At 66.6% G+C, this 57,671-nt stretch carries 47 protein-coding genes (1 of these 47 running past the window's edge); 23 read left to right on the top strand and 24 right to left on the bottom strand.

What is annotated here, in order from left to right; genetic code table 11:
* The 3 genes in view from AC5P68_RS16815 to AC5P68_RS16805 are tightly spaced (at most 2 nt apart) and all read right to left on the bottom strand, a layout consistent with a single transcriptional unit that may run on beyond the window.
* Positions 1–311, bottom strand: the 5' end (the start) of a protein-coding gene (locus tag AC5P68_RS16815; protein WP_005409470.1) for a hydroxymethylglutaryl-CoA lyase. The gene continues 586 nt to the left of window position 1, outside the view; 311 of the gene's 897 nt are visible here — the first part of the coding sequence; the start codon lies at positions 309–311; its stop codon lies beyond the left edge, outside the window.
* Positions 308–709, bottom strand: a complete 402-nt coding sequence (locus AC5P68_RS16810) for a VOC family protein (protein WP_049402821.1) — start codon at positions 707–709, stop codon at positions 308–310. The genes AC5P68_RS16815 and AC5P68_RS16810 overlap by 4 nt, the downstream gene beginning before the upstream one ends.
* A gap of 2 nt (positions 710–711) precedes the next feature.
* On the bottom strand, positions 712–1,500 hold the full coding sequence (locus AC5P68_RS16805; RefSeq protein ID WP_005409472.1) for an enoyl-CoA hydratase/isomerase family protein: 789 nt from the start codon (positions 1,498–1,500) through the stop codon (positions 712–714).
* A 119-nt stretch (positions 1,501–1,619) separates the two neighbouring features.
* On the opposite strand from AC5P68_RS16805, the gene AC5P68_RS16800 reads away from it, so the two are divergent.
* From AC5P68_RS16800 to AC5P68_RS16790, 3 genes are read left to right on the top strand one after another with little or no spacing between them, the layout of a single operon-like run.
* The gene (locus AC5P68_RS16800; RefSeq protein ID WP_005409473.1) at positions 1,620–1,874 is read left to right on the top strand and encodes a FeoA family protein; all 255 of its coding nucleotides are present in this window, start codon (positions 1,620–1,622) and stop codon (positions 1,872–1,874) included.
* On the top strand, positions 1,871–3,736 hold the full coding sequence (gene feoB / locus AC5P68_RS16795) for a ferrous iron transport protein B (RefSeq protein WP_414498117.1): 1,866 nt from the start codon (positions 1,871–1,873) through the stop codon (positions 3,734–3,736). Before AC5P68_RS16800 ends, feoB begins: the two co-directional genes overlap by 4 nt.
* Entirely contained in the window at positions 3,736–3,990 is a 255-nt protein-coding gene (locus AC5P68_RS16790) for a DUF6587 family protein (RefSeq protein ID WP_033833455.1), read from the top strand. Before feoB ends, AC5P68_RS16790 begins: the two co-directional genes overlap by 1 nt.
* Before the next feature lie 55 nt (positions 3,991–4,045).
* Here the strand turns inward: AC5P68_RS16790 and AC5P68_RS16785 are convergent, their stop codons facing one another.
* The 4 genes from AC5P68_RS16785 to AC5P68_RS16770 all read right to left on the bottom strand — a co-directional run bounded on the left by AC5P68_RS16785 (position 4,046) and on the right by AC5P68_RS16770 (position 6,453).
* Entirely contained in the window at positions 4,046–4,507 is a 462-nt protein-coding gene (locus AC5P68_RS16785) for a DUF4304 domain-containing protein (RefSeq protein ID WP_033833454.1), read from the bottom strand.
* Between the two features lie 147 nt (positions 4,508–4,654).
* The gene (locus AC5P68_RS16780; RefSeq protein ID WP_033833462.1) at positions 4,655–5,236 is read right to left on the bottom strand and encodes an NAD(P)H-dependent oxidoreductase; all 582 of its coding nucleotides are present in this window, start codon (positions 5,234–5,236) and stop codon (positions 4,655–4,657) included.
* A gap of 55 nt (positions 5,237–5,291) precedes the next feature.
* Positions 5,292–5,687 (bottom strand): MerR family transcriptional regulator, encoded by a 396-nt coding sequence (locus AC5P68_RS16775; protein ID WP_111108482.1) that lies wholly within the window; start codon positions 5,685–5,687, stop codon positions 5,292–5,294.
* A gap of 4 nt (positions 5,688–5,691) precedes the next feature.
* Entirely contained in the window at positions 5,692–6,453 is a 762-nt protein-coding gene (locus tag AC5P68_RS16770; RefSeq protein WP_414498118.1) for a 3-oxoacyl-ACP reductase, read from the bottom strand.
* 90 nt (positions 6,454–6,543) lie between these two features.
* On the opposite strand from AC5P68_RS16770, the gene dapB reads away from it, so the two are divergent.
* The 5 genes from dapB (at position 6,544) to AC5P68_RS16745 (ending at position 13,497) form a co-directional block, all read left to right on the top strand.
* Positions 6,544–7,272, top strand: a complete 729-nt coding sequence (dapB, locus tag AC5P68_RS16765) for a 4-hydroxy-tetrahydrodipicolinate reductase (protein ID WP_414498119.1) — start codon at positions 6,544–6,546, stop codon at positions 7,270–7,272.
* A gap of 311 nt (positions 7,273–7,583) precedes the next feature.
* Positions 7,584–8,711, top strand: a complete 1,128-nt coding sequence (gene carA / locus AC5P68_RS16760) for a glutamine-hydrolyzing carbamoyl-phosphate synthase small subunit (protein ID WP_005413213.1) — start codon at positions 7,584–7,586, stop codon at positions 8,709–8,711.
* A gap of 148 nt (positions 8,712–8,859) precedes the next feature.
* Entirely contained in the window at positions 8,860–12,102 is a 3,243-nt protein-coding gene (gene carB / locus AC5P68_RS16755; protein ID WP_414498120.1) for a carbamoyl-phosphate synthase large subunit, read from the top strand.
* A gap of 8 nt (positions 12,103–12,110) precedes the next feature.
* Entirely contained in the window at positions 12,111–12,575 is a 465-nt protein-coding gene (gene greA / locus AC5P68_RS16750) for a transcription elongation factor GreA (RefSeq protein WP_181453298.1), read from the top strand.
* A gap of 4 nt (positions 12,576–12,579) precedes the next feature.
* Positions 12,580–13,497, top strand: a complete 918-nt coding sequence (locus tag AC5P68_RS16745; protein ID WP_033833450.1) for a phosphoglycerate mutase — start codon at positions 12,580–12,582, stop codon at positions 13,495–13,497.
* Positions 13,498–13,610: 113 nt separating this feature from the next.
* On the opposite strand, the gene AC5P68_RS16740 is transcribed toward AC5P68_RS16745, so the two are convergent.
* Complete coding sequence (locus AC5P68_RS16740; RefSeq protein WP_414498121.1) at positions 13,611–14,651, bottom strand: DUF1176 domain-containing protein; 1,041 nt, start codon at positions 14,649–14,651, stop codon at positions 13,611–13,613.
* Positions 14,652–14,796: 145 nt separating this feature from the next.
* Between AC5P68_RS16740 and recJ the strand changes: the two genes are divergently transcribed.
* Both recJ and AC5P68_RS16730 read left to right on the top strand, forming a co-directional pair.
* Positions 14,797–16,554, top strand: a complete 1,758-nt coding sequence (gene recJ / locus AC5P68_RS16735; RefSeq protein WP_414498122.1) for a single-stranded-DNA-specific exonuclease RecJ — start codon at positions 14,797–14,799, stop codon at positions 16,552–16,554.
* Positions 16,555–16,701: 147 nt separating this feature from the next.
* On the top strand, positions 16,702–19,614 hold the full coding sequence (locus AC5P68_RS16730; RefSeq protein ID WP_414498170.1) for a DUF2135 domain-containing protein: 2,913 nt from the start codon (positions 16,702–16,704) through the stop codon (positions 19,612–19,614).
* A gap of 112 nt (positions 19,615–19,726) precedes the next feature.
* On the opposite strand, the gene AC5P68_RS16725 is transcribed toward AC5P68_RS16730, so the two are convergent.
* From AC5P68_RS16725 to AC5P68_RS16715, 3 genes are all read right to left on the bottom strand, one after another.
* Complete coding sequence (locus tag AC5P68_RS16725) at positions 19,727–20,881, bottom strand: hypothetical protein (RefSeq protein WP_231522780.1); 1,155 nt, start codon at positions 20,879–20,881, stop codon at positions 19,727–19,729.
* A 127-nt stretch (positions 20,882–21,008) separates the two neighbouring features.
* A complete protein-coding gene (locus tag AC5P68_RS16720) occupies positions 21,009–21,980 on the bottom strand; it encodes a phosphatase PAP2 family protein (RefSeq protein ID WP_231522781.1) in 972 nt (323 codons plus the stop codon).
* A 111-nt stretch (positions 21,981–22,091) separates the two neighbouring features.
* The gene (locus tag AC5P68_RS16715) at positions 22,092–23,270 is read right to left on the bottom strand and encodes an acyltransferase family protein (RefSeq protein WP_231522782.1); all 1,179 of its coding nucleotides are present in this window, start codon (positions 23,268–23,270) and stop codon (positions 22,092–22,094) included.
* 153 nt (positions 23,271–23,423) lie between these two features.
* Here AC5P68_RS16715 and AC5P68_RS16710 point away from each other — a divergent pair, with 153 nt between their 5' ends.
* The 9 genes from AC5P68_RS16710 (at position 23,424) to AC5P68_RS16670 (ending at position 36,162) form a co-directional block, all read left to right on the top strand.
* On the top strand, positions 23,424–24,329 hold the full coding sequence (locus AC5P68_RS16710) for a LytTR family DNA-binding domain-containing protein (RefSeq protein ID WP_414498169.1): 906 nt from the start codon (positions 23,424–23,426) through the stop codon (positions 24,327–24,329).
* A 40-nt stretch (positions 24,330–24,369) separates the two neighbouring features.
* Positions 24,370–24,591, top strand: a complete 222-nt coding sequence (locus AC5P68_RS16705) for a hypothetical protein (protein ID WP_414498171.1) — start codon at positions 24,370–24,372, stop codon at positions 24,589–24,591.
* A protein-coding gene (prfB, locus tag AC5P68_RS16700; protein ID WP_099551678.1) for a peptide chain release factor 2 occupies positions 24,514–25,639 on the top strand; the annotation gives its coding sequence in 2 pieces (ribosomal slippage) (positions 24,514–24,588 and positions 24,590–25,639; 1,125 coding nt in all). The genes AC5P68_RS16705 and prfB overlap by 78 nt, the downstream gene beginning before the upstream one ends.
* 154 nt (positions 25,640–25,793) lie before the next feature.
* Positions 25,794–26,576, top strand: a complete 783-nt coding sequence (locus AC5P68_RS16695; RefSeq protein WP_495217119.1) for a helix-turn-helix transcriptional regulator — start codon at positions 25,794–25,796, stop codon at positions 26,574–26,576.
* A gap of 696 nt (positions 26,577–27,272) precedes the next feature.
* A complete protein-coding gene (locus AC5P68_RS16690; protein ID WP_033832968.1) occupies positions 27,273–28,658 on the top strand; it encodes an NAD-dependent succinate-semialdehyde dehydrogenase in 1,386 nt (461 codons plus the stop codon).
* 63 nt (positions 28,659–28,721) lie between these two features.
* The gene (locus tag AC5P68_RS16685; protein WP_414498166.1) at positions 28,722–30,362 is read left to right on the top strand and encodes an acetolactate synthase large subunit; all 1,641 of its coding nucleotides are present in this window, start codon (positions 28,722–28,724) and stop codon (positions 30,360–30,362) included.
* 218 nt (positions 30,363–30,580) lie between these two features.
* Entirely contained in the window at positions 30,581–32,092 is a 1,512-nt protein-coding gene (gene lysS / locus AC5P68_RS16680; protein WP_049402305.1) for a lysine--tRNA ligase, read from the top strand.
* Between the two features lie 205 nt (positions 32,093–32,297).
* A complete protein-coding gene (gene rpfG, locus AC5P68_RS16675) occupies positions 32,298–33,437 on the top strand; it encodes a cyclic di-GMP phosphodiesterase response regulator RpfG (protein WP_005409495.1) in 1,140 nt (379 codons plus the stop codon).
* A 1-nt stretch (position 33,438) separates the two neighbouring features.
* Entirely contained in the window at positions 33,439–36,162 is a 2,724-nt protein-coding gene (locus tag AC5P68_RS16670) for a response regulator (RefSeq protein ID WP_445950280.1), read from the top strand.
* A 12-nt stretch (positions 36,163–36,174) separates the two neighbouring features.
* Here the strand turns inward: AC5P68_RS16670 and rpfF are convergent, their stop codons facing one another.
* The 5 genes from rpfF to betI all read right to left on the bottom strand — a co-directional run bounded on the left by rpfF (position 36,175) and on the right by betI (position 43,029).
* Entirely contained in the window at positions 36,175–37,044 is an 870-nt protein-coding gene (gene rpfF, locus AC5P68_RS16665; protein ID WP_414498164.1) for a diffusible signal factor synthase RpfF, read from the bottom strand.
* A 200-nt stretch (positions 37,045–37,244) separates the two neighbouring features.
* The gene (locus AC5P68_RS16660) at positions 37,245–38,921 is read right to left on the bottom strand and encodes a long-chain fatty acid--CoA ligase (RefSeq protein WP_414498163.1); all 1,677 of its coding nucleotides are present in this window, start codon (positions 38,919–38,921) and stop codon (positions 37,245–37,247) included.
* A gap of 222 nt (positions 38,922–39,143) precedes the next feature.
* On the bottom strand, positions 39,144–40,826 hold the full coding sequence (gene betA / locus AC5P68_RS16655) for a choline dehydrogenase (protein WP_005409499.1): 1,683 nt from the start codon (positions 40,824–40,826) through the stop codon (positions 39,144–39,146).
* Between the two features lie 101 nt (positions 40,827–40,927).
* Positions 40,928–42,400, bottom strand: a complete 1,473-nt coding sequence (gene betB / locus AC5P68_RS16650; protein ID WP_231522784.1) for a betaine-aldehyde dehydrogenase — start codon at positions 42,398–42,400, stop codon at positions 40,928–40,930.
* 38 nt (positions 42,401–42,438) lie between these two features.
* Positions 42,439–43,029, bottom strand: a complete 591-nt coding sequence (gene betI, locus AC5P68_RS16645; protein WP_005409501.1) for a transcriptional regulator BetI — start codon at positions 43,027–43,029, stop codon at positions 42,439–42,441.
* Positions 43,030–43,199: 170 nt separating this feature from the next.
* Between betI and AC5P68_RS16640 the strand changes: the two genes are divergently transcribed.
* The gene (locus tag AC5P68_RS16640; protein ID WP_005409502.1) at positions 43,200–44,750 is read left to right on the top strand and encodes a BCCT family transporter; all 1,551 of its coding nucleotides are present in this window, start codon (positions 43,200–43,202) and stop codon (positions 44,748–44,750) included.
* Between the two features lie 151 nt (positions 44,751–44,901).
* On the opposite strand, the gene acnA is transcribed toward AC5P68_RS16640, so the two are convergent.
* Complete coding sequence (acnA, locus tag AC5P68_RS16635) at positions 44,902–47,655, bottom strand: aconitate hydratase AcnA (RefSeq protein WP_414498162.1); 2,754 nt, start codon at positions 47,653–47,655, stop codon at positions 44,902–44,904.
* 260 nt (positions 47,656–47,915) lie between these two features.
* Positions 47,916–48,287: an outer membrane protein assembly factor BamE domain-containing protein gene (gene bamE, locus AC5P68_RS16630; RefSeq protein ID WP_005409504.1), complete on the bottom strand. Its 372-nt coding sequence runs from the start codon at positions 48,285–48,287 to the stop codon at positions 47,916–47,918.
* A gap of 191 nt (positions 48,288–48,478) precedes the next feature.
* Between bamE and AC5P68_RS16625 the strand changes: the two genes are divergently transcribed.
* The 3 genes from AC5P68_RS16625 to acnB are packed head-to-tail and all read left to right on the top strand — an operon-like array spanning position 48,479 to position 51,743.
* On the top strand, positions 48,479–48,703 hold the full coding sequence (locus AC5P68_RS16625) for an AbrB/MazE/SpoVT family DNA-binding domain-containing protein (protein WP_005409505.1): 225 nt from the start codon (positions 48,479–48,481) through the stop codon (positions 48,701–48,703).
* A 6-nt stretch (positions 48,704–48,709) separates the two neighbouring features.
* On the top strand, positions 48,710–49,108 hold the full coding sequence (locus tag AC5P68_RS16620; protein WP_005409506.1) for a type II toxin-antitoxin system VapC family toxin: 399 nt from the start codon (positions 48,710–48,712) through the stop codon (positions 49,106–49,108).
* 43 nt (positions 49,109–49,151) lie between these two features.
* The gene (acnB, locus tag AC5P68_RS16615; RefSeq protein ID WP_005409507.1) at positions 49,152–51,743 is read left to right on the top strand and encodes a bifunctional aconitate hydratase 2/2-methylisocitrate dehydratase; all 2,592 of its coding nucleotides are present in this window, start codon (positions 49,152–49,154) and stop codon (positions 51,741–51,743) included.
* Positions 51,744–51,834: 91 nt separating this feature from the next.
* Here the strand turns inward: acnB and AC5P68_RS16610 are convergent, their stop codons facing one another.
* The 6 genes from AC5P68_RS16610 to AC5P68_RS16585 form a co-directional block, all read right to left on the bottom strand.
* On the bottom strand, positions 51,835–52,779 hold the full coding sequence (locus AC5P68_RS16610; RefSeq protein WP_111172439.1) for a hypothetical protein: 945 nt from the start codon (positions 52,777–52,779) through the stop codon (positions 51,835–51,837).
* Between the two features lie 90 nt (positions 52,780–52,869).
* Positions 52,870–54,456 (bottom strand): hypothetical protein, encoded by a 1,587-nt coding sequence (locus AC5P68_RS16605; RefSeq protein WP_414498176.1) that lies wholly within the window; start codon positions 54,454–54,456, stop codon positions 52,870–52,872.
* A gap of 92 nt (positions 54,457–54,548) precedes the next feature.
* A complete protein-coding gene (locus tag AC5P68_RS16600) occupies positions 54,549–55,622 on the bottom strand; it encodes a protein-glutamate methylesterase/protein-glutamine glutaminase (protein WP_005409510.1) in 1,074 nt (357 codons plus the stop codon).
* The gene (gene cheD / locus AC5P68_RS16595; RefSeq protein WP_005409511.1) at positions 55,619–56,215 is read right to left on the bottom strand and encodes a chemoreceptor glutamine deamidase CheD; all 597 of its coding nucleotides are present in this window, start codon (positions 56,213–56,215) and stop codon (positions 55,619–55,621) included. The genes AC5P68_RS16600 and cheD overlap by 4 nt, the downstream gene beginning before the upstream one ends.
* Positions 56,212–57,081, bottom strand: coding sequence for a CheR family methyltransferase (locus AC5P68_RS16590; protein WP_049402309.1), 870 nt, complete (start codon positions 57,079–57,081; stop codon positions 56,212–56,214). Before AC5P68_RS16590 ends, cheD begins: the two co-directional genes overlap by 4 nt.
* A 37-nt stretch (positions 57,082–57,118) precedes the next feature.
* The coding region (locus AC5P68_RS16585; protein ID WP_495203633.1) for a methyl-accepting chemotaxis protein at positions 57,119–57,671 on the bottom strand (553 nt) is incomplete at its 5' end.

The following is a 57,671-nucleotide window of genomic DNA, read 5'->3' as shown; positions in this document are numbered from 1 at the left end:
TCGGACGCGGCGGTGAACACCGCTACTTCCTCGACGCCCACCGCACGGGCGCGGTCGTAGCCCTGTTCGTTCGGCACCAGTACCGGGTAGTGGATGCCGGGCCGGCGCTGGATGCCGGCATAGACCTCGGCGGCATCGGCCAGCTGCGGGATCCACTTCGGGCTGACGAAGCTGGTCGCCTCGATGCTGCGCAGCCCGGTGGCCGACAGGCGGTTGATCAGTTCGATCTTGTCGGCGGTGGAGACCGACTGCTTTTCGTTCTGCAGGCCGTCACGCGGCCCGACCTCGACGATGCGGACGTAGTCGCTCATGCGGTTGCCCCATTGGCGGGGCGGTGGCAGACCGCCTCGATGTTGTTGCCATCCGGGTCCAGCACGAAGGCGCCGTAGTAGTCCGGGTGATACCACGGGCGCAGGCCCGGGGCGCCGTTGTCGCGGCCACCGGCGGCGAGGGCGGCGGCATGGAAGGCGTCCACCTGGTCGCGGCTGGCGCAGGCGAAGGCCACGTGCACGCCATGGCTGGCGGTGCCGCCATTGCCAAGCCAAAAGAACGGCTTGCCGTCGCGGCCGAAGCCGATGTGGTCGTGCGCGCCGGTCTGTTCGGCGGTCACTTCCATCACCACGCCGATCTGCAGTGGCGCCAGTGCCTGCAGGAAGAAGGCCTTGCTGCGCGCCAGGTCGGCGCTGGTCAAACCAAGGTGATCGAGCATGTTCAGGCTTCCGTGACCCAATGGGGCGCGCGCTTGTCGAGGAAGGCGCCCAGGCCTTCCTGGCCCTCGGCCGACACCCGCAGGCGCGCGATCAGGGCGGCATTATCGCGATCCAGGGTGTCGCGGTCATGGCTGTCGCGGACCTGGCGGACCAGTTGCTTGGCGGTGGACGAGGCGATCGGGCCGGCCTTGTCGAGCAGGGCCAGCTGGCGTTGCACGGCCTCGTCCAGGCGTTCGGGCTCGACCAGCTGGTGGACCAGGCCGATGCGCAGCGCGGTGTCGGCGTCGAAATGCTCGCCGGTGGCGAACCAACGGCGGGCCTGGCGCGGGCCGATGGCTTCGATCACATAGGGCGAGATCACCGCCGGCAGCAGGCCCAGGCGGCTTTCGGTCAGGCCGAAGCGGGCCGAGGTGCTGGCGATGGCAATGTCGCAGCAGGCGACCAGGCCGACGCCGCCACCGAAGGCCGCGCCATGGACCCGGGCCAGGGTCGGCTTGGGCAGCTCGTCCAGGGTGCGCATCAGCCGGGCCAGGGCCAGCGAGTCCTCGCGGTTATCGGCTTCGCTGGCCGCCGCCATGCCGCGCATCCACTGCATGTCGGCACCTGCCGAGAAGGAGGCGCCGTGGCCGGCCAGCACCACCGCGCGCACCGAAGCATCGTGGCCGGCGGCCTCCAGTGCGGCGGTCAGCCGGGCGATCAGCCCGGCGTCAAAGGCGTTGTGCAGCTCCGGCCGGTTCAGCCAGAGAGTGAGGACGGCGCCGCTGCGCTCGATCTGCAAAGCATCGTTCATGGGATTCCAGGGTCACTCCATACCTGTATGGATCATAGCGGGCCATTGGTCATGGGCCATGACGCGACGCGGGAATGTTAGAATCGAGAACCATTTACATCCAGCAGAGAACACGCTAGATGACGCTGTCCGAACTGCCGCTGCACACCTCGGCCGTGGTCGAGTCCGTGCAGGACCTGCATGCCAACGATGCCATCGCCCGTCGCCTGCGCGAGCTGGGTTTCGTGAAGGGCGAGGAAGTGCGCCTGGTGGCCAAGGGTCCGGTGGGGGGAGAGCCGCTGCTGGTGCAGGTCGGGTTCACCCGTTTCGCGCTGCGGATCAGTGAAGCCAAGCGGGTCGTGGTCGACGCCGCCAGCCAGGAACGACGCGCATGACTGCTACTGCCACTACCGCCCCCCTGCGCGTTGCGCTGGTTGGTAACCCCAACAGCGGCAAGACCGCACTGTTCAACCAGCTGACCGGCAGCCGGCAGAAGGTTGCCAACTACACCGGCGTCACCGTCGAGCGCAAGGAAGGCCGTCTGCGTGCGCCGTCCGGCCGCGAGTTCGCGGTACTCGACCTTCCGGGCGCCTACAGCCTGCATCCGGCCAGCCTGGACGAGGCGATCACCCGTGACCTGTGCCGGGGCTTCTACCCGGGCGAAGCCGCGCCGGATGTGCTGCTGTGCGTGATCGACGCCACCAACCTGCGTCTGCACCTGCGCTTCGCGCTGGAACTGCGCGAGCTGGGCAGGCCGATGGTGGTGGCGCTGAACATGGTTGATGCGGCCCAGCGCCGTGGCATCCAGGTGGACGTGGCCGCGCTGGAGCGCGAGCTGGGCGTGCCGGTAGTGGAGACCGTGGCGGTGCGCAAGCAGGGCGCCAAGGCCCTGGTCGAACGCCTGGATGCGATGGTCCCGCACCTGGATGCACCGGTGCCGGGCCCGGACGGTGGCATCGATTACCACGCCAGGGTGCGCGAGATCCTGTCGGTGGCCGTGCGCATGCCGGCGCGGACCGCGAAGATCGACGACGCGCTGGACCGCTGGCTGCTGCACCCGGTGTTCGGGCTGATCAGCCTGGCGGTGGTGATGTTCCTGATCTTCCAGGCCGTGTACGCCTGGGCGACGCCGCTGATGGACGCCATCGAGGCCGGTTTCGCCTGGCTCGGCGCCTTCGTCGGCAGCGTCCTGCCGGAAGGCCCGCTGGCCAGCCTGCTGACCGACGGCATCATCGCCGGTGTCGGTGGCGTGGTGGTGTTCCTGCCGCAGATCCTGATCCTGTTCTTCTTCATCCTGGTGCTGGAGGAATCCGGCTACCTGCCGCGTGCGGCGTTCCTGCTCGACCGCATGATGGCCGCTGCCGGCCTGTCCGGTCGCTCGTTCATCCCGCTGCTGTCCAGCTTCGCCTGCGCAGTGCCGGGCATCATGTCCACGCGCAGCATCCAGGACCCGCGTGACCGCCTGGCCACGATCCTGGTGGCGCCGCTGATGACCTGTTCCGCACGCCTGCCGGTGTACGCGCTGCTGATCGGTGCGTTCATTCCGCAGAAGACGGTATGGGGCGTGTTCAACCAGCAGGGCCTGGTGCTGTTCGGCCTGTACGCGGCCGGCATCCTCAGCGCGCTGGCGATGTCGTGGATCATGAAGAAGTGGCGCCGCGACAAGAGCGAGCATCCGCTGATGCTGGAACTGCCGTCGTACCGCCTGCCGCACGTGCGTGACCTGGCGGTCGGCCTGTACGAGCGCGGCATGATCTTCCTCAAGCGCGTTGGCGGCATCATCCTGGCGCTGACCATCCTGCTGTGGGTGCTGTTGTCGTTCCCGGCAGCGCCGGCGGGGGCCACCATGCCCGCGATCGATTACAGCTACGCCGGCCAGATCGGCCATGCAATGGCTGTGTTCTTCGCGCCGCTGGGCTTCAACTGGCAGATCTGCATCGCGCTGATCCCGGGCCTGGCCGCGCGTGAAGTGGCGGTGTCTTCGCTGGCCACCGTGTATGCGCTGTCGGCAGCCGATGACGATGCTGCCAGCCAGGCACTGACCCCGCTGATCAGCGATGGCTGGTCGCTGGCTACCGCACTGTCGCTGCTGGTCTGGTACATCTACGCCCCGATGTGCATCTCGACGCTGGCCACCATCAAGCGCGAGACCAACTCGTGGAAGCAGATGGGCTTTGCTGCGTTCTACCTGTTCGCGGCGGCCTACGTGGCCGCGCTGATCACCTACCAGGTGACCAGGGCGCTGGGAGGCGGTTGATGGATGCCGGCCTGCTGGTCCAGTACCTGATCATCGCGGTGGCCGTGCTGGTCAGTGCCTGGGTGGTGTTGAAGAAGCAGTTCCCCGGTACCGTGCGCAAGCTGCGCGGTGCGTTGGCGCTGGCCCTGCTGAAGCCCGGTCGCGCCGCCTGGCTGCAGGCGCTGGGGCGGAAGGTCGCGCCACCGGCGAGCGGAAGTGGCGGTGCCTGTGGCGGTTGCGACAGCTGCGGGCCGACTCCGCCGAAGCGGCACTGACGCTGCTTTTCCTGCGCTGGTGGGTGCGAACCTTGGTTCGCACGCTTTCCGGGGTTCAGACCTCCCTGCGGATGATCGCCCGGAAGCGTCCATCCCGATTCAATCGCCGCACCGATTCCCGGTTCCCATGGGTTGCCGCGAAGCCGGCCACGTCGGCAAGGGCATCAAGCAGCAGGGCTTTCAGTCCGTCGCGGTTACCAGCCTGCAGCAGGTCTTCAAGATCCTGCTGGGTGAAGGCCCGGCGCAGGCCTGGTGTCTCTTCGATCCGCCAGTCGACGTGGGGCGTGGGAATGCTGGAGCGGTACCTGAAAGCCGTTTCAAGATCGTCAGGTGCGAGGGGATGCTTGAGCAGCTCTGGAAAGTAGAGTCCAGCATTCACATAGAAACCCCGGCTTTCGCTGGCACGCTGGTGATTCACGACAAGCAGGGCGTCATCCAGCAAGCGGTAGCGGGTAGTCGTGGTCCCGGCAAAGCCGGTCTTCCTGGCGCACTTGCTGAAGACAGTCGAGGATTTCATGGGCTTTGCCCGGGCCGGAACAGGGGGGCACAGCCTTGAGGCGCGGTGCCTGGCGGTCAATTGGCAAACGCGACACCCGCAACGAGCGCCCCAGGTGCGTGCGAACGCCCCGGGTGGGTGCGAACCTTGGTTCGCACGCTCTTCTGGCTAGTTGGCGCGTGAGCCCAGCTCCGCCGCCAGCGCCAGCCACTTGCTGCGTTGTGCCGCTGTACTGCTGCGTACAGCGCCAAGGCGGCTGACACGCACCGGGCGGATGCCGCAGAACTGCAGGATGGTGGCGCGGATCTGGGCGATGCCCGGGTCGCGGTAGACCCAGCGGTAGTACCAGGGCGGCGTATCCAGCGTGGTGATCACCCGCGCGCGGCGCCCGGCCAGCAGCTGGTCCCACCACACCGAATCGCGCCGGTAGCGGAAGGCGTACCCCGGCAGCAGCACGCGATCGAAGAAGCCCTTCAGCAGTGCTGGCATCGCGCCCCACCAGGTGGGGTAGACCAGCACCAGGTGATCGCAGGCCTCGATCGCTTCCGCGGCGTCCTGCAGGTCGGCTTCCAGCGGCTGGATCTGACGGTAGCCGTGGCGCAGTACCGGGTCGAACTGGAGGTCACCCAGTGCGATCAGGCGCACCCGGTGGCCAGCATTCTCGGCGGCGGTGGCATAGCGCTGGGCGAGGGCGCCGCACAGGCTGTCACGGTCAGGATGGCCCAGCAGGATCAGGATGGAACGGGACACGGCAACCTCGCGCAATGGAAAGTGCGCGAGGTTGGGGTCTGCCCCAGGGGCAGAGTCAAACCGGGGTGGTGCAGCCGCTGGGTTGCAGGATGCAGTCGCCGCTGCCGGAGTGCAGCCACTGCTGCAGTTCGTCGCTGACCAGCTGCAGGTCGCGCTCGACCTGTGCCAGCCGCATCCGCTCGTCGGCAATGCGGCCGCGCTGCTGCTCCAGCAAGGCCAGTACCGCTGGCCAGTCGAGCCGTCCATCGCGGCCCTGCAGGCGCGAGATCGCGGCCAGGGTGATGCCCAGCCCCAGTGCCTGGCGGATCAGCTGCACCCAGGCCACGTCCTGTTCGCAGTAGTCGCGATAGCGGTTCAGGCGTGGCACCGGCGGCAGCAGTCCGCGCGCCTCGTACAGGCGGATGGCCTTGGCACTGGCGCCGGTCAGGCGGCTGACTTCGGAGATGCGCATCGACTCAGTCCCGCACCAGCCCGCCATCGACCACCAGGTTCTGACCGGTCACCGCGCGCGACCAGGGGCTGGCGAAGAACAGCGCGGCATCGGCGAACTCGGCCGGCGTGGTGACGCTGCGCAGTGGCGTGTTGGCGGCGATGTAGTCGAACACTGCTTCCGGCGTGGCGGCGCTGGCATCGGTGGTGCGCAGCAGGCCGCCGGACAACATGTTCACGGTGATGCCATGCGGGCCGAGGTCGCCGGCCAGGGTGCGGGTCAGCGACAGCAGTGCGGCCTTGGCGGCGGTGTAGTCGTGATAGGGCACCACCGGATTCTGGAACAGGTTGGTGCCGATGTTGATCACCCGACCGAAGCGACGGGCCTGCATGCCGGGCAGGGCGGCCTGCACGGTGTTCAGCGCGCCGCGCACGCTGCCCTCGAACTGCGCCTGGAACGCCGGCCAGCCGATGTCGGCGGCGCCGTCGCGGGCATCACCATTGAACGAGAACGCTGCCAGTGCGTTGTTGACTACGGTGGTGACGCCCTGGCCGAAGTGGGCCAGGGCGTGCTGCAGCATTGCATCGACCTCGGCGCGCTCAGTGACATCGGCCGGCAGCGCGATCGCCTGTCCGCCCAGCTCGGCAGCCAGAGCACGTCCGGCGCCTTCGCTTCGGTGGTAGTTGATGATGACGCGCGCGCCCTGGGCGGCGAAGGCGCGGGCGATGTGCTGGCCAAGGCCGCGGCCGGCACCGGTGACCAGCACCAGCTGTTCGCTGATCTGCATGAGGGAACTGCCATCCATTGCATGAAAGGGCATGCAGCGTAGCAGCGATGGCGCTTGCCGGAGCGGGCGTGCTGCCGCTAGCCTGCAGGCATGAACCAGACTCCCCTGCGATTGCTCATCCACGGTGCCTCCGGGCGCATGGGCCAGGCCCTGCTGCGGCTGGCCGCCGAACATCCCGAAACCCTGCAGATCGCCGCTGCGGTGACGGGTCGTGCGCCGGCCCAGCGCGTGGTCGATGGCGTACCGTTCTTCGCGGCCAGCGAGCTGCCCGGTGCGCCGGCATTCGACGTGGCGATCGACTTCAGCCTGCCGGAGGGTTTCGACCCGATGCTGGCACTGTGCGTGGAACGTGGTGCGGGGCTGGTCTCGGGCACTACCGGCATCTCCGGCACGCAGCGCCAGGCGCTGGAGGCCGCCGCGGCGAAGATCGCGCTGGTCTGGGCCTCGAATTTCAGCCTGGGCGTGGCGGTACTGGACGAACTGGTCGAGCGCGCGGCGCAGGCGCTGGCCGGCTGGGACTGCGACATCGTCGAGTCTCACCACACCCAGAAGAAGGACGCGCCGTCGGGCACTGCACTGACCCTGGGCGCGGCCGCGCAGCGGGGCGGGGCGGAGCCGCACTATGCCAGCCTGCGCGCTGGTGACATCGTCGGCGAGCATCTGGTCCAGTTCACCGGGCTGGGCGAGCGCATCGAGCTGGTGCACCGGGCCACCAATCGCGACATTTTCGCCCGCGGCGCCCTGTTCGCCGCACGTCAGCTGCATGGCCGCGCCCCGGGCAGCTACCGGGTACGGGACCTGCTGGACGGGCCCAGGTAACGGGCCCGGGTCGATGGTAGATGCCAACCTTGGTTGGCAGGCTTTCCGGGAAGCGCCAACCAAGGTTGGCATCTACCAGGGGCGCGGCGGACCCCGCATACGCCGCCGGATTGAAATGAATGCGCAATCGCCCGTTCATGAAGCGTGATAACCGCTGGCGCGAGCGCCCCGGCAGCGCTACAATTCGCACTCGCCGAATCACGAAAGCCGGACCGGTCCCAGACCGCACGTCCGCGCTTTTTTGCAACCGGATTTCCGTGAAGCGCAGGCGTGACTTCGGCAGCCCCCTCGGTAGCCAAAGTGAGATTCCCGTGACCCAAGCCGCAATCCTCGTCCTCGAAGACGGCACCGTATTCGAGGGCGAATCCGTAGGCGCGCCCGGCCTGTCCGTCGGTGAGGTGGTGTTCAACACCGCCATGACCGGCTACCAGGAAGTGCTGACCGACCCGTCCTACGCCCGGCAGATGGTCACGCTGACCTATCCGCATATCGGCAACACCGGCATGACCGACCAGGACAATGAAGCGTCCAAGGTGTGGTCGGCCGGCCTGATCGTGCGCGATGTTCCGCGTCGCCCCAGCAACTGGCGCAGCCAGGTGTCGCTGCAGGACTGGCTGATCCAGCGTGGCGTGGTTGCCATCGCCGGCATCGACACCCGTAAGCTGACCCGCATCCTGCGCGAGAAGGGCGCGCAGAACGGTGCGCTGATGGCCGGCGACATCGACGTGGAAAAGGCACTGGAAGCCGCCCGCAAGTTCCCGGGGCTGAAGGGCATGGATCTGGCCAAGGTCGTCACTACCGAGAAGACCTACACCTGGACCGAGGGCCAGCTGGACCTGGATGCCAATGCCTTCGTCAGCGTGCCGGCCAAGTACAAGGTCGTGGCCTACGATTTCGGCGTGAAGACCAACATCCTGCGCATGCTGGCCGAGCGCGGCTGCGAAGTGACCGTGGTGCCGGCACAGACCCCGGCCGCCGAAGTGCTGGCACTGAAGCCGGATGGCGTGTTCCTGTCCAACGGCCCGGGTGACCCGGAACCGTGCGACTACGCCATCGAAGCGATCAAGACCTTCATCGACGTGAAGATCCCGACCTTCGGCATCTGCCTGGGCCACCAGCTGCTGGGCCTGGCCTCGGGCGCGCAGACCATGAAGATGGGCCACGGCCACCACGGTGCCAACCACCCGGTGCAGGACCTGGACAGCGGCCGGGTGATGATCACCTCGCAGAACCACGGCTTCGCGATCGATGAAGCGACCCTGCCGCCGACCCTGCGCGTGACCCACCGCTCGCTGTTCGATGGCACCAACCAGGGCGTGGCCCGCACCGACGTGCCGGCGTTCTCGTTCCAGGGCCATCCGGAAGCGTCGCCGGGCCCGACCGATGTCGGCCCGCTGTTCGACCGCTTCGTGGTGCTGATGGAGCAGGCCAAGGCGTGATCAGTACGCCGCCGGCCCCCGGTGGCGTCGCGATGGACCGTAAACCCCGCATCGCTGCTGCCCCTGGCGCGGCGCTGCGGATCAAGATTCCTGATCGACAGCGTGCGATCACTCCCCCTTGTCACGCTGTACTGACTTAGAGAAGAAAATGCCCAAGCGCACTGACCTCAAGACCATCCTCATCATCGGTGCTGGCCCGATCGTCATCGGCCAGGCCTGCGAGTTCGACTACTCCGGCGCCCAGGCCTGCAAGGCCCTGCGTGACGAGGGTTACCGCGTGGTGCTGGTCAACAGCAACCCGGCCACGATCATGACCGACCCGGAGATGGCCGACGCCGTCTACATCGAGCCGATCAACTGGCAGACGGTCGAGAAGATCATCGCCAAGGAAAAGCCCGATGCGCTGCTGCCGACCATGGGTGGCCAGACCGCGCTGAACTGCGCGCTGGACCTGGCCGACAACGGCGTGCTGGAGAAGTACAACGTCGAACTGATCGGCGCCAAGCGCGAAGCGATCCGCATGGCCGAAGACCGCGAGCTGTTCCGCGTGGCCATGGGTGAGATCGGCCTGGAATGCCCGACCGCCGCCGTCGCCCACACCCTGGACGAAGCGCTGGAGATCCAGACCCGCGTTGGCTACCCGACCATCATCCGCCCCAGCTTCACCCTGGGCGGCAGCGGTGGCGGCATCGCCTACAACCGCGAAGAGCTGGTCGAGATCGTCAGCCGTGGCCTGGAACTGTCGCCGACCACCGAAGTGCTGGTGGAAGAGTCGGTGCTGGGCTGGAAGGAGTTCGAGATGGAAGTGGTCCGCGATACCGCGGACAACTGCATCATCGTCTGCTCGATCGAAAACCTCGACCCGATGGGCGTGCACACCGGTGACTCGATCACCGTGGCCCCGGCGCAGACCCTGACCGACAAGGAATACCAGCGCCTGCGCGATGCCTCCATCGCCGTGCTGCGCAAGATCGGCGTCGATACCGGTGGTTCGAACGTGCAGTTCGGCATCAACCCGAAGACCGGCCGCGTGGTCGTCATCGAGATGAACCCGCGCGTGTCGCGTTCCTCGGCGCTGGCGTCCAAGGCCACCGGCTTCCCGATCGCCAAGGTTGCCGCCAAGCTGGCCGTGGGCTACACCCTGGACGAACTGAAGAACGAGATCACCGGCGGCCTGACCCCGGCCTCGTTCGAGCCGTCCATCGACTACGTCGTCACCAAGATCCCGCGTTTCGCCTTCGAGAAGTTCCCGGCCGCCGACGCCCGCCTGACCACCCAGATGAAGTCGGTGGGCGAGGTGATGGCGATGGGCCGTACCTTCCAGGAGTCGGTGCAGAAGGCCCTGCGTGGCCTGGAAACCGGCAAGGTCGGCTTCGACCCGACCGGCCTGGACCTGGGCAACGAAGACGACCTGCAGACCCTGCGCCGCGAACTGAAGGCACCGGGCCCGGAGCGCCTGTTCTTCGTCGCCGACGCCTTCCGTGCCGGCATGAGCGTGGACGAGATCTACGCGCTGTCCTTCATCGACCACTGGTTCCTGGACCAGATCGAGGAAATCATCGCGGCCGAAAGCGAAGTCGCCGCCGGTGGCATCGACGCACTTGACGCTGCGCGCCTGCGCAAGCTGAAGCGCGCTGGCTTCTCCGACGCGCGCCTGGCGCAGCTGACCGGCACCAACGAAGCCGCCATCCGCGCGCTGCGTCGTGCGCACAAGGTGCGCCCGGTCTACAAGCGGGTGGACTCCTGTGCCGGCGAGTTCTCCACCGGTACCGCCTACCTGTACTCGACCTACGAGGACGAGTGCGAGGCCGCGCCGAGCAACCGCGACAAGATCATGATCCTGGGCGGTGGCCCGAACCGCATCGGCCAGGGCATCGAGTTCGACTATTGCTGCGTGCACGCGGCACTGGCGCTGCGCGAGGATGGCTATGAAACCATCATGGTCAACTGCAACCCGGAAACCGTGTCGACCGACTACGACACCTCCGACCGCCTGTACTTCGAACCGCTGACCCTGGAAGACGTGCTGGAAATCGTCGAACTGGAACAGCCGAAGGGCGTGATCGTGCAGTACGGCGGCCAGACCCCGCTGAAGCTGGCGCGCGCGCTGGAAGCCAACGGCGTGCCGGTGATCGGCACCAGCCCGGATTCGATCGACCTGGCCGAGGACCGCGAGCGCTTCCAGCAGCTGGTCGACAAGCTGGGCCTGAAGCAGCCGCCGAACCGCATCGCCCGCAACGACCAGGAAGCGCTGCTGCTGGCCCGCGAGATCGGTTACCCGCTGGTGGTGCGCCCGAGCTACGTGCTGGGCGGCCGTGCGATGGAAATCGTCTACGGCGAAGCCGACCTGGCCCGCTACGTGCGCGACGCGGTGAAGGTGTCCAACGATTCGCCGGTGCTGCTGGACCGCTTCCTCGACAACGCCGTGGAGTGCGACGTCGACATCATCGCCGACAAGGATGGCAACGTCCTGATCGGTGGCGTGATGGAGCACATCGAAGAAGCCGGCGTGCACTCGGGTGACTCGTCCTGCTCGCTGCCGCCGTACTCGCTGTCGGCCAAGACTCAGGCCGAGCTGCGCCGCCAGGTGGTGGAACTGGCCAAGGCCCTGAACGTGGTTGGCCTGATGAACACCCAGTTCGCGATCCAGACCAACGACGACGGTGATGACACCATCTATCTGCTGGAAGTGAACCCGCGTGCCTCGCGCACCGTGCCGTTCGTGTCCAAGGCCACCGGCATGCCGCTGGCCAAGATCGCCGCGCGCTGCATGGCCGGCAAGAGCCTGGCCGAGCAGGGCGCGACCAAGGAGATCGTGCCGGACTACTACTCGGTGAAGGAAGCGATCTTCCCGTTCGCCAAGTTCCAGGGCGTCGACCCGATCCTCGGGCCGGAGATGCGCTCCACCGGTGAGGTGATGGGCGTGGGCCGCAGCTTCAACGCCGCCTTCGCGCGTGCGCAGGAAGCCGGCGGCATCAAGGCACCGCCGGTCGGCAAGGCCTTCGTTTCGGTCCGCGATCCGGACAAGAAGCGCGTGCTGCCGGTGGCCAAGGCGCTGCTGGCGCGTGGCTACAGCCTGGTCGCGACCCGTGGCACCGCCGCGTGGCTGCAGCAGCACGGCATGGACTGCGAGATCATCAACAAGGTGGTCGAAGGCCGTCCGCACATCGTCGACTCGATCAAGAACGGCGAGATCGTCTACATCGTCAACACGACCGAAGGTCGTTCGGCGATCAACGACTCGTTCTCGATCCGTCGCGAGGCGCTGCAGCATCGCGTCACCTACTCGACCACCATTGCCGGCGCCAAGGCGCTGGTGGATTCACTGGAATTCCGCGGCACCGGCCCCGTCTGGTCGCTGCAGGAGCTGCACAAGGAGTTGAATGCATGAGAGCCCCCATCACGATGAAGGGCGCGCAGAAGCTGCGCGACGAACTGGATCACCTGAAGTCGGTCAAGCGCCCCAAGGTGATCGCCGCCATCGCCGAAGCACGTGAGCATGGCGACCTGAAGGAGAACGCCGAGTACCACGCCGCGCGCGAGGAACAGGGCTTCATCGAAGGCCGCATCAAGCAGCTCGAAGGCGAGCTGTCGCACGCCGAGATCATCGACGTGAGCAAGCTCAATGCCGGCTCCAAGGTGGTGTTCGGCGCCAGCGTGACGCTGGCCGACGTGGAAACCGACGAAGAGAAGAAGTACCAGATCGTCGGTGACCTGGAGGCGGACATCAAGCAGGGCCTGATCGCGATTTCCTCGCCGGTGGCGCGCGCGATGATCGGCAAGCTGGAAGGTGATTCGATCGTGATCGACGCCCCGGCCGGCCAACGCGAGTACGAGATCGTCAGCGTCAGCTACGTGGACTGACCCGGTGGCAACGGCGACCCTGCTGTTGCCGGCACGCAGCCGCTTTGCCGCGGCTGCGTTGCCGGACGATGTGGCGCGCGCGCTTGGCCGCGCCACGACGGTGCAGGTCGCACCGGGTGAACGCGCGCAGCTGACGCGCCATTTCACGGTCGCCGCGCCGCAGTGGCCGGTGGCCGCGTTGACCCGCCAGCGCGACGTCGGCGATGCCGCTGGCGCCAGCTGGCTGCGTGCCGATCCGGCCTGCATGGTGCCGGACATGCATGGCGCGCGGATGATGGCCTACGGCGAAACGCTGCGACCGACCCTGGCCGACTGCCTGGCCCTGCTGCCGGTGCTGCAGCCGTTGTTCGCCGATGCCGGATTCGTGCTCGACGCACCGGACCCTTCGCGCTGGTACCTGCGCCTGCCGATCGACCTGGCCCTGCCGGACTTCGACAGTCCGGACGAGGTGCTGGGCGATGACCTGTTCTCGCACCTGCCGGAAGGCGAGGGCGGCCGCCGTTGGCGGGCGCTGATGACCGAAGCGCAGGTACTGCTGCACAACCATTCCTGGAACCAGCAGCGCGCCGCGCAGGGACAACAGCCAATCAATTCGCTGTGGTTCTGGGGTGGTGGCGTGATGCCGGTGTCGGTCAGCACGCCGCACGCACAGGTGCGCAGCCGCGATGCGCTGCTGCAAGGCCTGGCTCTTGCGGCTGGCGTAGCCGTGGATGGCGAGCAGGCGGTGGATGCACTGGTTGATCTGCGCCAGCTGCGCTCGCTGCAGCAGCTCGGCAACGATGCGATCCGTCCGCTGCTGGCCGCGCTGAAGCGCGGCGAGCTGCAGCGGCTGGTGCTGGATTTCGAGGACGGCCTGCAGTTCCAGCTGGATCGCGGACAGCACTGGCAGTTCTGGAAGAAGCCGCGCCAGCTTCACGACTGATCGGGGCCTCCGCCGAGCGGGGTCGGGTCCGTTTTCCATCGGAAAACGGCGTTGACCCCGATGTTTGCCGGGGTTGCCGGCCAGCGGGCGGCACTATCGCAGGTAGCGGCGCCTCAACGGACCTCGCTGACCACCGTCGGCAGCTGCCAATGACCACCCGCCACGCCGCGGCACTGCCCGGTGGTGAACTCGCCGCTCTTCACGAATCGCGCGCCATCCCAGGCCCAGTCGTGGCCGGAGAGGCAGTCACCGATGCCGCGTCCACGGAAGCGCCCACGCAGCGTCGCGTCATCGCGATCAAAGTCCTCCGCGTTGGAGGTCACGAACTTCGCCTGGTACGGCGCCTTGTCCTGCACTACCCAGTAGCCGCTGCTGAAGTTGTAGGCACCCATGAAGCAGCTGGTGCTTGCCAGTACATGCTGGGCGTCCAGTCGCTGGATCTCGATCTCGTCTGTCCCACCCTCGCTCAGGCGGCCGCACTCATCCGGCTTCGGCAGGCTGGCGATCAGTGCCTTGCGCAGGCCCGGTGCGTTTGCCAGTGCCGCGTCCGAGGCGCGCGGTGCCACCAGCGTGCCGCGCATGATCACTGGCACCGGCAACGCCGCAGGCACGCTCGCTTCAGCCTTGTCGCCACGCCGCACCAGCGCACCGGGCGTGCCCAGCCGGCCTTGGGCCTCGTCCATCTTCAGCAGTACGGCCGCTGCACCACTGTCGGAGATCGGCCACGCCTTGCCCTTGCCGTCGATGATGTCGATGCGTGCGTGGCGCGGCAGCGCGGCGACCAGCGCATCGGTCTGTCCCTGCTGCAGCAGTACTTGATCTCCGTCGCCGGTGTCGCGCACCGGGCCCAGGTCCTTGCCGTTCAGGCGCAGGCGCAGCGCCCCGGTCGGCGTCGCGCTTTCGCCATCCTCGCCATTGCGCAGCCGCGCGAGCACCTTCGTACCCGGGCCGCCCGCGCGTTCCAGCATCAGGCTGAGCAGATTGCCGGGTTGTTCCGGACTGTAGCCGGCGGCGCGGCAGGTGCGGGTGTTGTCACAGGCCAGCGACCAGTCGTTGTGCTGGAACTGCACGCCGGCCTTCGGTTCGGGCGTGGCGGCGTGGGTGGCCGGGGCCAGGGCGAGGCCCAGCAGCGCGGGAAGGAGCGTGCGATGCATGCGTTGAAGTCCATTTCCGGGCCGACAAGCATGGAAGATGGGCTGGCAAACTCCAAATGCCAGCGATCGGGGTGGAGCCTCCTGCGGGCAGAGAGATCCGACCCCGCGCTATCATGGGCATGTCTTCCGCAACCCGGCGATGCCGATGTCCCTTGCCGCCGATGCTGCGCAGCCGTCCTCTGATACGCCGATGATCCGCCGCCGCGATGCGGTCGTGCCCGGCAGCTGGCCAGACGGCACGCTGCCACTGCTGGCGCGACTCTATGCCAGCCGCGGCGCCGGTACGCCAGAGCTGGCACTGCCGAAGCTGGGCAGCCTCCACGCGCCGGAGCTGCTGACCGGCATCGATGATGCGGTGGGTCTGCTGATCGAGGCCATCGTCAACGACAAGCGCATCCTGGTGGTCGGCGATTTCGATTGCGATGGCGCCACCGCCTGTGCGGTCGGCGTGCGGGGCCTGCGCATGCTCGGCGCGCAACACGTCTTCCACGCGGTGCCGAACCGCATGGTGCACGGCTACGGCCTGTCACCTTCTCTGGTGGAGGAGCTGGCCGAGCTGCAGCCGGACCTGCTGGTCACGGTCGACCACGGCATCGCCTGCCATGCGGGCGTGATCGCGGCCAAGGCACGTGGCTGGCAGGTACTGGTCACCGACCATCACCTTCCCGGTCCGCAGCTGCCGCCGGCCGATGTCATCGTCGATCCCAATCTGGACGGCGATGCGTTCCCCAGCAAGTCGCTGGCCGGCGTCGGTGTGATCTTCTACGTGCTGATGGCGCTGCGCCGTCACATGCGCGAGGCCGGCGTCTTCGCCGATGGCAAGGGGCCGGACCTGACCACGCTGCTGGACCTGGTGGCGGTCGGCACCGTTGCCGACCTTGTGGCGCTGGATCCGAACAACCGGGCACTGGTCAGCGCGGGCCTGCGCCGTCTGCGCGCGGGGCAGGGCTGCGTCGGCCTGCGAGCGCTGATCGAAGCCAGCGGCCGTGATGCGGCGCGGCTGACCGCCACCGACATCGGCTTCGCGCTCGGCCCGCGCCTGAATGCCGCGGGCCGGCTGGAAGACATGGCGCTGGGCATCGCGCTGTTGCTGACCGAAGACCCGCGCCAGGCGCGGGAGATCGCGCAGACGCTGGAGCAGATCAACTCAGAACGCCGCGCGGTGCAGCAGGCGATGACCGATGACGCCGAGCAGGCGTTGACCCGCGTGGTGCTGGACATGGCCGGGCAGCGCCCGGTGGCCGCCTGCCTGTTCGATGCCGACTGGCATCCGGGTGTGGTCGGCCTGGTCGCGTCGAAGATGAAGGATCGCCTGCATCGCCCGGTGATCGCCTTCGCGCCGGCCGAACCCGGCGCCGACACCCTGCGAGGCTCGGCGCGCTCCATTCCCGGCCTGCACATCCGTGACGCCCTGGCGCTGGTCGATGCGCGCCACCCGGGCCTGATCGAACGCTTCGGTGGCCACGCCATGGCGGCCGGCCTCAGCCTGCGGCGTGACCACGTCGATGACTTCAAGGCCGCCTTCGTCGCGGTGGTGCTGGAGATGCTCGATCCGGCGGCACTGCAGCAGCAGGTGCTCAGTGACGGCGAGCTGGCCGCGGACGAGCTGGACCATCGCCACGCCGATGCGTTGCGCCTGGCCGGGCCGTGGGGCCAGGGTTTCCCCGAGCCACTGTTCGACGGCCACTTCGAAGTGGCCAACTGGCGCGTGCTGAAGGAGCGTCACCTGAAGCTGGAACTGCGCCTGCCCGGCGTACCCGGCACGATCAACGCCATACATTTCGGCGGCTGGCACGGCAACGCGCCATCACGTCACGTCCACCTGGCCTACCGGCTGGCCTGCGATGACTACCGTGGCGGCAGCGCCATCCAGCTGATCGTGGAGCACTGCCTGCCCGCATAGAAAAAGGGGACGGAGGGGATTAAGCCGCTTTTGCCTTGTATGCCAATTGCGACTTAATCCCCTCCGTCCCCTTTTTTGGGGGGGGGCGCCAACCCCATTACGGTTGCTGGTGCGTTCAACGGTCTACGATCCCACTGGAGTCCGGTCATGGTCTTCACCCGTTGCTGCACCGTATTGCTGCTGGCCCTTGCGGCTTGGCCCATTGGCGCACAGTCGCCGACGATCTCCCGGCCGCAGGCTGCCACGCCGCTGCTGATCGCGCCGGCGGCTGAGCAGCCGGTTCAATTGCGACAAGCCCGCATCGAAGGCGAGGTGCAGGCCGGCATCGCCCAGACCCGGATCACGCTGGAATTCCACAACCCCAACCGGCGGGTACTGGAGGGCGAGCTGCAGTTCCCGCTTGCCGATGGCCAGCAGATCACCGGCTTCGCGCTGGATATCAACGGCGAGATGCGTGACGCGGTGCCGGTGGCCAAGGACCGCGGCCGCCAGGTGTTCGAGGAAATCGCCCGCCGTGGTGTCGATCCGGGCCTGCTGGAACAGACCGCCGGCAACCAGTTCCGCCTGCGCGTCTACCCGCTGCCGGCCGGTGGCAGTCGGCGTGTGCAGCTGGTGATCCGCGAACCGCTGGCCTTCGCCGGGCAAAGCTGGCAGTGGACGTTGCCGCTACAGTTCGCCGCCGGTGCAGCCTCGGTTGAACTGAAGGTGCATGCTCCCGACGCGGCCACCGCAGGTACTGCGCCATTCCGCATCAGCGCGGGCCAGCTGCAGTGGCAGGGCAAGGGTGCGCAGCTGCCGAAGCAACTGCAGTGGAACCTGCCGGCAGCCCGCCACGCACAGGTGCAGGTGGCGCCCTGGCAGGATGGGCACTACCTGTTGGCACAGCTGCCGGTGGCGGCCAGCAGTACACCCCGCACGTTGCCCAGCGAGATCGGCCTGCTGTGGGACGGCTCCGGTTCGGCGGGGCAGCGCGATCGCACACGTGAGTTCGCCCTGCTGGATCGCTATTTCGCCGCGCTGGGTGACGGCACCGTGGCCTTGACCGTCCTGCGCGATCGCGCCGAGCCGGTGCGTCGATTCCGTATCCGCGCCGGCAACTGGAACGAGCTGCGCGCAGCGTTGCAGGCGGTGCGCCCTGACGGTGCCAGCGCGCTGGCGCAGTGGCAGCCGCAGCCGGGCGTGAAGGAATACCTGCTGGTCAGCGATGGACTGTTGACCTACGGGCCGGAACAGCTGCCGGCGATGGCGCCGGATCAACGCTTGTTTGCGGTCAGCAGCGCCGGTGCGCGCACCGATGCCGTGCGACTGCGTGGTTGGAGCGAAGCGCGTGGCGGCCGCTTCGTTGCGCTGGGCGAGGATGTCGATTCGGCGGCGCGCGAGCTGCTGTCGTCGCCGCTGGATGTGCAGGTCGATGCGGGGCGCGGCGTGCAGGACGTGGTTATCGATCGTCGCAGGGAAGCCCAGGGCTGGCTGTGGCTGCACGCACGACTGGCGGCCGACGGAGTGCCGATGCGGGTGCGCGTGGGTGGCGGCGAATGGCAGGCGCTGCCCGCCACGCAGAAGAGCAACGACGGAGAACTGCTGGCGGGCTTGTGGGCGCAGGCGCGCCTGCAGCAGCTGGCCGCCGACCGCCGTGGCAACCGCGAGTCGATGCAGCGGCTGTCGCAGCAGTTTGGCCTGGTCGGCCCGGACACCTCGCTGATCGTGCTGGAGACGCTGGAGGACTACCTGCGCTATGCGATCCGCCCTTCGGGCACGCTGCGCGCCGGGTACGACGCCAGGTTTGCAGTGCAGGTAAGAGATCGCGCCGCTGCTGATCGCCAGCGCCTGGATGAAGTGGCGGCACGCTGGAAGGAGCGCCAGCAGTGGTGGAGCCGCAGCTGGCCGAAGGGCGGGCCGCCGCAGGCGAAGGGCGGGGCGCTGGAAGTGGCCTCGGCGGACTACGCGATGGAATCGGCGCCGGTGGCAATGCTCGCCGCGCCGGCCCCTGCGGCACCGCCCGCCCCGGCACCGATGGCCGCCGCCGCCGAGCAGCGCATGGAAGCCAGCAGCGCGCGTGCGCGTCGCTCGGCGCCTGCATCGAACAAGGCCCTGGATTCAATCACGGTCACTGGTGGTCGTGTCGCTGCGCCCGCTGCCGCCAACGAGGGCGAGCTCGGCATCCAGCTGGCGGCCTGGCAGTCGGATTCGGCCATCGCCCGGCGCCTGCGCCAGGGCCCGCCGTCGCAACTGTATGACCGCTACCTGGCCGAGCGCGATGCGCATGCCGACAGCAGCGCGTTCTTCCTCGACGTAGCCGACCTGCTGCTGGAGCAGGGTCAGCGCGACCTGGCACTGCGTGTGCTGTCGAACCTGGCCGAGATGGATCTGGACAACCGCCACCTGCTGCGCGTGCTCGGTTACCGGCTGATGCAGGCTGATGCCCCCGCACTGGCGGTGCCGGTGTTCGAGCAGGTCCTGGCGATGGGCCAGGAAGAACCGCAGAGCTTCCGCGACCTGGGCCTGGCACTGGCCGCGGCCGGCAAGCCGCAGCAGGCGCTGGCGCCGCTGTACCAGGTGGTGGTGCGGCCGTGGGACAGCCGCTTCGATGGCATCGCCCTGATCGCATTGGATGAACTGACCAACCTGGTGGCCCGCAGCACGCCCCGGCTGGATACCACCAGCATCGACCCGCGCCTGCTGCAGGCAATGCCACTGGACCTGCGCGTGGTGCTGTCGTGGGACGCCGACAACAGCGACATGGACCTGTGGGTGACCGACCCGAACGGCGAGCGCGCCTACTACGGCAACCGCCTGACCTACCAGGGTGGGCAGATGTCGGAGGACTTCACCGGTGGCTATGGCCCCGAGCAGTTCTCTCTGCGCAACGCCAAGCCAGGCAAGTACAAGGTGGAAGCGAACTACTTCGGAAGCCGGCAGCAGCTGGTGACCGGCGCGACGACCCTGATGCTGCGCCTGACCACCCACTGGGGCACGGCCAAGCAGAAGGACCAGATGGTGACGATGCGGTTGAAGGACCGCGCCGAAACCGTGCTGGTGGGCGAGTTCGAGGTGCGGTAGCGCCGGGCCATGCCCGGCGCTATTTCCCCCGGCCCATCCACGTGCGGGCGTGGATCTACGATGCAGTGCGGCGCTGGCTCGGAATCCACCGCGCCAGCGCCACGCACGCACTCTAACGCCGCATCCAGCCATCCAGTTCTTTAGCCAGTTCGCGGTTCTTGTAGGCACGGGCGACCAATTCTTTCCCTGGTAACAGGTTTATACCCAGCTGCGCATTGATCCTGCGGACCCATTGGGGAAATTGATCCAGATCGGCGCCGACGATTGGCGGCAGCTGGAAATCATTACTGGTGGGTTCGTCCCGGTAGGCGACGTAGGAGCCGTTTCCGACGCTCAGATTGATTGACCAAGGGGTGTCGGGCCAGCTGTTGAGATCAAGGCTAATTCGGGGATGGCCCGGCTCGCAGCTGTATTCACCGTCGTGATAGAGGGTGATACTGGCGCTCCAATCACGGATATTGGCAACGTCCCAGCCTTGCCGCTGCACCAATTGAACTGCGTCACCCGTCATGACCCGGATGTCGTGCAGCTGTGCCAGATGTTCGCAGAGAACATCGTACTTGGCGTCTGCTGCGCAGTGCGGCCGGGTTGCCTCGGCGGTGTGATGAAGCAGCGAGAGCACATGACCCCTTTCCCTGCCTTCGGGCCAGTTCTTGGCTATCACGTCGTTTGTCATTTCTATACGTGTGTCCTCATCGAGCAGTGCAATGAGTGCCATGCCCCAATAGAGCATTCGACCCACACCGTTGATATCGTGCTGCAGGAACCGGGCAGTTTCGAGAATGGGTCGAGCAAATGAGCGATATGGCAGAAATCTATCGACCTTTTCGCGCTGGGCATGGAACGACTGGTATTTCCTGCAATGCTCCACCAGACGGGCGCGCTGTTTCAGATCGGCTGCATTTGAAATCGTGCCACTTGGCAGCTCGCCATGCTCATTGAAGCCGAAGCAGAACAGGTGCTCGAGGCTTCGGCTGGGTGGGCGCGTGACGTAGCTCACCGGGAGCTTCGTGAGTTCCAGATAGGCTGCAACAAGGGTGGGAAAGTCTCTCTCAGGGAGTCCGGCGACCTTCCAGTTCCCAACGCGCAGCCAATGGAAGTAGAAGCGTTGCAACATCTCCTCAGACAAGTGGCGACCTGCCTTCGGTGCAAGTGCTCCAAGGGGGTAGTGATAACTTGGGTATAGGTCGCCCTGACGCTCTTCGGCAAGCGCAGCTTCTTCTGAATCAACAAAGGCTACCAGCAGATTGATGTCGGATTGATCCATTGCAGGCCTCCAGGCAAAAGGGGAGCCTTCCGTCGGGAAGGCGACCTCCTAGGCTCGCAGGGCGCGCTGGAACATCCAATGCGAATAATTGCAAATGCCGTGAAGGCAACGAGTATCCGTGCCCATATCAGGCCGCAGTGACCCTGCGCGGAATCCACCGCGCCAGCGCTACGCCGCCGCCGAGGATCAACAGCGTGCCGACGGTCTGCCACAGCAGCTCGGTCGCCGGTACCTCCGGCAGCGCCGCAGTTCCGGCAAGCCAGTCGATCAACGGTCGCACCAGCAGGTAGATCAGCACAACGCCCAACACGCGCAGTATCCGCTGCACGATACCCTGCGGATCCATCGGCCAGCCACGCCATTGCAGCCACGCCACCAGCAGGCCCAGTGCGAGCAGTCGACCGGCTTCACCCACCGGAACGAAGCGGGTGGTTACCGCCGCCCAGGCCATCAGCACGCCCAGCCCCAGCAGGACCGGCAGCTGCCAACGCTGGTTTGAGCGCATGCCTGGCATCAACTGCCACGCCAGCAGCGCCACGCCGATGCCGATCAGCCAGCCGGCCAGCACGTCGGCGAGGAAGTGCCGGCCCAGGTACATCCGTGACACCGCCATCAGCAGTGGCCAGCCGAACACCAATGCCCAGTGCAGCCAGCGGCGGCGGATGCCGAACGCCAGCAGCAGGCCCACGCAGGCGGCGGTGGCCACGCCCACGTGTCCACTGTTGAAGCCATAGTCGGCATCGGGCTGCACGCGCAACATCGCGGTGGCCCGGGCATCGGGCAGGGACCAGAACGTGTGCCCTCCGCCATCGACCACGAACGGGTGCGACGGCACCCCTTTGTCCAGCACGCGTGCATCCACGTCCGATGGACGGGGCAGGGCGGCACCTTGCTTGATCGCGTGGGTGGCGCAGGCCATCAGCAGTACCGCCAGCATCACGCACAGGCCGGCGCGCATTCGTGCGCCGAACGCGCAGAGCAGGATCAGCGCGGTGTAGGCCATTTCGTAGCCGAGCAGGCTGATGAACTGCATCAGCGTCAGCATCCAACCGCCGTCGAAGGTCTGCTGCAGCCACAGGTGCCAGTGGGTCTGGAACATCCGTTGTCCTCATGGCGCCGTCGCCACGCGCGCAGCCGTTGACGATAGCGGATTATCGGTTGGTGGACAGGCAGAACCGAGCCCATGCTCGGCTCTGCAGCAATGCAGCGCCTACTGTGCGGTGGTGACGCGCAGCCCGAACAGAGGGCGGAGCCAGCGCGCGCGCCGGATCAGCAGCTCGTGGATCAGCAGGCAGCCACCGACAGTGCCCGCCAGCAGCAACGCCGGTTCCAGCCACGGGCCCAGCTGCATCGGTCGCAGCGCGTACAGCAGGACGATCAGCACGGTCTGGTGGAGGATGTACCAGCTGAACACCGCCTGGCGGCAGTAGGCCAGGCCTGGCCAGGGACGGTCCAGCAATACGCGCGCCCAGCCGAACAGCGTCAGCAGCATGCACCAGGTATAGAGCGCGCGGCCAACGCGTTCGGTCTGGGCCCAGGGCAGGGCCAGCACCCAGGCATCCAGATCGCCCACATGTGGCAGGCGGGACAGTGCGCGGATGCCCAGCTCCAGGCACAGGCCCAGCACCGCCAGGACCAGGGTCACACGGCGCCCGCGCACCAGCAGATCCCAGCCGCGCTGCCAGCGCGCGGCAAGGAAACCGCCGAGGAACAATGGCAGCGACTCGGCATGCACGTAGACGTCGTCCAGCAGGGCGTGGGTGGGTGGCCAGAGCGGCATCAGCACCAGCAGTGCCCAGGCCAACCAGGCCACCGGCAGCACCAGCAGCACGATTCCCAGTAGACGGTCGCTCGGCTGCCAGCGTGGCAGCGCACCACGCAGCGGTCGCAGCACGCAGGCCAGCACCACCGCCAGCACGGTGTAGGGCAGCAGGTACGCGAGGTACCACAGGTGGTTCCAGGTGAAGCCGTAGGCAGCACCACTGAAGCGCGCCCCCGGCCATGGCTGGAACTGCCAGTAGCGCCACAGGAACCGGGCCAGCCCGGGTACCACGTCGCCCTTGTCCAGAGCTTCGTAGTAGGCCTGCAGGGACACAACGGCGACGATGCCGAACAGCAGCGGCAGCAGCAGGCGCCAGCAGCGGCGGAGGGTGTGCTGCAGCCGGCCCTGGCCGGGAAGGGAAAGTCCCAGCGCGATACCGCTGATGGCGAACAGCAGCGGCATGCGCCACCGGTTCAGCGCGATCATCGGCCACTGCAGCCATTCGGCGGTGTAGGCGCTCTTGAGATGGAAATCCCAGCCGGCCACGTAGGCCATGGCGGCATGGTAGAGGATCAGCAGGGCGAAGGCGGCGATGCGCAGGGTGTCCAGATCGTGGCGACGGTGCATGGGCTGCAGGCATCAGGAGGAAGCTGCACGCTCCACCAGCCGAGGCCCGGATGCCAGTGGACGGGGCGCGATGGCGGCCGTTCAGGGGCCAGTGGTGGGGCTGCTGGGACCAATGGCCGGTGCGAGCGGGGCCGGATGGGCAACAATGTCAGCATGGAAAATGGAGATCCGGCGGCGTTGTCCGCCCCTGTTGCCGAGCCACCGCCGCGTCGTGGACTGACCGCCGTCTTCTGGTCATTGCTGTTCCTGGGCACTGCCGCAGGAAACGTGCTGGCACAGTGGATGCGGGCCTTGCGCGATGGGCTGTCCTTTTCCGCTGGGGCGATCTCGATCGAGGAGTTCAGCAGCGCGCTGGCAAGCCTGGGGCTGCTGGCGCTTCTGCATGCGGCGGCACGCCGCTGGCCGTTGCACGCAGACACGTGGAAGCGCCGCATCGGCTTCTACGTGCTGGGCGGCATCGGCTGGTGGCTGCTGCACGTCAGCGCCATGGTGCTGCTGCGCAAGCTGGCTTTCAGTCTGGTCGGGCAGCACTACACCTACGGCGACTGGCCGGCGCAATGGTTCTACGAGTTCTTCAAGGACGTGCAGACCTACAGTCTGCTGGTGATCGCCGTGCACGCCGTGGCCTGGTTCGGTCGCCAGCGGCAGGGTGAAGCACACCTGCTGGCCGAGCCCGACGACGGTCCACCGGTCGCGGCGGTCGAGCGCCCCCAGCACTTCCTGGTGCGCAAGCTGGGCAAGGAGTTCCTGGTGGCCACCGCAGACGTGGAGTACGCCCAGGCGGCGGGCAATTACGTGAACCTGCGGGTGCGCGGACATGACTATCCGCTGCGGATCACCATGGCGGTGCTGGAGCAGCGGTTGGATCCCGCAATGTTCCTGCGCCCTCACCGCAGCTGGCTGATCCATCGCGGCCAGCTGCGCTCGATCGAGCCACTGGACGGCGGCGAGGCCCTGCTGCACATGGCCGACGGGGCCAAGGTGCCATGCAGCCGGCGGCAGCTGCCGGTGCTGCGCCAGGCGCTGGGCGCGGCGGGCGCGGCTAGAGTCGACTGTTAGTCGAGTATCGCGCGCGGCGCGGGCTTCCCCCGCAACCTGAATGAAAAGCAGTCGACTGGCAGTCGACTCTACAGAGGCCGGTCTACCAGAGGTTGGCTCCCAGCGGCAGGCCTGGTCCCTCATTCCGGGCACCCCCGGCCTGCGCTATCATTACCAGTCATCTTTTGAATGCATAACCGCCGACATGATCGAACTGAATCCTGTCCGCCAGCGCATCACCGATCTGACCGATCGCGTGCTGTCGCTTCGGGGGTATCTTTGACTACGACGCCAAGAAAGAGCGTCTTGAAGAAGTAACACGGGAGCTGGAAAGCCCCGACGTCTGGAACAACGCCGAGTACGCCCAGAACCTGGGCCGCGAGCGTTCCAGCCTGGAAAAGACGGTGGGCGGCATCGCCTCGGTGCTGGACGGCCTGACCGACGCGACCGAGCTGCTGGAACTGGCCGAATCCGAGCAGGACGAGGACACCGCACTGGCCGTGGTCGCCGACCTGGACAAGCACCAGGCGCACGTGGAGAAGCTGGAATTCCAGCGCATGTTCTCCGGCGAAATGGACAATGCGGCGGCGTTCGTCGACATCCAGGCCGGTGCCGGTGGCACCGAAGCCCAGGACTGGGCCGAGATCCTGCTGCGCATGTACCTGCGCTGGTGTGAATCGCGCGGCTGGAAGACCGAGCTGATGGAAGTCTCCGGTGGTGACGTCGCCGGCATCAAGTCGGCCACGCTGCGCGTGGAAGGCGACTACGCCTATGGCTGGCTGAAGACCGAGACCGGCGTGCACCGCCTGGTGCGCAAGTCGCCGTTCGACTCGGACAACCGCCGCCACACCAGCTTCACCTCGGTGTTCGTGTCGCCGGAAATCGATGACAACATCGACATCACCATCAATCCGGCCGACCTGCGTACCGACGTGTACCGTTCGTCGGGTGCCGGTGGCCAGCACGTCAACAAGACCGAGTCGGCGGTGCGCATCACCCACATCCCGACCAACATCGTCGTGGCCTGCCAGACCGGCCGCAGCCAGCATCAGAACCGCGACAACGCGATGAAGATGCTGGCCGCCAAGCTGTACGAGCTGGAGATCCAGAAGCGCAACGCCGAAAAGGACGCCGTGGAAGCGACCAAGTCCGACATCGGGTGGGGCAGCCAGATCCGCAATTACGTGCTCGACCAGAGCCGCATCAAGGACCTGCGTACCGGCATCGAACGTTCGGATACGCAGAAGGTGCTGGACGGCGATCTGGACGAGTTCGTCGAGGCCAGCCTGAAGGCCGGCCTGGCCGTGGGCTCCAAGCGCGTCGATGCCTGATCGGCGCGCCTGCGCGGATATCGTCACCCTCGTGCGCAACGCCGAGGGTGGCTTATCACGCTTCCGGTAGAGCCGAGCCCATGCTCGGCTGCTGTTGGCGCGGTAGCAGATGCGTCGAGCATGGCTCGACGCTACAACGGGTACGGCGGTAGCGATGATGCGCAGCGAAAGTGAACGCAAGGAACTCGGCGGCTTCCTCAAGGCCTGCCGCGCCCGTGTCGACCCCGCCACGCTTGGCCTGCCGGCCGGGCGGCGGCGCACCCCGGGCCTGAAGCGCGAGGAAGTGGCGCTGGCGATCGGGGTCAGCGTGAGCTGGTACACCTGGATCGAGCAGGGTCGTGAAGTGCGCGCCTCTCCCGAAGTGCTCGAGCGCCTGGCACAGGTGCTGCGCATGAGCGACGACGAACGCGCCTATGCATTCGCGCTGTCCGGCTACGGCGTGCCGCTGCAATCACCGGACGAGAGTGTGACCGACGGCCTGCGCCAGCTGGTGGAGGCGATGCAGCCGATCCCGGCGTACGTGCGCAACACCCGCTTCGACATCCTGGCCTGGAATCCGGCCATCGCCGAGCTGTTCGTGGACTACAGCCAGCTGGCACCGCAAGAGCGCAATACGCTGCGGCTGATGTTCCTGTACCCGCCGTACCGCACGCTGATCCTCAACTGGGAAGAAATGACCCGCGGCCTGCTGGCAGGCTTCCGCGCGGCGATGGCGCAGGCGCCGGACAAGGCCCCGTTCCTGGTGCTGGTCGAGGACATCTCGGCGCACAGCGAGGAGTTCCGCCAGTGGTGGCCGGAGCACGATGTGCGCCGGTTCGATGAAGGTGCGAAGAAGCTGAACCACCCCACGCGCGGGTTGCTGGACCTGCAGTACGTGGCGCTGGTGCCGGAGAGCCGGCATGACCTTTCCCTGGTGACCTACCTGCCGCGGAAGTAGGGGGTGTTCGGCAGGGCTTGCAGCCCTGCACCTGCTCAATGCAACGGCCAACGCCAGAGCCAGAGCTAGGTTCCGTGGTTTGGCGGGGCGGTGTCGGAGTGCGGGGACGCCGCAAGTACGTCCGTGTAGGCTTGGCAGCCGCATCCATGCGGCTGACACCCCGCACGCCGACACCGCCCCACCTTCGACAGGTTCACGCGGCTGTTGGCAACTGCGGCTTTGTTCCGCGCGGCTGTTGGTAGGTGTCGACCTTGGTCGACACGATCTTTCTCTCAGAAATCGAATGAGTCATCCACGCATGGCGTGGGTCTACTGTGTCGACCAAGGTCGACGCCCACCAACAGCAACGCACAGCGCCGTCCCGACAGATCGCGGGAAATTGTCGAAGGCGGGATGGGTCCGGTCGCGGGAGTGTCCGCGGCATGGATGCCGCGGCCAAGCCCCCAAGGACGGGTTTACGGCGTCTCCCGCAACCGGACCCACCCCGCCATCCCTCAGGAAACCAGCTTCTGCTGTTGCTGTTGCTGTTGCTCTGGATCGTAGCGGGTGCAGGGCGCAGCCCTGCCGAAAACCCCATTCAGGCAGGTAAGTGCAGGTCACAGGATAAGCAGACGCCTTGTTGCCTCCGCCATTCGGGTCCACATTCCTGTGCAGGAGACGGGCCACCGCCCGTTGTCGAGACACCAGGAGCCCTGCATGTCCGCTGCCCCCACCACCGCCATTTCCCGTGATCCGGCCACCGGCCAGCAGATCGCCAGCCATCCCTTCGCCACCGACGCCGAGCTGGAAACAATCCTGGATCGCGGCCAGGTCGGCTTTGCGGCCTGGAGCATCAAGAGCCTCGAACAGCGCGCAGACGTACTGCGTGCGATGGCCGCGGTGCTACGCCGTGACCGTGAAAAGCTGGCCGCGCTGGCTACCGCCGAAATGGGCAAGGTCCAGGCCGAAGCGCTGGCCGAAATCGAGAAGTGTGCTGTGCTGTGCGACTGGTACGCCGACAACGGTGCGCAGTTCCTGCGCGACGAACCGACCCAGGTGCCCGACGACAAGGCCTACGTGTCCTACCTGCCGCTGGGCGTGGTGCTGGGCATCATGCCGTGGAACTTCCCGTACTGGCAGGTGATGCGCGCGGCGGTGCCGATCCTGATGGGCGGCAACGGCTTCCTGCTGAAGCCGGCCGAGAACATCGTCGGTACCGCGCAGCTGCTCGACGCCGCCTGGCGCGATGCCGGCTTGCCGGAGGGCACCTTCATCGCGGCCAACATCAGCCGCGAGGGCACCAGCCGCGCGATCGCAGATGACCGCATCGCGGCGGTGACCCTGACCGGCAGTGTGGCCGCCGGTCGCAGCATTGCTGCACAGGCCGGGCAGGCGCTGAAGAAGGTGGTGCTGGAACTGGGCGGTTCCGATCCGTTCATCGTCCTGGCCGATGCCGATCTTGATGCGGCCGTCGATGCGGCGGTGGCCTCGCGCTTCCAGAACACCGGGCAGGTCTGCATCGCCGGCAAGCGCATCATCGTCGAAGACGCGGTCTACGATCGTTTCGTGGCGCAGTTCTGCCAGAAGGTGCAGGCACTGACCATTGGCGACGGCCGCGACCCGGCGAACCGCATCGGCCCGATGGCGCGCCAGGATCTGCTGGAGCAGCTCGACGCGCAGGTACGTGCTTCGGTCGATGCCGGTGCGCAGCTGCTGGTCGGCGGGCACCAGCTGGATCGTCCGGGTGCGTTCTATGCCCCCACCGTGCTGGCCGGGGTTGAGCCGGGCATGCAAGCCTTCGACACCGAAACGTTCGGGCCGGTGGCCTCGATCAGCCGCGCCCGCGACGCCGACCATGCGGTGGAACTGGCCAACCAGAGCGAGTTCGGCCTCAGCGGCAACCTGTGGAGCGGCGACCGCGCCCGTGCGATGCAGCTGGCGCGCCGGCTGCAGACCGGCGGTGTGTTCGTCAACGGCTTCTCCGCGTCCGATCCGCGCGTGCCGATCGGCGGCGTGAAGAAGAGCGGCTTCGGCCGTGAGCTCTCGCACTTCGGCATCCGCGAATTCGTCAACGCGCAGACCGTGTGGTTCGACAAGCGTTGACGCGCAGCTTCCATCCTTCCTGCAACGATCCACCATCAGTCCAGCGAAAAGGACGGCATTCCAATGTCCATGGGTTCAGATCTGCTTGTCGCCGCACTTGAGAACGAAGGCGTCGAGCGCATTTTCGGCATTCCCGGCGAAGAAAATCTCGACGTGGTCGAGTCGCTGCGCCATTCCAGCATCGAGCTGGTCATCACCCGCCACGAGCAGGCGGCAGTGTTCATGGCGGCCACCTATGGCCGCCTGACCGGCAAGCCGGGCGTGTGCCTGGCCACGCTCGGCCCCGGCGCGCTGAATTTCACCACCGGCGCCGCGTATGCGCTGCTTGGCGCATGGCCGGTCATCATGATCACCGGGCAGAAGGGCATCGTCGCCAGCAAGCAGGCGCGCTTCCAGATCGTCGACATCGTCAGCACGATGAAGCCGCTGACCAAGCAGGCGCGGCAGATCGTGTCGGCGCGCACCATCCCGACCATCGTCCGCGAGGCGTTCCGTGTCGCCCAGGAAGAGCGCCCGGGCCCGGTGCTGCTGGAGCTGCCCGAAGATATCGCGGCCGATGAGGTCGAGGGCGTGGCGCTGATTCCGCCGCACGCGGTGGATCGTCCCATTGCCAGTCCGGAGGCGCTGGATCGGGCGGCGGAGATCATCCGCAACGCCAGGCGCCCCCTGCTGATGATCGCCTCGGCGGCGTCGCGGCCGCAGTCCAGCGAAGCGCTGTCGGCGTTCGTGTTGCGCGCCGGCGTTCCGTTCTTCACCACGCAGATGGGCAAGGGCGCGGTGGCCGGTGGTTCGGGCCTGTACATGGGCACCGCGGCGCTGACCGAGCGCGATTACGTGCACATGGCGATCGACCAGGCCGACGTGATCGTGACCATCGGCCACGAGGTCACCGAGAAGCCGCCGTTCGTGATGCGCCCGGGTGGGCCGACCGTGATCCATATCGGCTACTCGCAGGCGGCGGTGGAGCAGGTGTACTTCCCACAGGTGGAAGTGATCGGTGACATCGGTCGTTCGCTGACCCAGTTGGCCGATCGTATCGAAGGCGCGGTGCCAAACGCTGACGCGCTGCTGCCGCTGCGCGCGACCATTCTGGAACACCTGGCTGACCGAGCCGAGGAGGCTGGATTCACGCCTCAGCGGCTGGTGCACGACGTGCGCCAGGTGATGCCGCCGGACGGCATCGTGGCGCTGGACAACGGCATGTACAAGATCTGGTTCGCGCGCAATTACCGCACCCAGGTGGCCAATACGCTGCTGCTGGACAATGCGTTGGCGACCATGGGCGCGGGCCTGCCGTCGGCGATCATGGCTTCGATCCTGTACCCGCAGCGGCGGGTGCTGGCGGTGTGTGGCGATGGCGGGTTCATGATGAACAGCCAGGAGCTGGAGACCGCGCGTCGGCTGGGCCTGAACCTGGTGGTGCTGATCCTCAACGACGGCGCCTACGGCATGATCCGCTGGAAGCAGGCGGTGGATGGCTTCACCGACTACGGCATGACCTTCAGCAATCCCGATTTCGTGAAGTATGCCGAGGCCTATGGCTGCAAGGGGCATGAGGTGACGGCCATCGAGCAGTTCATCCCGACCCTGGAGGCGGCCTTCAACGAGGGCGGGGTGCACCTGGTGTCGGTGCCGATCGATTACTCGGAGAACCAGCGGGTGCTGGTGGACGAGCTGCGGCAGGCGTTCCCTGGGAACGGTTGACGCCGGGACGAGCGCCAACCAAGGTTGGCGACTACCGGGGCATCGGTTCCCCGGAATCCGGTAGGTGTCGACCTTGGTCGACACACGGACCGCCAACCAAGGTTGGCGGCCATCTGGGCGGGCCCGGCCCAAGGCCGGGGCAGGGCGGTTTTGGTATGCTGGGCAACCGGCTGTGCCGGGTGCAACATCCCCCCTCACTACACGATTCCCGCAGATCCATGAGCGAAGCTACCGATACCCCCCCCGTCGACGAAAACAAGTTGATCGCCGAGCGCCGCGAGAAACTCAAAACGCTGCGTGGGCAGGGCATCGCGTACCCGAACGACTTCCGTCGCGAGGACTTCGCCGGCCGCCTGCAGGAAGAATTCGCCGATGCCGAGACCTGGACCGCCGAGGCGCTGGAAGGCAACGGCCGCCAGGTGAAGATGGCCGGCCGCCTGATGGCCAAGCGCATCATGGGCAAGGCCAGCTTCGCGCAGATCCAGGACGAGTCCGGCCGCATCCAGCTGTTCCTGCAGGGCGCGGTGCTGGGCGATGCCTACACGGCCTTCAAGGGCTGGGACGTGGGCGACATCGTGGCCGTCGAAGGCGGCCTGACCCGTACCAAGACCGGCGAACTGTCGGTCAAGGCCGAGTCGATCCGCCTGCTGACCAAGTCGCTGCGCCCGCTGCCGGACAAGTGGCACGGCCTGGCCGACGTCGAGCAGCGCTACCGCCAGCGTTACGTCGATCTGATCGTGACCCCGGAATCGCGCGCAGTGTTCATCAAGCGCTCGAAGATCATCCGCGCCATGCGCGCGTGGCTGGACAACCGCGACTTCCTGGAAGTCGAGACGCCGATGATGCATTACATCCCCGGCGGCGCGGCGGCCAAGCCGTTCACCACGCATCACAACGCGCTGGACCTGGACCTGTACCTGCGCGTGGCGCCGGAGCTGTACCTCAAGCGCCTGACCGTGGGTGGCCTGGAGCGTGTGTACGAGATCAACCGCAACTTCCGCAATGAAGGCGTCAGCACCCGCCACAATCCGGAATTCACCATGATGGAACTGTACGAGGCCTATGCCACGTACAACGAAATCATGGACCTGACCGAGGGTGTGATCCGTGATGTGGCCAAGGCCGTGAACGGTGGCACCGAAGTGGAATGGGACGGCGCGAAGATCGACCTGGGTCCGGCGTTCCGCCGCTGGCGCATGGATGAGGCGGTGCGCCACCACAACCCGGAAATCTCGGCCGCTGATTGCACTGACCGCGATGCGCTGCTGCGCCATTGCGAGCGCTTGAACATCCGCGTCAAGCCGTCCTACGGCTGGGGCAAGCTGTTGCTGGAGATCTTCGAGGCCACGGTCGAGCACACCCTGATCCAGCCGACCTTCATCACCGACCATCCGGTCGAGGTCTCGCCGCTGGCCCGTGCCAATGACAACGACCCGGGCTACACGGATCGCTTCGAGCTGTTCGTCAACGGCAAGGAGCTGGCCAACGGCTTCTCCGAACTGAACGACCCGGAAGACCAGGCCCAGCGCTTCCAGGCCCAGGTGGCCGCGAAGGAGGGTGGCGACGACGAGGCGATGCACTACGACGCCGACTACATCCGTGCGCTGGAGTACGGCATGGCCCCGACCGGCGGCCTCGGCATCGGCGTTGATCGCCTGGTGATGCTGCTGACCGGCAGCAGCTCGATCCGTGACGTGCTGCTGTTCCCGTACATGCGTCCGGAGCAGTAAGTCGTCTTTTTGACTCCCGTTTGTGCGCGCCGTCGCGAAATGAGACGGCGCGATTGACGCCTTCCGCGCTCGGCGTATCGTTAATGCACTACCTTGACGTCTGTTATGGCTTGATCGGCGCCAGGGGGAGTGCGCATTGTGGAGAGTCCGCTTCACAATGTGATGACGATCATGAACCGGGATGCATGACACGGGAGTCGGGCCGATGCAGGGTGCGAGCGTTCGCAGCAGCAGGGTATCCTCGCCTGCTGATGATCCAGCATGGTCGAGAAACCAGGCGGAGTACGCGTTGAACATCGTCATTGTTGACGACCAGACGTCCGCGCGGACGATGCTGCGTCACGTTATCGAAGACATCGCGCCGGAACTGAGCGTGTATGACTTCGGTGATCCGCTGACCGCATTGGCCTGGTGCGAGGCGCACCCGGTCGACCTGCTGCTGCTCGATTACCGCATGCCGGAGATGGACGGGCTGGAGTTCGCCCGTCGATTCCGTCGCCTGCCCAAGCACCGCGATATCCCGGTGATCCTGATCACCGTGGTCGGCGACGAGCCGATCCGCCAGGCGGCGCTGGAAGCAGGGGTCATCGACTTCCTGGTCAAGCCGATCCGTCCGCGCGAACTGCGCGCGCGCTGCTACAACCTGCTGCAGCTGCGCCAGCAGACCGAGAACGTGAAGCAACGTGCGTTGTCGCTGGAGCAGCGCCTGCTGGCCAGCATGCACGAGGTCGAGGAACGCGAACGCGAGACCCTGTCGCGATTGGCCCGGGCGATCGAGTTCCGTGATGCCGGCACCAGCGCCTATCTCGAACGCATGGCGCGCGTTGCGGGGCTGATCGCCGAGCAGCTTGGCCTGCCCGAAGACGACGTGCGCCTGATCGAGATGGCGGCACCGCTGCATGACATGGGCAAGATCGCCATTCCCGACGCGGTGCTGCTCAAGCAGGGCAAGCTCAATGACGAGGAGCTGGCGATCATGCGCCGGCACCCACGCATCGGCCACGAGCTGCTCAGTGGCAGCCAGAACCGTTTCATCCAGGTGGGCGCGCTCATCGCGCTGCGCCATCACGAGCGCTATGACGGCAGCGGCTATCCCGACGGCCTGGTCGGCGAAGCGATTCCGCTGGAAGCGCGGATCGTTGCTGTCGCCGACGTCTTCGATGCGCTGATCTCGCCCCGTCCGTACAAGGAAGCATGGACCATGGAAGCCACTCTGGCTTATCTGTACGCCCAGCGTGGGCGACTGTTCGATCCGCGCTGCGTGGATGCGCTGATGCGCGGCCACCAGCAGTTGATGGATATCTGCGCCCAGCACTCGACGGCATCGACGCGACCGGGTGGGTGACATGCAGGACCTGTTCGCACGCGTGAGGCGTCGGCTGGCGCAGCGTCCGGATTCGGAACATGGCCAGGCGATCGTGCGGGTGGTGCTGATCTCGCTGATCCTGGTCTATGTTCTGTTGTCCGGCGCCCGCCTGCACCGGCTGGATCAATACCAGGGCGCGCTGGCTACGGCGTTGACCGGACTGGGCCTGTCGCTGCTGTTGTTCGGCTGGCTGCTGTGGAAGCCGCAGCGCTCGGACCCGCGGCGGGTGGCCGGGATGCTGGCCGATTACGGCCTGATCGCGATCGGCATGATCCAGATGGGTGAGCCGCTGGCGTGGGTGTATGCGGTGGTGATGTGGGTCACGGTGGGCAACGGCCTGCGCTTCGGGCCGCGTTACCTGACCGCTGCCATCGTGCTGGCGATGATCAGTTTCGGCACTACCGTGCTGTTGACTCCCTATTGGCAGGCCAACCTGGGGCTGGCCATTTCCCTGTGGTTGGGGTTACTGGCAGTACCGTTGTGCTGCTCCTCCCTGCTGCGCCGAAGGATGCGACATCCAACCATGGATACGATTCCCGCCGCTGGATCCGACAAGCGCTCGCTGTTGGCCCGCTTCAAGCAGCGCCTGTCCGGGCGCGAGGACAGCGAGCACGCGCAGAACCTGATCCGCATCATCATCACGGCACTGTTCATCAGCTATCTCGGCTGGCGCTCGCTGAGCGGCGGCGGTGAGGCGCTGACGGCGACGTGGCTGATCCTCGCCTTCGAGCTGACCATTTCCGCCGGCCTGCTGACCGCGATCCTGGTCAATCCGGGCGTGTCGCATGTGCGCCGGGTGATCGGCATGCTGACCGACTACACCTGCATGGCCTGGATCATGACCATCCAGGGCGAGCCGGCCGCACCGCTGTATGCGGTGATGCTGTGGGTGACGATCGGCAACGGCATGCGCTACGGCAGCACCTACCTGCGCGTGGCCACGGCCATGGGCTGTCTGGCCTTCCTGTGCACGGTGATGCTGTCGCCGTACTGGCGCGGCCACGATTATCTGGGCTGGGGCCTGTTGCTGGGCCTGGGTGCGATTCCGCTGTACTTCGATTCGCTGCTGCATGCCTTGACCCGGGCGGTGGCCGAGGCGCGGCAGGCCAACGAAGCCAAGAGCCGCTTCCTGGCCAACATGAGCCATGAGTTCCGCACGCCGTTGAACGGGCTGGCCGGCATGACCGAAGTGCTGGCCACCACCCGCCTGGACGACGAACAGCGCGAGTGCCTGAACACCATCCAGGCCTCGACCCGCAGCCTGCTGGCGCTGGTAGAAGAGGTGCTGGACATCTCCGCGATCGAAGCTGGCAAGGTGCGCGTGGAGTGGCACGAGTTCGCGCTGGCCGACGTGCTGCAGGCGATCAACCTGATCCTGACCCCGCAGACCCGCTCCAAATCGCTGGATTATCGCGTGCAGGTGGACGACAACGTACCGCCGCGCCTGTTGGGGGATGCCGGGCATCTGCAGCAGATCCTGCTGAACCTGATGGGCAACGCGGTCAAGTTCACCGACAGTGGCTACGTGCATCTGCGCGTGTCCAGCCCCGATGCGCTGGGCAGCGAGCGGATGCGCCTGCGATTCGAGATCGTCGATACCGGCATCGGCGTGCCGGTGGCGTTGCGCGGACGCCTGTTCAATGCGTTCGAGCAGGGCGACGTCGGCCTGGCCCGTCGCCATGAAGGCACCGGTCTGGGCACCGCCATTGCCAAGGGCCTGGTCGAGTCGATGGGCGGGCAGGTCGGCTATGCGCCGAACAGCCCGCGCGGCAGCGTGTTCTGGGTCGAGATCACGCTGGACGTCGCAGACACCTCATCAGCCCCGGCGGTTCCGTCCGAGGTGGCTGAAGCCGGCAATGTCATCGCGTTTTCCAACCCCTTCCTGCGCCATCGTGCACGGGTGCGGAGCCTGCGGGTTCTGGTCGCCGACGACCACGAGGCCAATCGCATGGTGCTGCAGCGGCTGCTGGAGAAGGCCGGCCACAAGGTCACCTGCGTCAACGGCGGCGCCGAAGTGCTCGATGCGCTGGAGCAGGCCAGTTACGACGCAGCGATCGTCGACCTGCACATGCCCGGCATGAGCGGACTGGATCTGCTCAAGCAGTTGCGGGTGATGCAGGCCAGCGGCATGCCTTACGTTCCGGTCATGGTGCTGAGCGCAGACGTCACCCCCGAGTCCATCCTGCGTTGCGAGCAGGCCGGCGCCCGCGCCTTCCTTGCCAAGCCCGTGGTGGCCACCCGCCTGCTGGAAGTGCTGGCCGATGTCGCCGCCAACACCCGCGCCGAGCCCGGCATCCAGTCGGTGCCTGCATTGCCGGTCGGCGATGGCGTGCTCGATACCGCGGTCCTGGACGAGCTGGCGTCGCTGGGCATGGGCGATGGCTTCGAACGCAAGTTCATCGACCAGTGCCTGGCGGACGTCGACGCGAGCATGGGCCAGCTGCAGGGCTGCGGCGAGCGCCAGGCCTGGGAGGATTTCCGCGAGCACGCCCACGCGCTGCGCGGCGTGGCAAGCAACCTGGGGCTTGTCCAGGTTGCCGCCTCCAGTGGCGAAATCATGCGCATGGCGGACTGGCAGCTGAAGGGTGAATGGAGCTCCCGCCTCGGCAACCTGGCGACTGCTCTGCGCAACGGCAGGAATGCGTTGGCTGCCCGTAGTGCGGGGGCACCGCACCGCGACGACAGCGAGCGCAGCCCGTCCTGACCCGCCAGACGATCAGGCCGGGTCGCCATTGCGTCGGGCCTGCGCCCGTACCAGCCGATCCATGGTGCGCAGGGACTTCTCGCCGAGCTGCATCGCAGTGTCTACCCAGATCTCGGTGATCCGCATCATTTCATGCAGCGGCACCATGGTGGCGATCTCGTTGACCTCACGCATCGCCGCCCAGGCGTGCGGGATGCGTCGGCTTTCCTTGATCACCTGTTCGACTGCGGCAACGCCTTCGCCCACCGGCACCACGATGTCGACCAGGCCCATTTCCTTCAGCTGGCAGGCGGTGTAGAGGTTGCCTTCCAGCATGATCTTCTCCGCCAGCCGCGGACTGATCCGCTGGCACAGGAAGGAGTAGGCGCCCATGCCGGGGAACAGGTCGAACAGCACCTCCGGCAGGCCCATCAACACGCCTTCCTCGGCGACGATGGTGTGGCAGCTCAGTGCGGCCTCGAAGCCGCCCCCCAGTGCATTGCCCTGGACCAGGGCGATGCTGTGGGCACGGGTGCCCAGGCCGGCATGGAAGGCATGCACGCCGCGCACGCAGCGCTGGGCATAGTCGAGCAGGCGGGCGCGGTCGCCCTCGCGGATCAGGCGGCAGAACAGTTCGAGATCGCCGCCCAGGTTGAACACGTCGCTGTCCGAGGCAAGTACGACATGGGGTGAAAGAGCGTGCGAGGCGCTGAGGCGATCGCCCAGTTCGCGCTGGTAGTCGACGATGTCATCGACGAGGCGCGAGGCGAAGCACGGCCGGCCTGGCTGGTTGACCAGGTTGGCGTGCATATGGATCCAGTAAACGTCCCGCTCGGGTTCTTCGGTGATACGCAGGGTAGGGTGCTGCGAGGGACGGGTAATGATGGGGCGTACTGCAGACATGGGAGTTCTCCGTGTGACCGTCCGGCCAACCGCAGAGCGGACGGAGAGGAGTGAGGGGGCGAGCTGAACATGCGGCGGCGACTGATTCTATGCACCCGTCGTGAACCGCCCGCAAGCGCCGGGCCGGCCATGTTCCGGCAATAAAAAGACCCCGCCGTCTCCGGCGGGGTCCCCTGTACTGTCGTGTTGCCCGGAAACCCTTACTGGGCGGGCGTATCACGCAGCTCGCGACGGAGAATCTTGCCCACGTTGGTCTTCGGCAGCTCCTTTCGGAATTCTACGATTCTGGGGTGCTTGTAACCGGTCAGGTTGGCCCGGGCATGTTCCTTGACCATTTCCGCAGTCAGGTTCGGGTCCTTCTTCACGATCACGACCTTCACGACCTCGCCGGATTTCTCGTCCGGCACGCCGACCGCGGCCACTTCCAGCACGCCCGGCATCATCGCGATGACGTCCTCGACCTCGTTCGGGTACACGTTGAAGCCGGACACCAGGATCATGTCCTTCTTGCGGTCGACGATGTAGAAGAAGCCGTGTTCGTCCATCTTCGCCATGTCGCCGGTGTGCAGCCAGCCGTCGGCGTCGATGGCGGTGGCGGTTTCCTCCGGGCGCTGCCAGTAGCCCTTCATCACCTGCGGGCCCTTGATGCACAGCTCGCCCACTTCGCCCAGCGCCAGGATGTTGCCGTTGTCGTCCTTGATGCAGGCATCGGTGGACGGGATCGGCAGGCCGATGGCGCCGTTGTACTCGGGCAGGGTGAGCGGGTTGATGCAGGCTGCCGGCGAGGTCTCGGTCAGGCCATAGGCTTCGACCAGGGTCACCCCGGTGACCTTCTTCCAGCGTTCGGCCACGGCACGTTGTACCGCCATGCCGCCGCCGAGGGTGAACTTGACCGAAGAAAAGTCGATCTCGTCGAAGCCGGGCGTGTTGAGCAGGCCGTTGAACAGCGTGTTGACGCCGGTGATGGCGGTGAAGCGGGTGCCCTTGAGCTCCTTGACGAAACCCTTCATGTCGCGCGGGTTGGTGATCAGGTGGTTGCAGCCACCGAACTTCATGAAGACCAGGCCGTTCGCGGTCAACGCGAAGATGTGGTACAGCGGCAGGGCCGTGATGATCACTTCCTTGCCCGGCTCGATGCCCGAGGTGGACAGCCACGCCGACGCCTGCTGCATGTTGGCGATCAGGTTGCGGTTGGTCAGCATCGCGCCCTTGGCCACGCCGGTGGTACCGCCGGTGTACTGCAGGAAAGCGATGTCGTCGTGGTCGATCTCGACCTTCGGAAGCGCGTGGCGGCTGCCCAGCTTGAGCGCCTGCCTGAAGCGGACGGCGCCCTTGATGTGGTAGTTGGGCACCATCTTCTTGACGTACTTCAGCACGAAGTTGACGATCGCGCCCTTGGCGCCGAGCAGGTCGCCCAGGCCGGTGGTGACCACGTGCTTGACCGGCGTATCGGCGATGACCTGTTCGACGGTGTCGCCGAAGTTGTCGACCACCACCAGCGCACTGACGCCCGCGTCGACCAGCTGGTGCTTGAGTTCGCGCGCGGTGTACAGCGGGTTGACGTTGACCACGGTCAGTCCGGCGCGCAGCACGCCGAAGGTGGCCACCGGGTACTGCAGGCAGTTGGGCATCATCAGGGCGACGCGGTCACCCTTCTTGAGCTTGAGCTCACCCAGCAGGTAGGCGGCGAACTGGGTGACCAGCGCATCGGTCTCACCGTAGGTGAGCACTTTGCCGAAGCTGGAGTAGGCCGGACGGTCGCGGAATTTCGCGACGGAAGCGTCGAAGACCGAAGCTACCGAATGGAACTCGTTGACGTCGATTTCGGCGGGAACGCCTTTCGGATAGCTCTGCAGCCAGGGACGATCCAGACTCATATTCCCCCTCCAGGAATCGTGATGTATTAGGTTCCGGCCCTGAGCGTAGCGACAATGGCCGTTCATTGCAGCATACCCCGCCGTAGGGAAAACGCGAAGAGGCCCCGAAGGGCCTCTTTGCTTGGTCGTGCCGGCCGCTGGCCGGCATCTGCGCTCGATCGGGATTCCGGTGGATGCCGGCCAGCGGCCGGCACGACCGTGTCGCCAGGCGGGGCGCTTGCGTCAGTCCTGCTTGCGCACCGGTGCACCGTTGGCCTTGTAATACGGCGCGGTGCTGCGGGCCAGCGGGGTGCGGCCGCGGATCACGTCGGCCAGCTTCTCGGCCATCATGATGGTCGGCGCGTTGAGGTTGCCGGTCACCACCTGCGGCATGATCGAGGCATCGACGATGCGCAGGCCTTCCAGCCCGTGCACGCGGCCCTGGCCGTCGACCACCGCCATCGGGTCATCGGCATGGCCCATCTTGTTCGAGCACGACGGGTGGTAGGCGGTCTCGGCATGTTCGCGGACGAACGCATCGATCTGCGCATCGGTCTGCAGCGCGCTGCCCGGGGAAATCTCGCGGCCGCTGTACGGTGCCAGCGCCGGCTGCGCGAAGATCTCGCGGGTGATGCGGATCGCCGCGCGGAACTCGCGCCAGTCCTGCTCATGCGACATGTAGTTGAAGAGGATGCTCGGATGTTCGCGCGGATCCTTCGAACGCACGTGGATGCGGCCGCGGCTGGGCGAGCGCATCGAACCGACGTGCATCTGGAAGCTGTGCGCCTTGATCGGGTTGGAGCCGTTGTAATTGATCGCCACCGGCAGGAAGTGGTACTGCAGGTTCGGCCAGTCGAATTCGGCGTCGCTGCGGATGAAGCCGCCGGCCTCGAACTGGTTGCTGGCGCCGATGCCGGTGCCCAGGAACAGCCACTCGGCGCCGATGGCCGGCTGGTTGTACAGCTTCAGTGCCGGTGCCAGCGAGACCGGCTTCTTGCACTCGTACTGCAGGTACATCTCCAGGTGGTCCTGCAGGTTGGCGCCGACGCCCGGCAGGTGGTGCACCAGGTCGATGTCCAGGCTGCGCAGCAGGTCGGCCGGGCCGACGCCCGAACGCTGCAGGATCTGCGGCGAGGCGATGGCGCCGCCACACAGCAGCACTTCGCGGCGCGCGGTGGCACGCTGCGGCTGGTCGTTGTGCAGCCACTGCACGCCCACCGCACGCTTGCCCGAGAACAGGATGCGGTCGGTAAGCGCGTGGGTGACGATGGTCAGGTTCGGGCGCGGCTTGGCCAGGTCCAGGTAACCACGGGCGGTGCTGGAGCGACGGCCCTTCGGGGTCACCGTGCGGTCCATCGGGCCGAAGCCTTCCTGCTGGTAGCCGTTGAGGTCGTCGGTGCGCGGGTAGCCGGCCTGCACGCCGGCTTCGACCATCGCAGCGAACAGCTCGTTGTTGCCGGCCTTCGGCGTGGTCACCCGCAGCGGGCCGTCGCCACCGTGGTAGTCATTGGGGCCGATGTCGCGGGTTTCCGCCTTGCGGAAGTACGGCAGGCAGTCCAGGTAGGTCCAGTCTTCCAGGCCCGGCATGCTGGCCCAGTTGTCGTAATCCATCGCGTTGCCGCGGATGTAGCACATGCCGTTGATCAGCGACGAGCCGCCCAGGCCCTTGCCGCGGCCGCAGTCCATGCGGCGGTTGTTCATGAAGGGCTCGGGATCGGTCTTGTACGCCCAGTTGTAGCGCTTGCCCTGCAGCGGGAAGGCCAGTGCCGCCGGCATCTGGGTACGGAAGTCGAGCCGGTAGTCCGGGCCACCGGCTTCCAGCAGCAGCACGCTGACATCGGCATCTTCGGTGAGGCGGGTAGCCAGCACGTTGCCGGCCGAACCGGCGCCGATGATGATGTAGTCGTACTCGTTGTGGGTGCTCATGGGTGTCTCCTGCAGGCCGGGGCGCGCTGCATGCAGGCGTCCCGGCGGAATGTCGGATCGGCGCGGTGGCCGGACGAGGGTGCGCGCTCGGGGCGCGCCGGTCAGAACACGCTGGCGTAGTCGCCCAGTTCCACCTGCACCGACTTGATGCGGGTGTAGTGGCCGAGGGTGGAGATGCCGTTCTCGCGGCCGACGCCGGATTCCTTGTAGCCACCGACCGGCATTTCGGCCGGCGACTCACCCCACGTATTGATCCAGCAGATGCCGGCTTCCAGGCGGTGGATGATGCGGTGGGCGCGGCTGATGTCCTTGCTGACCACGCCGGCGGCCAGACCGAAGGTGGTGTCGTTGGCGCGACGCACCACTTCGTCTTCGTCGTCGTAGGCGAGGATGCTCATCACCGGCCCGAAGATCTCTTCCTTGACGATGGTCATGTCATCGCGGCAGTCGGAGAACACGGTCGGCAGAACGTAGGCGCCATTGGCCAGCGCGCCTTCGGTGGCACGGCCACCGCCGGTCAGCAGGCGGGCGCCTTCGGCCTTGCCGCTTTCGATGTAGCGCAGCACGTTTTCCATGTGCGGGAAGCTGGTCAGCGGGCCGAAGTTGGTCTCAGCGGCCATCGGGTCGCCGATGCGGATGCGCTTGACGCGATGGACAACGGCGGCCTCGAATGCGGCGAGCATGCTGCGCGGCACGAACACGCGGGTGCCGTTGGTGCAGACCTGGCCGGAGCTGAAGAAGTTGGCCATCACCGCGATGTCGGCGGCGCGGTCCAGGTCGGCGTCATCGCAGATCACCAGCGGCGACTTGCCGCCCAGCTCCATGGTCACTTCCTTCAGCGAGGAGGACGCGGCGCTGGCCATGACCTTCTTGCCGGTGGCGACGCCGCCGGTGAAGGAAATCTTCTCGATCACCGGGTGCTCGGTCAGCCACTGGCCGATCTCGCGGCCCGGGCCCTGCACGACGTTGAACACGCCGGCCGGCACGCCGGCTTCGGTGTAGATCTCGGCCAGCCGGATCGCGGTCAGCGGGGTCACTTCCGAAGGCTTGAACACCATCGCGTTGCCGGCGGCCAGCGCCGGGGCCGACTTCCACATGGCGATCTGGATCGGGTAGTTCCAGGCGCCGATGCCGGCGACCACGCCCAGCGGCTCGCGACGGGTGTAGAAGAAGCTCGATTCGCGCAGCGGCAGCTGGATGCCCTCGATGGCGGTGGCCAGGCCAGCGTAGTACTCGACCACGTCGGCGCCGGTGACGATGTCCACGGTGGTGGTTTCGGCCAGCGCCTTGCCGGTGTCCAGGGTTTCCAGGTGGGCCAGTTCGTCGTTGCGCTCACGCAGGATCTCGACGGCGCGGCGCAGGATGCGCGAGCGCTCCATCGCGGTCATCGCGGCCCACACCTTCTGGCCTTCGGACGCGCTCTGCACGGCACGCTCGACGTCGGCCTGGCTGGCAACCTGCACTTCGGCGATCACCTCACCGGTGGCCGGGTTGACGGTCTTGAAGGTCTTGCCGCTGGTGGCATCGACGCGCTGGCCGTGGATGTAGAGCTGTTGGACGGGCAGGGTGGTCATGGGGCGTACTCCTTGGAAGGGGGCGGGTGCTGAAGCGCTTATAGCGCGACAGCCTGCAACTGGAAGTCGATGTAGCCGTAAGCGATGCGCCGGGACTTCTCGGCGTTGAACTGGCCGCCGACCAGGCTGCCGCGCAGCCACAGGCCATCGATCATCGCGGCCAGCCCGCGGGCGGCCAGGCGGGCCTGCGGGTGGGGCAGCAGGCGGTTGAACTGGTGGCACAGGTTGGAGAACAGGCGCTGGTCGTTGGCGCGCTGCAGCCGGGCCAGTTCCGGCTGGTGCATGCTCGCGGCCCAGAAGGTGAGCCAGACGCGCATCGCGGTGCCGTTGATCTGGCTGTCGTCGAAGTTGCCGTCGACGATGGCGCGCAGCTGCTCGCGCGGGTCGTCGCTGGCGTCGGCGCGGTAGCGGGCGACCGCGTCCTTCAGCTCGCGCAGGATCTGCCGCATTGCAGCATTGAGCAGGCCGTCCTTGTCGCCGAAGTAGTGGGCGACGATGCCGCTGGACAGCCCTGCCTTCTTCGCGATGGTGGCGACGGTCGCATCGGCCATGCCGATCTCGTCGATGGTCTGGAAAGTGGCCCGGATCAGCTGTTCGCGCCGTACCGGTTCCACGCCTTTCTTCGGCATTGTCTCTCCACGGATTGCGACCCGAAGGATCGGGCTGCCCGCCATTATGCTTTTTATTGATTGAACGTTCAATCAATAAACCCTAGGATGCGCTCGCGCCCCACGCCATGGGCCCGGTTTACCGGTCCGGCCCCGCCCATGTGCTCCCTCGGACTTGATGAGACGACCCCATGTCTTCCCTGGCTCATCCCAAGCGTTCGCCCCTGCGCTTGAACCGTTTTGTCTTCTTCAGCTCCTCGGTGTCGATCGGCATCCTCGGGCTGCTCACCGTTCTCTATCCCGAAGGCAGCGAGCACTGGCTGCAATGGGCGCAGGCCGAGGTGTCGGCCGCGTTCGGCTGGTGGTACATGCTGCTGATCGTGCTGTGCCTGGGCTTCGTGCTGTGGCTGGCGTTCTCGCCGTATGGCCGCATCCGCCTGGGTCACAACGAGGAATCGCCGGCCTTCGGCTACGTCGCCTGGGTCTCGATGCTGTTCTCGGCCGGCATCGGCATCGCGCTGCTGTACTACGGCGCCTACGAGCCGCTGGACCACTTCCTGCATCCGCCCGGGCAACCCGGCGGCACCGTGGCCGCCGGCCGCGAGGCGATGGTGCTGACCTTCCTGCACTGGGGCCTGCACGGCTGGGCGCTGTATGCGCTGGTCGGCGTGGCACTGGGCTATTTCGCCTACCGCCGTGACCTGCCGCTGGCGCTGCGCTCGGCGCTGTACCCGATCTTCGGTGAGCGCATCCATGGCCGCATCGGCGACATGGTCGATGGCTTCGGCATCCTCGCCACGCTGATCTCGATGGTCACCAACCTCGGCATCGGCGCGCTGGTGGTGCAGTCCGGCCTGGTCTACCTGTTCCACATCCCGGATACGCCGCAGGTGCTGGTGGCGATCGTGCTGGTGATGATGGTGGTGGCCACCATCGGCGTGGTCGCCGGTGTGGAGAAGGGCATTGCCTGGTTGTCCAACCTCAACGTGCGCCTGCTGTGCGGCCTGCTGCTGTTCGTGCTGGTCACCGGCCCGACCCTGCACCTGTTCGATGGCCTGATCCAGAACACCGGCGATTACCTCGGTGCGTTCGTGCGCAAGAGTTTCGACATGTACCTCAACGACCCGAAGGGCCGTGAGTGGATGGGCTCGTGGACGCTGTTCTACTGGGCCTGGTGGATCGCCTGGGCGCCGTTCGTCGGCCTTTTCGTGGCACGCATCTCGCGCGGCCGCACCATCCGCGAAGTGATCATGGGCGTGCTGCTGATCCCGCTCGGCTTTACCCTGGCGTGGCTGTCGATCTTCGGCAACACCGCCATCGACCTGGTGCTCAACCATGGCCAGGCGATCCTGGGTGACGTGGCCCAGCACGATGCGGCGATGACGCTGTTCAAGCTGCTGGAATACCTGCCCGCCGCGCCGTACGTGGCCGGTGCCGCGGTGGTGATCGGCTTCGTGCTGTTCCTGACCCCGGTCGATTCGGGCACGCTGATGATCGCCAACCTGTGTACCCGTCGCGTTGACGATGGGGTGGAAGACGGTCATGACGCGCCGATCTGGCTGCGCGTGTTCTGGGCCGTCGGCATCACCGTGGCCAGCGTCGGGCTGCTGCTGGCCGGCAATTTCAGCGCAATGCAGACGGCGGTGGTGCTGTGCGGCCTGCCGTTCTCGTTCACCCTGGCGTTCTACATGTGGGGCCTGCTGAAGGCGCTGCGCACCGACCCGGACGCGCCGCGCCGGTGATCGCGCACCTGGCGCCCATCGCGGTGCCGCCGGAGTTGCGGTAGAGCCAGGGCATGCCTGGCTGCAGAGAAACAGGAAGGGCCGGATCCGCGAGGATCCGGCCCTTTTGTTGGGTAGTCGACTAGCCGTCGACTCTACCGAGAGCGGAACGTTACTTGCTGGCCAACTGGCGCAGCACGTACTGCAGCAGGCCACCATGACGGAAGTACTCGACTTCCTTCGGGGTCAGCAGCATCACCGACACCTCGAAGGTCCTCTTCGTGCCATCGGCCTTGGTCGCGGTGACCGTGGCGCGCTTGCTGGCGCCATCCTGCAGGCCGGTGATGTCGATCACTTCCGAGCCGTCCAGGCCCAGGCTCTGCGCGTTCTCGCCGTTGCGGAACTGCAGCGGCAGCACGCCCATGCCGACCAGGTTGGAGCGGTGGATGCGCTCGAAGCTTTCGGCGATGACCGCCTTCACCCCCAGCAGCAGGGTGCCCTTGGCAGCCCAGTCACGCGACGAGCCGGTACCGTACTCCTTGCCGGCCAGCACCACCAGCGGCACCTTGTCGGCCTTGTACTTCATGGCCGCATCGTAGATCGCCAGCTTTTCCGGCTGGCGGCCACCGGCCGGGTAGTACAGGGTGTTGCCGCCTTCCTCGCCACCGAACATCAGGTTCTTGATGCGGATGTTGGCGAAGGTGCCGCGGACCATCACGTCATCGTTGCCGCGGCGGCTGCCGTAGCTGTTGAAGTCGGCCGGCTGCACGCCGCGCTCCTGCAGGAAGCGGCCTGCCGGCGAGTCCTTCTTGATGTTGCCGGCCGGGGAGATGTGGTCGGTGGTGATCGAATCGCCGAACAGGCCCATCACGCGCGCGCCGTGCACGTCGTCGATGCTGCCGGTCTGCATGGTCATGCCATCGAAGTACGGCGGGTTCTTGATGTAGGTGGAGGCATCGCTCCACGCGTACAGGTTGCCGTCCGGCGAGGCGATGGTGTTCCAGCGGGTATCACCCTTGAACACATCCGCGTAGTTCTGCTTGAACATCTCCGGGCCGATGGTGGCGGCGATGACGTCACCGATTTCCTTGTTGCTCGGCCAGATGTCGCGCAGGAACACCGGCTGGCCATCGCTGCCGGTTCCCAGCGGCTGGGTGGTCAGGTCGATGTCGGTGGTGCCGGCGATGGCGTAGGCCACCACCAGCGGCGGGCTGGCCAGGTAGTTCATCTTCACTTCGGGGTGCACGCGGCCCTCGAAGTTGCGATTGCCCGACAGCACCGAGGTGACCACCAGGTCGCCGGTGGCGATGCCGGCGCTGACTTCGGTCGGCAGCGGGCCGGAGTTGCCGATGCAGGTGGTGCAGCCGTAGCCGACCACGTAGAAGCCGATCTTTTCCAGCTCCTTCAGTACGCCGGCCTTTTCCAGGTAATCGGTGACCACCCGCGAGCCCGGCCCGAGCGAGGTCTTCACCCACGGCTGGCGGTTCAGGCCCTTGGCGGCCGCATTGCGGGCCAGCAGGCCGGCGCCGATCATCACCGCCGGGTTGGAGGTGTTGGTGCACGAAGTGATGGCAGCGATGACCACCGCACCGTCCTTCAGGCGGACCTTGCGGCCTTCGATCTCGATGTCGGCGAAGCCCTTGGCCAGCTGCTCGTTGCCGACCGCGGCGCCGCCGCCTTCGTTGACGAACGAGGAGACGTCGTCGCTGCGCTTGTCACGGTTGGCGGTCATGCCGACCAGGGCTTCACGGTAGTTCTTCTGCACGTCTTCCAGCAGCACGCGGTCCTGCGGGCGCTTCGGACCGGCCAGCGACGGCTTCACCGTGCCCATGTCCAGTTCCAGCGTGGTGCTGTACTGGGCGTGAGGGCTGCCCGGCTCGTGCCACAGGCCCTGCGCCTTGGCGTAGGCCTCGACCAGGTTGATCTGCTCTTCGCTGCGGCCGGACAGGCGCAGGTAGTTCAGCGACTCGGCGTCGATCGGGAAGATGCCACAGGTGGCGCCGTATTCCGGGGCCATGTTGCCGATGGTGGCGCGGTCGGCCAGCGGCAGGTGCTGCAGGCCGTCACCGTAGAACTCGACGAACTTGCCGACCACGCCCAGCTTGCGCAGCATCTGGGTGACGGTCAGCACCAGGTCGGTGGCGGTGGCACCCTCGGGCAGCTTGCCGGTCAGCTTGAAGCCGACCACCTGCGGGATCAGCATCGACGATGGCTGGCCGAGCATGGCGGCCTCCGCTTCGATGCCGCCCACGCCCCAGCCCAGCACGCCGATGCCGTTGATCATGGTGGTGTGGCTGTCGGTGCCGAACACGGTATCGGGGTAGGCCACGGCCTTGCCATCCTTGTCCGCGGTCATCACCACGCGGGCCAGGTTTTCCAGGTTCACCTGGTGGACGATGCCGGTGTTCGGCGGCACCACCTTGAAGTTGTCGAAGGCCTTCTGGCCCCAGCGCAGGAAGCCGTAGCGTTCCTGGTTGCGCTGGAATTCGATCTTGCCGTTGAGGTCCAGTGCGTCCGGCTTGCCGAACACATCGACCTGCACCGAGTGGTCGATGACCAGTTCGGAGGGAATCTGCGGGTTGATCTGCTCCGGCGAGCCGCCGAGCTTGACCACCGCATCGCGCATCGCGGCCAGGTCGACCACACAGGGCACGCCGGTGAAGTCCTGCAGGACCACGCGCGCCGGCATGAAGGCGATCTCGGTGTCCGGTTCTGCCGCCGGATTCCAGCGGGCCACGGCTTCGATGTGGTCCGTGCCGACGGTGATGCCGCCGTCCTCGTGCCGGAGCAGGTTCTCCAGCAGGATCTTCATCGAGTAGGGCAGGTGGGAGATATCGAAGCGCTGGCCCAGCGTGGGCAGGCTGAAGTAGTCGTAGGTCTTGCCGCCGACGTTCAGCTGGCTGCGGGTGGAGAACGAATCGCTCATGCGGGGTAACTCCTTCTTGCGGATGGCTTGCTCTGGCCCGTGCGTGCAAGGGCCTGCTTGCGGTCGCCGGTGGCATTCCGGCCCCGGATCCTGCCCAGTATCGGCGATCCAGCGCCCGGCAATGACCCGGCTGGCTTGGAACGCAAGGTTACAGCGGTGTGTGTAGCCTTCGTGTCAGCGCGTGCGGTCGTCGCCCGCTGGCCCGAACGCAGACGGGACGCCCATGGGCGTCCCGTCCGGAAGTGCGTGTCGAGCAGGACTTACTTGCCGTTGGCGGCATCCAGCAGCGGATTGCCGGTCTTGCCAACAGCGTTGCTCTTGGACTTGGCCGTCAGCACACCCTGCTTGTTGAATTCCAGGACGGTCGCTTCCTGGATGTTCTTGCCGAAGGTCTTGATCTTCACGTAGTCGTAGTACCAGACCTGGGTGTCGCCCAGCTGTTCGCGGCGGCCGGGTGCGCCGAACTTCTCACGGACCTGGTCCTGGCTGGTCTTGCCGACTTCCAGGGTGTCCATCTGCTGTTGGGTGATCTCGACGCCGGTGGTGTAGGCGCCGAACGGATTGGCGTGGGCTGCCGTCGTCGAAAGGGCCAGCGGGGCAGCCAGCATCAGGGCAAGGGTCAAGGCGCGCATGGAACATCCTTTTATGGCGGGTAGGTGCGGGCGGCACGCGGTGCGTCCAGCCCGGGGCCGCAGCAGGTCGCTGCGGAGCCAGTCTAACCCCCGGATGCGACCAGCGCAGGATCGCGGTCACGGATTGGCCGGGTTTGTTCCAGATACTGCGAGTATGTATAATTCATGCATACTTTTTGAGGCGTACCCCCATGGAAGCCACCGTTGCTGAACGCGGACAGATCACCCTGCCCAAGGCGGTGCGTGATGCCCTCGGCCTGACCAAGGGCACGCTGCTGAAGGTCGAGCTGGACGGCAGCCGCATCATCCTGCGCAAGAGTGTTGACGATGCCATCTCACGGGCGCGCGGCAAGTTCGCGCTGGACGGCTTCGAATCATCCGACGCGGCGGTGCGCGCGGTGCGTGACGAGGAGTAAGCGGTGATGATCGCCGTCGATTCCCCAGTTCTGGTCGAGCTGCTCAGCAATGGTCCGCAGGCCGATGCGGTGGAAGCCATCCTGCGGCAGAGCCTGGTCGGCGGCCGCGTGGTGGTCTGTGGCGCAACGTTGGCCGAAGTCTGCGCATCGCTGCGCGGCGGTGCCGAAGTGCTCGAAGCGCTGGAAGAGATGGGCGTGCATTTCAACCCGATGGAAGCCAAGTCGGCACTGCGCGCCGGCGAGATGCACCGCCGTCATCGCCAGCGCGGCGGCAGCCGCCGCAGCCTGGACGAATTCATGGTCGGCGCCCACGCACTGCTGCAGTGCGACGGCCTGATCACCTGGAACGACACGTTTTACCGCGACTACTTCAAGGGCCTGAAGCTGATCGTGCCGCAAGCCTGAGCCCACTTTGTTATTTCAACCTACGCATTACCCGGGAGTTGTCATGTTGGAAGCCTACCGCCACCACGTCGCCGAGCGCGCTGCGCTTGGCATCCCGCCGCTGCCGCTGAGCGCGCAGCAGACGGCCGATGTCATCGAACTGCTGAAGAACCCGCCGCAGGGCGAGGCCGAGTTCCTGCTCGACCTGCTGACCCACCGCGTGCCGGCCGGCGTCGATGACGCAGCCAAGGTCAAGGCCTCGTACCTGGCCGCGATCGCGCTGGGCAGCGAGCAGAACCCGCTGATCAGCCGCGAGCGCGCCACCGAACTGCTGGGCACCATGCTCGGCGGTTACAACGTTGCGCCGCTGGTGCAGCTGCTTGACGACACCAGCGTCGGCACCATTGCCGCCAATGGCCTGAAGAAGACCCTGCTGGTGTTCGACGCGTTCCACGACGTGCAGGAAAAGGCCAAGGCCGGCAACGCCAACGCCCAGGCCGTGCTGCAGAGCTGGGCCGATGCCGAGTGGTTCACCAGCAACCCGGAAGTGCCGCAGAGCCTGACCGTCACCGTGTTCAAGGTGCCTGGCGAGACCAACACCGACGACCTGTCGCCGGCACCGGATGCGACCACCCGCCCGGACATCCCGATGCACGCCCTGGCGATGCTGAAGAACAAGCGCGACGACGCGCCGTTCACCCCGGAAGAAGACGGCAAGCGCGGCCCGATCCAGCAGATCCTCGACCTGAAGGACAAGGGCCACCTGGTTGCCTATGTCGGCGACGTGGTCGGTACCGGCTCCTCGCGCAAATCGGCTACCAACAGCGTGCTGTGGTGGACCGGTGATGACATTCCGTTCATCCCGAACAAGCGCGCCGGTGGCGTCTGCCTGGGTTCGAAGATCGCCCCGATCTTCTACAACACCATGGAAGATGCCGGCGCACTGCCGATCGAGCTGGACGTGTCGAAGATGGAGCACGGCGATGTGGTCGAGCTGCGTCCGTACGAAGGCAAGGCGCTGAAGAACGGTGAAGTGATCGCCGAGTTCCAGGTCAAGTCCGAAGTGCTGTTCGACGAAGTGCGTGCCGGTGGCCGCATTCCGCTGATCATCGGCCGTGGCCTGACCGGCAAGGCGCGCGAAGCGCTGGGCCTGGCCCCGACCAACCTGTTCCGCCTGCCGGTGCAGCCGGCCGACACCGGCAAGGGCTTCTCGCTGGCACAGAAGATGGTCGGACGCGCTTGTGGCCTGCCGGAAGGCCAGGGCATGCGCCCGGGCACCTACTGCGAACCGAAGATGACCTCGGTCGGCTCGCAGGACACCACCGGCCCGATGACCCGTGACGAGCTGAAGGACCTGGCCTGCCTGGGCTTCTCGGCCGATCTGGTGATGCAGTCGTTCTGCCACACCGCCGCCTACCCGAAGCCGGTGGACGTGAAGACCCACCACACCCTGCCGGAGTTCATCTCCACCCGTGGCGGCGTTTCGCTGCGCCCGGGCGACGGCGTGATCCACAGCTGGCTCAACCGCATGCTGCTGCCGGACACCGTGGGTACCGGTGGTGACTCGCACACCCGCTTCCCGGTGGGCATTTCGTTCCCGGCCGGTTCGGGCCTGGTCGCCTTCGCTGCGGCCACCGGCGTGATGCCGCTGGACATGCCGGAGTCGGTGCTGGTGCGCTTCAAGGGCAAGATGCAGCCGGGCGTGACCCTGCGTGACCTGGTCAACGCGATTCCGCTGTACGCGATCAAGTCGGGCCTGCTGACCGTGGCCAAGGCGGGCAAGAAGAACATCTTCTCCGGCCGCATCCTGGAAATCGAAGGCCTGCCGGAGCTGAAGGTCGAACAGGCGTTCGAACTGTCCGACGCCTCGGCCGAGCGTTCGGCGGCCGGTTGCTCGGTGCGCCTGAACAAGGAACCGATCATCGAGTACCTGACCAGCAACATCACGCTGCTGAAGTGGATGATTGCCGAGGGCTACCAGGATCCGCGTTCGCTGCAGCGTCGCATCGAGAAGATGGAGGCGTGGCTGGCCAACCCGCAGCTGCTGGAGCCGGATGCCGACGCCGAGTACGCCGCCGTCATCGAGATCGACCTGGCCGACATCCACGAGCCGATCGTGGCCTGCCCGAACGATCCGGACGACGTGAAGACCCTGTCCGAAGTCGCTGGCGCCAAGATCGACGAAGTGTTCATCGGTTCGTGCATGACCAACATCGGTCACTTCCGTGCCGCTGCCAAGCTGCTGGAAGGCAAGCGTGACCTGCCGACCCGCCTGTGGGTGGCCCCGCCGACCAAGATGGATGCTTCGGAGCTGACCAAGGAAGGCGTGTACGGCACCTTCGGCGCCACCGGTGCCCGCATGGAAATGCCGGGCTGCTCGCTGTGCATGGGCAACCAGGCGCAGATCCGCGAAGGCTCCACCGCGATGTCGACCTCGACCCGCAACTTCCCGAACCGCCTGGGCCGCAACACCAACGTGTACCTGGGTTCGGCCGAACTGGCCGCGATCTGCTCGCGTCTGGGCCGCATCCCGACCAAGGAGGAGTACATGGCGGACATCGGCGTGATCAACGCCAATGGTGCGGAGATCTACCGCTACATGAACTTCGACCAGATCGAGGAATACCAGGACGTAGCCAACACGGTCGCTGCCTGACGCGGTAGTGCCGGCCGCTGGCCGGCACGCCGTTGAAACGAAGAACCCCCGGTGAGAACCGGGGGTTCTTCGTTTGTGGGCGTACCCAGGTTCAGGCCTGGGTAACGGCCGCCGCTTCCTCGGTCACGGTCGGCGTTTCCGCCGGAAGCTCGGCTTCCACCGCGGGCTGCGGCAGAACGCCATGGTCGGGGAACAGGCGGGGCAGCTCAGCCACGAAACGCGCGATGCAGGCCTCGGCGAACTCACGCGACGCCGCCTTGGCCTTCGCATAGTCGTCTGCCTGCCATTCCTGCAGCGGGGCAACCCGTGCTTCGTCCCGGCAGTGCACGCCCTGGCCGCCACTGGCGCTGCGGAACAGCTTGCGCACCACCGGGAAGCCGATGGTTACATCGTGGCGCAGCTCGTAGGGGGTCTCTGCATCGCTGAGCTTCTGGTACACCAGCGACCACTGGCCGGCACTGGCTTCCACGGTGCGCTCGTCGCTGGGAATGGCGCCGGGGTGGGCCGCGAAATAGAGTGCCAGCTGCTCGCGGATCATGCCGGGCAATGCGCCGAAGGCCGGGCTGGGCACAGAGTGGATGTCCTCGCCACGGACGTTGTTCTTGCTGAAGCTGTTGCTCGTGCCGATGTCACCCACGCCAGTGACGAACGCCAGAGCAGACAGGCCGACCTTGGCCGCGGTGACGGCAGCGGTGTCGGCACGCATCACCAGGCGCAGCACGTGATCGCCCACGCGATTGCCGTTGGGGCCTGCACCCAGTCCGGAAGTGACCTTGACGTGCTGCAGGCTGCTGTAGTCGAGAGGAGCTGCCACGGCGGCTGTGACATTCCCGATGGCCGGATCGGCCGCGGTGGGGGCGTGCGCCGCGTCTGGCGCGGTCGCCGCATCCGTTGCTGGATCGAGCGTTGATCCGCTGGTGACCGCGGAATCCACGGCAGGCGTGGGTGTGGGTGCTTCGTCGTTGGCGTAGGCCGACGGCGCCAGCAGCAGGGTGGCCGCGATCGCGGCGGTGAGGCAGGTTGGGCGTAATGCCACGGTAGTACTCCTTGGGGAAACGAAAATGAGGCGCTGTGCGCGCTCTGGTGGTTGATGCCCGGCGAAGGCCGAAGGCAGGGGAGCGATTGCTCAGCGCGGCGCGAACTCCCTGATCGGGAACGCATTGCAATGGGCGATCGCAGCGGCGATGTCGACCGGAGCATCGGCGGCGGCGCTGCGGCGCCTGTTCACCGTGGCCGCCTCTTCCCACAGGCTGGGCAATACCTGTGGTGCGTCCAGTACGCGTTCGCGCACGGCATCGTGAAGGGCGCTGCTGTAATCGGTAGCCGGTACCACCACGCACAGGCGTGTGCCGGGATTGCTGCTGGCCTGCTGCAGCATCTTCCGCAGTGCCTCGGTGCTGCCCGCGTCGTCGGTCAACCGTTCCGGTGCGCTGCCCTGGCGGGCATCCTGGATCTGCAGCTGGCCTGGGCTGAACAGCAGGACCTGCATGTCCTGCCGCGGTTCAACGCGCACCGGCGCACGCGTGCCCTCACAGATGCTGGGGGTCTTGCGCGCAACCTGTGGCGTCGTGCTGCCATCGGCGTGTACCTGGCGCAGATGCAGGCGGCACATCTTGTCGGCCACTTCCATTTCCACTTCGTAGTCCTGCCCGGGCCTGGCCACGAACTGACCCGACAACTGCCCGTCGCAGTACATGCGGCTTGATGCGTCGAAGCGCGCCTCGACGATCAGCGGCTTGCCGCCGGCGACTTCGTACTCCTGGTAGCTGAGCATGGAGAACCGCTCGTTCTCCTTGCTGCGCAGGGTTTCCGTGGCGGGGATGCCGAGCACGCCCTTGTCACCGGCGTTGTTGTACTTGACGTCGATCCTGTCACGGTAATCCTCGCGGCAGGCGGCGTCGGTGTACAGGGTGGTGGTCCGCCCCAGGCTGGCATAGATGCGCACCCGTGCCGGCGGCACGGCACCGCCTGCGTAGGCCGTGAGATCTTCAGCAGCAAGCGGGCGAGGGTACATCGCCGGTATTCGCTTGATGAGCTGCTCGGTGCACTTCATCGTGATCACCTGGGCGGCAATCTTGAGCCTGGCGTAGTCATTGGCCTGCCACTCGCCCAGGGTCGCCCGGTCGTCGCTGTCACTGCATCTGATGATTTCAGCCAGGGTGCCATCGGCACGGCGTTGCTCGATGGTGCTGACGTGGTTGAGGCGGTAAAGGGGATCCTTCCGTGTGTTGCCCTGGTGCACCAGCGCCCAGGTGTCTGCACTGAAACGCAGGGTGCTGCTCTGGTTGGGCAGCGCGTCGGGCGCATAGCTGAAGTAGCCACCCACCAGCGCCCTGGCTACGTTGGGCATCAGCGTGATGGCGGGGCTCGCCTGGCTCTCGACGATGCTGCCGGGCAGGGTGTTGCGCCGGAAGTAGTCCGGCTCATTGCCGCTGAAAAGCAGTGCGAGGCCCTTTGGCGTGAGCGACTCGCTGTCATCGGGGGTGACGATGCGCAACGCCACGTCGGGTCCGTGGAGGCGCTTCGATGCGGTATCCGGACCACTCTGGATGTGGACGCGATCGGTCCAGGCGGTGCCCTTCGCGACGGGGGCGGGGGGAAGGCCCGGGGTGGCCTGCGGCGGTGCTGGCACGCCGGCAGCGGTGGCTGCCAGCGGAGCCAGCAGAGCGGCCGCCAGCAGTGACGGTTGGTAAGGGAAGAGACGCAGGGCCACGGTCAAACTCCTTGGAAAACACGACAGCCGTGCCGGCCCTTCCGGGGCCGGCATCTGAAAGGGGGAATCAGGCGGTGCGATGCCGCGGACGATCAGCCGCGGGCGAGCGCCAAGAGTCGTTCGGCGATCCGTTCCAATGGCACCTGTTCTTCGGCCGCTCCCAGTTTGAAGGCAGCGCCGGGCATGCCCCAGACTACGCTGGTGGCTTCATCCTGGACCAGCGTCGGCGCGCCGGCCTGGCGCATTTCCAGCAGGCCGCGCGCGCCATCGTCACCCATGCCGGTGAGGATGGCGCCGATGGCGTTGCCGCCCGCGCTCTGCGCGACCGAACGGAACAGCACGTCCACCGCGGGCTTGTGACGGTTCACCGCAGGGCCATCGTCGACGCGGCAGCGCCAGCGCGCACCGTCGCGGATGATCCGCAGGTGCTTGCCACCCGGTGGCAGGTAGGCATGGCCAGGCAGCACTGCCTCGCCGTCGCTGGCCTCACGCACGGCCATCGCGGAGTGCCGGTCCAGGCGCTCGGCGAAGGCGCTGCTGAAGCTGGCAGGCAGGTGCTGGGTCATCACCACGGCAGGCGCATCGGCCGGCATGCCTTCCAGCACCACGCGCAGCGCCTCGGTGCCGCCGGCCGAAGAACCAATCGCGATCAGGCGGTCGGTGGTGCGGAACTGCGGTGCAGCCGGGCGCATTGCAGGAGCTGCTTCCAGCAGGAGTTTCGGAGCGGCAGCACGCACCAGCGGGCGCACCCGCGAGCGCGCCGCCATCTTCACCTTGGCGATGATCTCGTCGGCGTAGCCCTGCAGGCCGCGTGCGACGTCCAGCTTGGGCTTGGAGACGAAGTCCACGGCACCCAGTGCCAGTGCCTGCAGCGTGGTATCGGCGCCGCGCTCGGTCAACGAGGAAATCATCACCACAGGCAGTGGATGCAGCCGCATCAGGTTTTCCAGGAAGGCGAGGCCGTCCATGCGTGGCATTTCCACGTCCAGCGTGATCACGTCCGGGGCCAGGCGCTTGATCTTCTCGCGTGCCAGCAGCGGGTCGGCAGCGGTGCCGACCACGTCGATGGCCGGATCGCTGGACAGGATTTCCGTGAGCATCTGGCGCACGACGGCGGAGTCGTCGACGATCAGGACCCGGCAGGGGGCGTTGCCGGTCAGGGTCATTCGAACAACTCCACGCCACCGGTGACCGGGGCCTTGGACAGGCGCGCACGCACTGCCGATTCGGTGGCAGCCACTTCGGCTTCGTGGGCATGCGGCAGGCGCTGCACCACCACGCGGCCGGTGTCGGCGAAGAACCAGATCTTGCGCGGATGGATGCCGCACAGGTCCTCGGCGATGATCGGAATATGCTCGGCCTGCAGGTACTGGCGCACGAACTCGGCGTTACGGGTACCGACCGGATTGCTGGTGAAGCCCTTCAGTACGTTGGCGCCGCCGAACACCTTGGCCTCGATGCGCTTGCGGTGCGCGCCGCGCTTGAGCATGTCGTTGATCAGCAGTTCCATCGCATAGCTGCCGTAACGCGCGGGCGCGCCGTCGCCGGCGTTGCCCTCGGGCAGCAGGAAGTGGTTCATGCCGCCGATCTTCAGCACCGGGTCGCGCAGGCAGGCGGCCACGCACGAACCCAGGGTGGTGGTCAGCGCGGTGGTGTCATCGACCACCAGGTACTGGGTGGGCAGCAGCTTGGCGGCAAGGGTCTGGAAGCGTGCATCCTGGTAGCGCATCACGTCGTCGGTACGCAGTGAGGCGTTCATGCGCCGGCCTTTGCCGCGCGGCGGTACAGGGTGCGCCCGCAGGGCTGGATCAGGTCGGCGGCGTGCAGGTAGTTCTCCGAGTGTCCGGTGTAGAGCAGGCCATCGTCGGCCAGGTGTTGCACCAGGCGGCCGAGGATGGCGCGCTGGGTCGGCTTGTCGAAGTAGATCATCACATTGCGGCAGAACAGCGCGTCGAACGGGCCGCCGACGTCGTAGCGCGGGGCGAGCAGGTTCAGTGGACGGAACTCGATCAGCTCGCGCAGCGCCGGCAGCACGCGGCACTGCCCCTCGTTGGGACCGCTGCCACGCTGGAAGTAGCGGCGGCGCAGGTCCGGGTCGAGATTGGCGACACGGTCGATGTTGTAGACGCCGCGGCCGGCGGTGGCCAGTACCTGGGTATCGACGTCGGTAGCGATGATGCGCACCGGCGGCTTCAGCGTACCGAAGGCCTCGCAGGCGGTGATCGCCATCGAATAGGGTTCCTCACCGGTGGACGCCGCGCACGACCACAGCAGCAGCGGCGAACGGCTGGAACGCTGCTGCAGTTCTTCGCGCAGCTTGTCGAAGTGGTGCGGCTCGCGGAAGAACGAGGTCAGGTTGGTGGTCAGTGCGTTGGTGAACGCCTGCCACTCGTCACCGTCTTCCTGCTCAAGATGGTCCAGGTACTGCTGGAAGCTGCGCATGCCCAGCGTGCGCAGGCGGCGCGACAGGCGGCCATAGACCATGTCGCGCTTGGCCGGTGCGAGGGCGATGCCCACGCGCTGGTAGATCAGGTCGCAGACGCGGCGGAAATCACGGTCGGCGAACTCGAATTCGCGCGGGCCGGTGACGATGGGGGTAGGACTTTGCACGGGGGACGTGTCCATCGGCAGAGGCGGCGGCCGAAGCCGCCGCGGGTGGGTCTCAGAATTCCTGCCAGTCACTGTCGCTGGCGGCGAAGGTGCTGCCGTTGCTGCTGCGACGTACCGGCGCGGGCGTGCTGGTAGGCTGCGGACGTGCCACGGTGGTGATGCGCGCCGGTTCGACGCGTTCGGCGACAGCCTTCACTGCGGCGGAGACCTGGTTGTCGAGGCGGAAGATCGCCACGGCGTCGGCCAGCTGCGCGGCCTGGTCTTCCATCGCACGTGCGGCGGCGGTGGCTTCTTCCACCAGCGCGGCGTTCTGCTGGGTGGTCTCGTCCATCTGCACCACGGTCTGGTTGACCTGCTCGATGCCGGCCGACTGTTCCTGCGAGGCGGCGGAGATCTCGGCCATGATGTCGGTCACGCGCTGCACCGAGGCGACGATCTCGCCCATGGTGCTGCCGGCCTGGTGCACCAGGCTGGAGCCTTCGGCGACCTTGCCGACCGAATCATCGATCAGGCCCTTGATCTCCTTGGCCGCCGCAGCCGAACGCTGGGCGAGGGTACGCACTTCGCTGGCGACCACGGCGAAACCACGGCCCTGCTCGCCGGCA

Source organism: Stenotrophomonas sp. YJH_SMC_58 (assembly GCF_059369635.1).
This window is presented reverse-complemented; position numbering and strand designations above follow the sequence as displayed.

What these genes read in the sequence shown, in the direction of transcription:
- AC5P68_RS16810 (WP_049402821.1), bottom strand. Translation starts at nt 709, where the DNA reads ATGCTCGATCACCTTGGTTTGACCAGCGCCGACCTGGCGCGCAGCAAG.
- AC5P68_RS16805 (WP_005409472.1), bottom strand. Translation starts at nt 1,500, where the DNA reads ATGAACGATGCTTTGCAGATCGAGCGCAGCGGCGCCGTCCTCACTCTC.
- AC5P68_RS16800 (WP_005409473.1), top strand. Translation starts at nt 1,620, where the DNA reads ATGACGCTGTCCGAACTGCCGCTGCACACCTCGGCCGTGGTCGAGTCC.
- feoB (WP_414498117.1), top strand. Translation starts at nt 1,871, where the DNA reads ATGACTGCTACTGCCACTACCGCCCCCCTGCGCGTTGCGCTGGTTGGT.
- AC5P68_RS16790 (WP_033833455.1), top strand. Translation starts at nt 3,736, where the DNA reads ATGGATGCCGGCCTGCTGGTCCAGTACCTGATCATCGCGGTGGCCGTG.
- AC5P68_RS16785 (WP_033833454.1), bottom strand. Translation starts at nt 4,507, where the DNA reads ATGAAATCCTCGACTGTCTTCAGCAAGTGCGCCAGGAAGACCGGCTTT.
- AC5P68_RS16775 (WP_111108482.1), bottom strand. Translation starts at nt 5,687, where the DNA reads ATGCGCATCTCCGAAGTCAGCCGCCTGACCGGCGCCAGTGCCAAGGCC.
- AC5P68_RS16770 (WP_414498118.1), bottom strand. Translation starts at nt 6,453, where the DNA reads ATGCAGATCAGCGAACAGCTGGTGCTGGTCACCGGTGCCGGCCGCGGC.
- dapB (WP_414498119.1), top strand. Translation starts at nt 6,544, where the DNA reads ATGAACCAGACTCCCCTGCGATTGCTCATCCACGGTGCCTCCGGGCGC.
- carB (WP_414498120.1), top strand. Translation starts at nt 8,860, where the DNA reads ATGCCCAAGCGCACTGACCTCAAGACCATCCTCATCATCGGTGCTGGC.
- AC5P68_RS16740 (WP_414498121.1), bottom strand. Translation starts at nt 14,651, where the DNA reads ATGCATCGCACGCTCCTTCCCGCGCTGCTGGGCCTCGCCCTGGCCCCG.
- recJ (WP_414498122.1), top strand. Translation starts at nt 14,797, where the DNA reads ATGTCCCTTGCCGCCGATGCTGCGCAGCCGTCCTCTGATACGCCGATG.
- AC5P68_RS16730 (WP_414498170.1), top strand. Translation starts at nt 16,702, where the DNA reads ATGGTCTTCACCCGTTGCTGCACCGTATTGCTGCTGGCCCTTGCGGCT.
- AC5P68_RS16725 (WP_231522780.1), bottom strand. Translation starts at nt 20,881, where the DNA reads ATGGATCAATCCGACATCAATCTGCTGGTAGCCTTTGTTGATTCAGAA.
- AC5P68_RS16720 (WP_231522781.1), bottom strand. Translation starts at nt 21,980, where the DNA reads ATGTTCCAGACCCACTGGCACCTGTGGCTGCAGCAGACCTTCGACGGC.
- AC5P68_RS16715 (WP_231522782.1), bottom strand. Translation starts at nt 23,270, where the DNA reads ATGCACCGTCGCCACGATCTGGACACCCTGCGCATCGCCGCCTTCGCC.
- AC5P68_RS16710 (WP_414498169.1), top strand. Translation starts at nt 23,424, where the DNA reads ATGGAAAATGGAGATCCGGCGGCGTTGTCCGCCCCTGTTGCCGAGCCA.
- AC5P68_RS16705 (WP_414498171.1), top strand. Translation starts at nt 24,370, where the DNA reads ATGAAAAGCAGTCGACTGGCAGTCGACTCTACAGAGGCCGGTCTACCA.
- AC5P68_RS16695 (WP_495217119.1), top strand. Translation starts at nt 25,794, where the DNA reads ATGATGCGCAGCGAAAGTGAACGCAAGGAACTCGGCGGCTTCCTCAAG.
- AC5P68_RS16690 (WP_033832968.1), top strand. Translation starts at nt 27,273, where the DNA reads ATGTCCGCTGCCCCCACCACCGCCATTTCCCGTGATCCGGCCACCGGC.
- AC5P68_RS16685 (WP_414498166.1), top strand. Translation starts at nt 28,722, where the DNA reads ATGTCCATGGGTTCAGATCTGCTTGTCGCCGCACTTGAGAACGAAGGC.
- lysS (WP_049402305.1), top strand. Translation starts at nt 30,581, where the DNA reads ATGAGCGAAGCTACCGATACCCCCCCCGTCGACGAAAACAAGTTGATC.
- rpfG (WP_005409495.1), top strand. Translation starts at nt 32,298, where the DNA reads ATGCAGGGTGCGAGCGTTCGCAGCAGCAGGGTATCCTCGCCTGCTGAT.
- AC5P68_RS16670 (WP_445950280.1), top strand. Translation starts at nt 33,439, where the DNA reads ATGCAGGACCTGTTCGCACGCGTGAGGCGTCGGCTGGCGCAGCGTCCG.
- rpfF (WP_414498164.1), bottom strand. Translation starts at nt 37,044, where the DNA reads ATGTCTGCAGTACGCCCCATCATTACCCGTCCCTCGCAGCACCCTACC.
- AC5P68_RS16660 (WP_414498163.1), bottom strand. Translation starts at nt 38,921, where the DNA reads ATGAGTCTGGATCGTCCCTGGCTGCAGAGCTATCCGAAAGGCGTTCCC.
- betA (WP_005409499.1), bottom strand. Translation starts at nt 40,826, where the DNA reads ATGAGCACCCACAACGAGTACGACTACATCATCATCGGCGCCGGTTCG.
- betB (WP_231522784.1), bottom strand. Translation starts at nt 42,400, where the DNA reads ATGACCACCCTGCCCGTCCAACAGCTCTACATCCACGGCCAGCGCGTC.
- betI (WP_005409501.1), bottom strand. Translation starts at nt 43,029, where the DNA reads ATGCCGAAGAAAGGCGTGGAACCGGTACGGCGCGAACAGCTGATCCGG.
- AC5P68_RS16640 (WP_005409502.1), top strand. Translation starts at nt 43,200, where the DNA reads ATGTCTTCCCTGGCTCATCCCAAGCGTTCGCCCCTGCGCTTGAACCGT.
- acnA (WP_414498162.1), bottom strand. Translation starts at nt 47,655, where the DNA reads ATGAGCGATTCGTTCTCCACCCGCAGCCAGCTGAACGTCGGCGGCAAG.
- bamE (WP_005409504.1), bottom strand. Translation starts at nt 48,287, where the DNA reads ATGCGCGCCTTGACCCTTGCCCTGATGCTGGCTGCCCCGCTGGCCCTT.
- AC5P68_RS16625 (WP_005409505.1), top strand. Translation starts at nt 48,479, where the DNA reads ATGGAAGCCACCGTTGCTGAACGCGGACAGATCACCCTGCCCAAGGCG.
- AC5P68_RS16620 (WP_005409506.1), top strand. Translation starts at nt 48,710, where the DNA reads ATGATCGCCGTCGATTCCCCAGTTCTGGTCGAGCTGCTCAGCAATGGT.
- acnB (WP_005409507.1), top strand. Translation starts at nt 49,152, where the DNA reads ATGTTGGAAGCCTACCGCCACCACGTCGCCGAGCGCGCTGCGCTTGGC.
- AC5P68_RS16600 (WP_005409510.1), bottom strand. Translation starts at nt 55,622, where the DNA reads ATGACCCTGACCGGCAACGCCCCCTGCCGGGTCCTGATCGTCGACGAC.
- cheD (WP_005409511.1), bottom strand. Translation starts at nt 56,215, where the DNA reads ATGAACGCCTCACTGCGTACCGACGACGTGATGCGCTACCAGGATGCA.
- AC5P68_RS16590 (WP_049402309.1), bottom strand. Translation starts at nt 57,081, where the DNA reads ATGGACACGTCCCCCGTGCAAAGTCCTACCCCCATCGTCACCGGCCCG.